Origin of the sequence: Sporocytophaga myxococcoides DSM 11118 (genome assembly GCF_000426725.1) — a bacterium.
GTDB lineage: Bacteria > Bacteroidota > Bacteroidia > Cytophagales > Cytophagaceae > Sporocytophaga > Sporocytophaga myxococcoides.
On record NZ_KE384560.1, the window covers coordinates 918,331 to 976,001 of the forward strand.

Consider the following 57,671-nt stretch of genomic DNA (forward strand, 5'->3'; position numbering starts at 1 on the left):
ATCTTCAAATTGATTTATCAGACATCAGCAAACAACGGTAACGCAGATAACTATGAGTTTAACAGAAACACTATCGGTGATAATGGACAACCATTTGCAGGAAATGATTACCATTATGAAAAACCATTTGAGAGACCAGGAGCAAACTCTAAACCAATCCCTCCGGTAACCAATGACATTCTTCATAAGCTAAGACCAGAAAAGTCAAGCTCGATAGAGTTAACAACAATGCACTCTTTACTTGATAATCGCTTAAGTGTATTGCCCTCACTTTCCTATACTACAATCAAGGACTTGTTTACATGGAATCAGGACCTTTTCAGAGTGGTAAATTCAGGTTCTTATAGCTTCGCAAATGCAGAACTTGATGTTCGTTATAACGGTTCGAAAGTTTCTCTTGGTATCAACCACGTATTGTCAAAACTTGCTAATACTAAAGTTGCTGACCATTATGAATCATATGAGGTGCTGGCATTTAAACCAGGAGTATATGATTCGACACTGGTAGGAGGTGTCTATAAATACACACCGAAGCCACTTAAGAGTAATGTAGATCCAACTAAAGATTCTGTAACTACAGTTAGGACAAATTCTATCCGTGATCAAATCACAGTAGATGGTAAAAACTTCCTGAACCTAGCATCTAACATTACTAAAATTTACCTTGATTACAAACCAACAAGCTGGTTGACTTTACACTCTGATGCAAGACTATTCTGGGGATTAACAGGTCGTCGCGATATCTATAACTATAGCGCAGCAAATCCGACAAACCCGATTTTGCAAGCAGATTATGGTGCAGCTTATGCATGGAACAATCAGTATCCTACTTATGGAATCCAAAGCCATCTGATGGTAAAATGGAACCTAAGTGTTAACATCCAGGCAAATGAAAAACTTTCATTCTCTGTATATGCTTATGATATCTTAGCAGGAGCTAGATCGATCAATTCACTTAGATGGCAGCAATTAGGTAGCTCAGATCAAACAGACTTGTATGGTGTTGACAGAACTTCATTCGCTGTAAAGCTTAACTACAAATTCGGATTATAATAAATATAAACTACTTAAAAATAAGAGAGTGACTTTAACCGGTCGCTCTTTTTTGTTTTATAAACAATGTTCTGGAAATAAAGCCTAAGTATAGGCAAATGAAATAGAACAAGCCCAGGAAGATTTTCGGGTGTGCCACGAATCTTCCGCAGGGTGTTATATAGCCCCGTGGAGGAAATCCGATCTTCCGAGGTATCTCATAAAACTTTTGTGGGTAGCCACTGAATCTCCGTGGGATACCACTGAATCTGGGTGGGATACCACGAATCTCCGTGGGGACTACCAAACTTCCGTGGGTTTCTCCACCGAACCTCTGTGGGTTCCCACGGAAGTTCCGTGGGACCTCACGAACCTCCGTGGGTTCCCACCAAACCTCCGTGGGTGTTCACCGAACCTGCGTGGGAATGATAATAACATCTATGAGAACCCATGGACAACTAACTTTAAATACTTTCCCTCTGGAAGGGGGCGATATTTTTTTATTAAGACTGATCAGGAGATGACTTTACCATATAAATCCAAACTTTAAACTTTTATACTTTCAACTTTATGCTTTCAACTCACAAAAGCGTTCCTTTCAGAAATAAAAACGCCATAGAAAAATAGATAATAATACCTGTTACATCTACTATTGTTGCTACAAAAGGAGCGGATGATACAGCAGGGTCAAAGCCAAGACTTTTCAAAAAGATCGGAAGCATAGATCCGGAAAGCGTTCCCCATAGTACGACACCTATTAGGGAAAAACCAACTGTGGACGCAATTTTTACGGAATGCTCTCCATAGGCATCAAACAGAGTACTCCAGATGATAACCCTTAAAAAACCAATTATGCCGAGAATAAGCCCAAGCATAACACCGGAAATGATTTCTCTCCTGAAAACTTTCAACCAGTCTGCTTTGCTGACTTCTCCCAATGCCAGAGCCCTGGTAATAATAGTTGCAGCCTGAGAGCCTGAGTTTCCTCCGCTTGATATAATTAATGGAATAAATAATGCAAGCACTACTGCGCTTGCTATTTCATTTTCAAAGAAACTCATTGCTGAAGCAGTTAGCATTTCACCAATAAATAATATGATAAGCCAGCCAGCCCTTTTCTTCACAAGGCTTGGAAGATTTATATCAAGATACGGCTCATCCAAAGCCTCACTACCTCCAAGCTTTTGTATGTCTTCAGTATCTTCACGTTCAATTACATCTAAAACATCATCTGCTGTTACTATTCCTAGTAACTTGCCATTGAAGTCCGTGACAGGCAGGGCAAATCTGTCTGTTTCCATAAACGTGCTTATTGTTTTTTCCTGATCAGAAGTTGCTTCCAGACTTACAAACCTGTTATCTACAAGATCTCCAATCGTTGCTTCGGGCTTTGCAAGCAGTATCTCCCTTATTTTTAAATCATCGATCAGCTTATTGTCCTTGTCTACAACATAAATAAAATTTATAGTTTCGCTATTGAGCCCGAAGTCTCTTATAAATTTTATGGTTTTCTCGCATGACCATTCGGGCCTCACGGCAATGTAGTCCGTGGTCATAAGTCTGCCAATACTTTCAGGCGGATATTCCAATAGCTTAAGAGCATCTTTCCTTTCCTGTACAGAGAGCATGCTCAGCCATTTCGCCAGAGATTCTTTTGGCATTTCACTGAACAGTTTAGTCCTGTCATCAGGTGAAAGTTCGTTGAGCAGCGAAGAGGTAAGGTTTAATGGAGCTATTTCAAGTATTTTATTTTGCAGGTTAAAATCGAGGTGCTCGAAAGTCCTGGCATTTTTAGGAAATGGAATAGCAGAGAAAAGTATCTTTAACTTTTCTTCTTCCTGAAAAAAATCCTTCTGAAGTTCATTAAATAATTTACCGATTTCTTCAGGAGGGGCTTCTTCGGCAAATGCAAGAAATGCTTCTCCTGTCTCATTCTGCAATAATTCTGATTTCTCCATTCTTGAAAAAATGATGGCTTCATAGCTATAACCTTTCAGGGAAGGAAAAGATTAGAAATTATGGAGGATAAGGCTTTTTTCAGAAATATAATTGTAGCAGAAAATGGAATCATAAATGAACAAGTCATTTATGGGATATCTATCTAAACGGTGTATGTTCAAATTTTCTGCGCTTACTAAATTCTGTATGATTTTTCGCTAAGTCACCGCCTTTTTTGAAAGAGGAGGATTTATGATAAGTCCTTTTAGAATTCAAAAAAAAAGCTGCCCCAAAAGAGCAGCTTCTTTAAATATGTATGAATATTTTCTATCCAAGGAATTTTGGAACCCTGAAATAATCTGAATCCTTTTTTGGAGCATTATACAAAGCTTCTTCATGTTTCAAAGTCACTTTAACTTCATCTTCTCTAAGTACATTTACTTCGGAAGACATATGTATAAGCGGTGCAACATTAGAAGTATCAAGCTCATTGAGTTTATCCATCCAGTCAAGAATTTTATTAAAATCTTTCAAAATTTGCTCTTCATTTTTCTCTTCAAATTCCAGTCTGCCCAAGTGAGCAATTTTTCTGATGGTTTCTTTATCTATATGCATATAATAAGTAATGTCAATTTTGTCAAAAGTACTAAAATTCTGAATTCCAATAAAGTTTTTAAAACCGGAGATGATAAGTTTTTAAACCAATACTACTTCTTTATTTTGCAGGATCAATTCTCTTTGAATGATATCAAAAGTCTTATCTTTTAGTTCGTCCACATCATCAAGTGTCATTCCTTTTGTTTCAATTGGCTCGTGTACAATTACTTTCATAAGGCGACGATTGGGCACATATTTACCGTCATCAGGGAGAATCAGCCAGTTATAAGGAATCGTAACAGGCACAATCGGTACCTGTTTTTCAATTGCTATTCTAAATGCACCATCTTTGAATGGAATCATTTGATAACCTGCATTTTTTGGAATCGTCCCCTCCGGGAAAAACGCAAGGCTGCGTTTTTTATCTATTGCTTCCATGGATTTCTGCATTGTATCATACCTGCTTAATTTACTGTGGCGATCAACAGCTATGTAGTAGTTGCGGAACATGTAGCCAAACAAAGGTACTTTAGCAAGTGAAGCTTTACCTATGAAAAGGTAATATCCTGATAATGAATAACACAAAGTCGGGATGTCTAGATAAGAAGAGTGGTTGGCACAGTAAACATAGGCTTGCTTTTTATTCCGTTTAAAACGAAATTCTACGTTGGTTCGCAGCAAGCAACTGCCAAAGACAGTATAAGCCCACACTTTATTAAAGAAATGACCATATTTTTTCCAGCTGTCTCTTAAAGAGAATAAAACGAAAAATGGATAAATCAGCAGAAATACAACAATGAAACAAAACCAAACCCAGATTTGGTATAATCTTTTTCCGATACTCATAGAGCAAAATTAAATTAAAAAAACAAGTAAGAAGAACCAGCCATTAATTTTTACGTAAAATTTATTTGATAAATACTGTTTATACGGGATTTAAATAAATGAATTTGATTAAAACAGCTTACTTTACAGGTTCATTTTGGATTCATCTTTAGTGAATTTCAATTTACTTAATTCTTCAGATTGCGTTATGAAACCAAATTTGAAAATATTTTTATATTCACTTGCTCTGGTAATCAGTGTATTGTGTTTGTCTGCTCAGTCAACTTCGGCACAGACAAAAAACAGTTATTGGTGGTGGTGGTATTTAAATTCTAATGACTGTATTTCTTATCGGAAGTCACCGGATACTTCGGTATGTGCACCAACAAGGATAACAGTGTCTTTAGAAGATATAAAATTTAAAAAAGGAACTTCTAATTTTAGTATCTTTTGGAGCTTGACCCCTTTTACAAGCACTCCTACAAGTACTTCAATGGGTAAGGAGTATATTGTAAGTGTTACTCAACCTACTACTGTTTATTTTCTTATTACAAATAACAATTGCACTGAAAAGGGTTCAATCCAGATTTATGCCACAACTGCTGCAGCCAATGGAAAGGCGACTATCACAGATCTTAAATCATCCTACTGTATTTCAGGGATGAAGTCGAGAATATATGGTACACCAGCAGGTGGAATATTTACTGGTCCGGGGGTCGTTTCAGGTGGAAAAGACATCTGGTATTTTGATCCGGCCCTTTCTGGCCCTGGTAAACATGTTATAAAATATTCAGCTGGTTGTATTGTTCCGGCGCAGCAAACAGTTACAATAGACCCTGCCCCTTGTTCTTCTGTATTGGTAGGAAATGGATCAGGATCTGTAGGTTTGATAGAAAGTCCTCAGGGTATTACGACTACCTGTCAGGGGAAAATTTATTTCAGTGACAGTAATAATAACAGAATCTGGGTAATTGATGAAAATGGAGCTCGTACGATTATTAATACTGGAGGGACCAAAGGAAACACAGTAGGTACCGATCCTACAACGGTAAAGTTAAATCTTCCTACTGGTCTTGTTTCATTTGGTAATACAGTTTATTTCTGCGATCAGGTGAACCACAATATAAAAGCTTATAATCCCACGACTGGTGTGCAAATTATTGCTGGTGAAAATGCAGCAACACCTGTTGGTGGAGACCTGGATGGTATCGGAACTGCTGCAAGATTCAGAAATCCTTATGGAATTGCAATTGATGATTTGGGAAAAACCTTATTTGTTAGCGATTCCAGAAATTTTAAAATTAAAAAAATTGATATTGCTACAAAGCTGGTAACTACTATCTCCGGATCAACTACCGGTGATGTACCTGATGGTACTACAGTTCCAGGACCTGTAGCAGCTTCTGCAGCTCAGTTTGGTTTGCTGGGACACTTAAGCTTTGCTGAAGGTAATTTATATATTGCGGATCCTTCAAGGTCAACAATTAAGAAGCTAAATCTGGCGACCAATATGGTTTCTATTGCTGTAAACAGGAAAGGAAGTGATGAAAGGGTTTCTGGTCTTGCAATTGACTGCGATGGAAATGTTTATTATTCGGACGTTAACGGAAATAAGATTTTTAAGGTATCCGCTTCAGGAGGTATTACAGATTTAGGGGTATCTGCCTTAGATGTTCCTTCTTCGATTTCTCTTTACAATAGAGGATATATTGATATTGCAAACTTTACAGGTAATTCCGTAGTGCGCGCTACCATAAAAGGCTGGAAGGAATCAGCTTTTGCAGGTCTTAAGAATTTTTATTGTAATACAGAAACAACACCTTCTGCATTAACATCTACCATTTGTACTAAAAATCTTGGAGCAGGAAGTTATTCGCAACCTGCAGAATATATAAGTGGTAAATGGCAATTCAATCCTGCAGGAAAGACACCAGGGATTTATTCTGTTAAATATTATTTTACCTCAGGAATGTCTTGTGCCGATTCTTTAAGTAAGGATGTATATGTCTTTGCGACTCCAGAGATGGAGCCTTTGCAAATACTTTCAGACCTTGCCTGCGGAAATTATGCTATTGTAGCTAAAATAAAAGATGCTGTAGCATCTCCAATGGATACCATTATCTGGAAAAATTCAAAAGGAGAAGTTATAAAGATTTCTGCAGGAAGCAGTGATACCTTATATTTAAGCAGCGTTGCTGCATCTGCTTATTATACTGCATTTGCCAAAAACCCTGCCTGTTCTTTTAGTCTCAATAGCGATCCAACAACATTCAAAGGGATGAGAATTAAAAAACTTCCTGAAGATACTGCAATTTGTGCGGGAAGTGCGTTTGGGTTAAGAGTAGAACCAATAGTTTTTAAAACATCTACTGTTTCCTGGACCCCTGCTAATCTGGTAGGAGATCCGTCGAGTCTCTTAACAAGTACAGCAAAGCTTTATGCAACTACCCTTTTTAAAATTACTATTGAAGCTGGAGGGTGTATTACAACGGATTCTATTAAAATAATTGTCAATCCTGTTCCTGATACATTGAACGTAAGTCCGTATTTTTTATGTCCCGGTGCCGATACTCTTATTGGAGTTCCTGAAGCTGAGACGAATGGAATAACTTATAAGTGGCAATACAATTCTCCGGATTATCCAAAATATATTAATATTACAGAGACTACTCCTGCAGTTGTAATTAATCCGCCATTTAATCTAGTAATTCCTGCCGGAAAGCCGTTTTTGCAAAATTATTATCAACTGGTGGCGACCAATGAATTTGGCTGCATAACGAAAAGTGATGTCCGCATTGCAGTCTTTCCTATTCCTCAGGTCAATATGGGAAATGATACAACAATTTGTAAAGGTCAGTCTGTTCAGATTGGTATACCTCCGGATGGAAACACGTATCTGTGGAATGCAGATCCTACTATTTCAAATGTAAATGTCTCGAATCCCTTCGTAACACCTGTTGCCTCAACAGATTATATTGTTAAAGTAGCGGGAGTAAGGTGTGCTAATTACGATACCATAAAGGTAAATTTAAAGTCACTGCCTCCGAAAGCTGCTATGGACAGAATAGTTGGAATGTGCGATGGTGACCCTGCAATTCTTGGTCCTCAGAATCCTTCTTCTAATTACCAATACGAATGGTCTCCTGCTGCAGGACTGGATAATTATCTGAGCCCTAATCCTAAAGCCACCCCTTCTGTTTCAGGTATTGTTTATACACTTACAATGAAGGATGCTTCAGGAACACCTGTCTGTTCTGATACTGCAAAGGTAATAGTGAAAATTTCATCTAAACCGGCCAATGTGGTTCCAAAGACATTTCCTGCTTCCGGCATTTGTCCCGGGCAAGCAGCTGGTTTGGATGTACCATCTGCTGCTGGATATAAAGTAGCGTGGTGGCCTGCAGAAACATTGAACGACAGTACTTTATGGACTCCGACAGCGAAGCCTACAGTTACTACAAGATATAAGGTAAAGGTAACTACAGGAGATGGTTGTTCTGATACCTCTTCAGTTGAAGTGCTTGTAGATAAAATTTCTGTGGATGCTGGTACAGATATTATATTCTGTCCAGGTGACAGTGGTAAGTTTAAGGGTACTTATCAGTCAGTAAGCGCACTTACTTTCCAGAAATGGTCAGAAGATATTGATGGGATCTCTAATGCAACCGGCGTTTCCGATATTCAGGATTTTAATGCATTTGTAAAAATTGCAGAGGGAACATCTAAAAAGTATTATTTAAAGGTGACAAACAGCAACAGCTGTTCAGTTGCTGATTCAATTATAGTTACAGCAAGTAAAAAGCCAACAGCTGATGCCGGAGAAGATACGGGAGATTGTGTTGGAAATACATTTATGTTAGGTGGTGTGGGAAATCCTTCATTACCATCCACCTATAGCTTTAGCTGGACTCCTGGTAACTATACAGATGCCAGACCATCTGTATCTCCTCCTACTGCAGGGATCAATACTTTCATTCTGAATGTTAAAGATAATGCTACTAATTGTACTGCTGCAGATACTGTTGAATTGACAATCAGGCCAAAACCAGTGAAAGATGAAATTGTATCAAACACTCCTCAGGCATGTGACGGAACGAATGTAACACTAAGTGTTAACCCAAATTCAAGTTTAGTAACCTGGATGGATGATGAAAATACCCTTCTGGATCAGGGAGCTACTCATAGTGTAAATACTGATGGTACTTATTATGCAATTTTTGAACAAAACGGTTGTTATGATACCAGCAAGTACACCATAGATTTTATGGCGCCTCCCGTAATCAGTTCTATTGAATCTCCTCTAAAATCTTGTATGGCAGATGGAATACCTTTAAAAGTTATTACAGCTCAGGGAGATGGAGTACTAGTTTATGAATGGACTGTAGCTTCCTCTACAGGAGAATTTTCAACTCCGGAAAAAGATTCCACTTTCTTTAAATCAGACAACTCTTCACTTGCATCAGGAGTGAAAACATTTACCGTAAAGGTTAGTAATCAGTGCGGAAATGTAACTTTAGATAAGGATGTTACGTTTGTTCCATCTCCGGAGGCTTCATTCAGAGCAGATGGACCATCCAAGAGCCTGGATAATACCAGTAAAGAAACGATGGATGCCATTTCAGGCGACGTAATATCATTTGTAAATACAGTAGACACCGTGGCACAAAACATAAGTACATGGAAGTGGGATTTTAAAGATGGTAACACCAGTAACCTCTTTAACAGCAGTTATACCTACTCTAATCCGGGTAAGTATAATGTAGAGCTTACTGTTGTTAACAAAGACGGTTGTGCTTCTGTGGCGAGTCTGGGAGTTGAAGTGCTTTCAAGCAAATATTTATTTGTGCCGAATATATTTAATCCATATTCAAGAAATCCGGAAAATTCAGTTTGTAAGGTTTATGGTTTGAATATTTCTTCTCAAAGCTTTACTTTTAAGGTCTTCAATAAATGGGGAGAGGTGGTATTCGAAACTTCAGACTTTAACATGGCTAACAGAAAAGGCTGGGACGGACAAAATGCTCCGATGGGAGTTTACACCTATATGGTTGTTGGTAAGTTTAACGACGGTTCGGAGTTTGAAAAATCCGGAACGGTTACACTTGTGAGATAATATGAAACTGAAGAGGATATATGTCGGCTTTTGGGCCTGTATTTTTATTGTATCCCTTTGTTTCAGAGAGGTTAAAGCTCAGGATGCGACATTTTCTCAGTATTATGCTTCCGGACTTTACCTGAATCCTGCTATGGCAGGGATTTATTCCAATCTTACTTTTAATTCCAATTATAGAAATCAATGGAGATCTGTAGCAAACATTCCTTATGTTACAAATCAGATTTCCTTAATCAACCCAATTTATGCCAAGAAAGGAATGGAAGATTCTCACCTTGGTGGAATTGGTCTTTCCATATATAATGATAGGGCTGGCGATGGTAATTTTAAAACCATTGGAATCAATCTTAATGCAGCTTATAACCTTTGGTTGAGTAGTAATAAAATGAACTGTCTTACTTTTGGCTTGCAGGGAGGAATTGTTCAAAAAAATATAGACTTCACTAATTTACAATGGGGATCGCAATTCAATCCATACATTGGTTATGATGTTACCGAATTCGTAAGCGAGGAAAGTGTCAATACAGCCAAAATATATGCCGATGTTTCTGCCGGTGCAATATACTACTACAATGCAGGAAGGGATTATTCTGATAAAGGCTACAGTGCATATGCCGGGTTTGCAGCCTACCATTTGTCCTCACCCAATGAATCGATGGTAAAAGGAGTAATCAACAAAGTACCTTATCTTTTCAAATTACATGCAGGCTTTGAAGTAAAAGCCGGAGAAAGATTAAATATTTCTCCAAATGTCCTGGTTTTAAGTCAAAACCCTTTCAGACAAATAAACGCAGGAGCATATTTTACGTATGTATTCAACGACCAAAAGAAATTTTTGGCTCCACGTGACGTTATTTTCGGAGGATGGTATCGTTTGCAAGACGCATTTATAGCATCCCTGGGCCTGGGCAATGACAATTACATGATAGGTTTCAGCTATGATTATAATGCATCAGCTCTTAAAAGTATCAGTCGCGGAAGAGGAGCTTATGAAATTTCTCTCACACTCATGAAAGTAAGGGAAGGCAGATCGAGAAGGTTTTACACACCTAGAATCTGATTTTTTTCTACTTTCGTATACAGGTTTCAAATTATTTAAATTCAATTTAGAATTATGGGAGGTTATCAGCGATGAAAAAGACGCTCACACTTCTGTTTATCCTTTTCTTTTTGTGCTTTCAGCATAATGATCTTTGGGCGCAGAAAAAAGCAAAAAAGAAAGAAGAGAAAGCTTCTGTAGAGCTTGCAGATAAGTATTTTGAAAATATGGACTATTATCTGGCTTCCCAGGAGTACGAAAAGGTGTATGCGGAAGAGCCAAGCAATAATTATGTTGGGTACAGGCTTGCTGAAGCTTACAGGTTCCATTTTAATTATCCTTCTGCAGAAAAATATTATAAAATCTCCGTAGAAAAGGCCCTCCCTGATTTTCCGCTGGGAAGATACTGGTATGCTTTAATGCTTAAGCTTAATGGTAAATATGAGGAAGCAGAAAAGCAGTTTCAGGATTTTATCAATGAAAACCCTAATCCGGATTCGGAAACCAAGAAATACAAAGACCAGGCTGAGATTGACAAAAATGGCTGTACACTTGCCATTGATGAAATGAAAAAGCCGGTAAGGGATTACGAATTCTTTAATTTGAAATCTCCTGTCAACTCAGCAGAATCAGATTATTCTCCTGTTATTTACGAAAATGACAGCACCATCATAGTTACTTCCGCAAGACCAGAATCCATTGGTGAAAGTGAATATGGAATGCTTGGAGGTGAATACAGCGATAACTTCAGATTCAAAAAAGAAGGTTTGACCTGGAAGCAAATGGATGACAAGGACAAGTTCAGTGTGGTAAACTCAAAGTTCAATGAGTCTGGAGGTTCTTTCAACAAAGACAGAACAAAATTTTACTTTACAAGATGTGATGAGCCGGTAAAAACAGGAAAGATCATAGCTTATGAATGTGCTATATATATGACCAAGCAGGAAAGTGGCAAATGGACCAATCCTGTAAAACTTAATGAGAATATCAATTATCCTAAAACATACAACGTTCAGCCTTCTGTTTCACCAAATTCAGATACATTGTTCTTTGTGTCAAAAAGAGAAGGTGGAATGGGGATGCATGATATATATTATAGCACCTGTAGCGGTGATGATAATTGGGGAAAAGCAATCAACATGGGAGCTGAAATTAACACTCCTGGTATAGATATGTCTCCATGCTATTTTCCTGCAGACAGAACACTGTTTTTCTCTACCAATGGCCGCGAAGGCTTTGGCGGTCTGGACATATTTATGGCGAAAGGAAAGAACTTCACTGAAGAGGTTCAGAATGTGGGTCTGCCTTTTAACTCAAGTAAAGATGATTTTTATTTTGTAGTTGGTGAGAAAAAAGGGTACCTGGCTTCAAACCGTGATGGTGGTATAGGAAACGATGACATCTACATGTTTATGATAGAAAGTAAACAAGCTCTTATTGCTCAAGTTGACAAAGATTCGCTACAAGAGGCTCAAAGTATTTCTATAGTAGGTACTCTGATAGATGAAGAGACACATCAGCCGGCTTCAGATGTAGGCGTTATTCTTAAAAATGAAAAGAATGAAACGCTGAAAAGGACGACTACCAATGAAAAGGGTACTTTCAGATACGAAAATCTTAAGCCTGACAACTACAAAGTAACTCTTGAAGATAAGGATGCAAAGATTACAGCTGAGATAAAATACCTTGTAGAAGACGTAAAAGTAAAATCTTCTGACCAGCCTGTATCAAGAGTGCTGTTTGAAAACATATATTTCGATTTTGATAAATTTGATTTAAGGCCGGAAGCTAAAAAGACATTAGATGATCTTTGTGCTTACTATAAAAAACATCCTGAAGTACAGATCGAAATGAACGCCTTTACTGACAGTTATGGCTCCGATGCTTACAATGTTACCTTGTCTGAAAAAAGAGGAACCAAAGCCCTGGATTATCTTAAATCGAAAGGTCTTGACAAAAGTGCTCTCGTTGTAAATGCTATGGGAGAAGGTAAACCTATGGTAGCAAATAAAAATGCTATAGGGAGACAATTGAACAGAAGGGTAGAGTTCCATATCATCGGAGGGCCGGGATATCAGGCTAAGGCAATGACTTATATTATTGAACCTAAGGTTACCATAGAGGAGATTGCAAAGAAATATAAGATGTCAGTAGAAGAACTGAAAAAGCTGAATAATCTTAAAGGACAAAATCTTGAAGCATTTGCGCCATTAAGGGTAAGAAGAACAGGAGATGCAGATATAGTCGCTCCTTCTACAATGGCAGATGTAGACCGTGATGAAGATGATGTAAATCCAAATGGTTTTGTAGCGAGTCTCAATAAAAAAACAGCGCCGCTAAATGAGGGAGAAGACTATTATATAGCAGAATCGGGCAATACATTATTCTCCATAAGCCGTTTGTTTGGTATGACACCTGAAGAATTGATTCAGCTAAATTCTCTTAAAGACAATACCATCTTTGCTGGTCAAAAACTGAAGGTAAAAATGAACGCAAGTGCTTCCGGAGCTGGTAAGTATTCTGTTGTGGAAGGTGATTCTATAGACAGCATTGCCAAAAAATTTGGTTTAACCATCGAAGAACTCAAAGACCTCAATAAACTGGATGGATATTCTGTTAAAAAAGGAATGATCTTGAGGATTAATAAGTGATAAGCAAATAAATTGATTGTTAATAAAGGCTTCCTTGAAAAAGGTAGCCTATTTTTTTAGGTGATGAGAATTTGAACTCCATCTGGCGCATGTCTATGACTTGTATCTGCAAATGAAAGCAAGTTTTTCACTAGCAGTTTCAAAAGGGATTTGTTGAAGAAGAGAGTTTAGATGGATCATTCTAAAAAAGAAGATGAACTACAGTATTCTACAAATAAGTCCTGCCAATTTACTTTTCAATATTAAGGTCAATAGCTATATTTAGAAATAAGAGAAGAACTATTAGCGAAGATGAACGACCTGACCTTAACAACTCCTGCACTTTTATTTCCGACTATTTCCCTTTTGCTGTTGGCATATACTAACAGATATATTGCAATCAGCAATAGAATAAGAGCATTGCATAGTCAATATACTTCCGAACAGTCTGATGTCATTATTAAACAGATTAAAATCCTTAGACAAAGAATTACCCTCATCAGAAACATGCAGCTTATAGGAATAGGAGCAATGGTTTCTGCTGCTTTTACAATGTATTTGATTTATAATGGTTTTACTCATTTAGTACATACTGTTTTTGGAATCAGTTTGATTATGATGCTCATATCTCTTATGCTTTGTGCAGTGGAAGTGTATTTATCCAATAAAGCATTACTCATTCTCCTAAAGGACATTGAGCATCTGGTAGATTAATTTTTTCGGAATTTGAAAAACTTTGTTTAAACAAATTTTGTTTATTTTAAAAATGCTATAAATTTGAGTTATGAAAATTGAGGAGGCGATAAAGCAGAAAAAATTCAATAATAGCCAGGAAAGAGCATGGGTAAACCTTATTTATACCTACAATCAGTTAAGTGGGCAGCTTGAAGAATTATTCAAACGCTTTGACCTTACTCACCAACAGTATAATGTATTAAGAATACTACGAGGAAGACACCCTGAATCAGCTTGTTGTGGCGCTATTAAGGAAGTGATGATCGATAAAAATCCGGATTTGACAAGGCTTTGTGATAGGCTATTAAGTAAAGGACTTGTGGATCGCTTTGTGAACGAGGAAAACAGAAGGCAGGTCAATGTAGGGATTACAGAAAAGGGTCTGAAACTCCTCGATGAAATGGAGCCTTTTATGAAAGAAAACAACAAAATAGCAGAGAACCTCACTGAAGAAGAAGCTAATACTTTATCTGACCTGCTTGATAAATTAAGAGGTTAAACCAAATTAATTTCCCTTTTTAACAAAAGGGTATTTTTATATTTAATTAATTGTTTAAACGAATTACGTGAAAACTAAATTTATGGAAACAACAGTAAAAGACATTTTATTTTCATCAGCCAAAATTGGCGGATTTGAAATTAAAAATAGAATTGTTATGGCTCCTATGACAAGGTCAAGAGCAATCAATTCCATTCCGGGAGAAAATGTAGCAACCTACTATGCTCAAAGAGCTTCTGCAGGACTCATCATTACAGAAGGGACTGCGCCGTCTGCTAATGGCATTGGCTATGCCAGAACTCCTGGTATTTTTACAAAAGAGCAAATTGAAAGCTGGAAGAGAGTAACAAAGGCTGTTCATAATAAAGGTGGAAAAATTGTAGTGCAATTGATGCACGTTGGTAGAATCGCACATCCGGCAAACATGTTACCAGGAGCCAGAATTGTGGCTCCATCTGCTGTTGCTTCAAAAGGTGAAATGTGGACTGACACATTGGGAATGCAGCCAATGCCTCAGCCATCAGAGCTTACTGCAGAGGAAATAAAACAGACCATCGCAGAGTTTGCTCAGGCGGCTAAAAATGCTATAGAAGCGGGATTTGACGGTGTAGAACTACATGGAGCAAATGGCTATCTGATTGAGCAGTTTATCAATCCTACAGCCAATAAGAGAACGGATGCTTATGGTGGTTCAGCTGAAAATAGAAGCCGCTTTTTAATTGAAACGACCAAAGCAGTGATTGCAGCAATAGGTAAAGATAAAGTTGGTGTCAGACTTTCTCCATACAATACATTTAACGACCTGGAGCTATATCCAGAAACTGCTGAAACTTATAAATACCTGGCTGAAGAACTAAACAAACTGGATATACTTTATCTGCACTTAATTGATGTTCTAGCAAATGCTTCAGAAGAAGGTCGTTCGTTGGTTTCAACAATAAGAAATACTTTTAAAAATACACTGATCCTTGCTGGAGGTTATGACAAAGCCAGCGCAGAACAGGCATTAGAAGAGGGTAGAGGAGATCTTGTTTCATTCGGCAGGTTCTTTATATCTAATCCTGATTTACCAGAACGTTTCAGAAAAGATGCTCCTCTTGCAGAAGGCAATCAGCAATTGTTCTATGCCGCTGGTGATGAAGGATATACTGATTATACTTCTCTAAATTAATATTAACGCCACGTGAAGTTGAAAAGACGTGCCGGAGCAATCCGGTGCGTTTTTTTATTTTAGGGGAAAAAAATAGCCTCTGTAATATTATAGAATTTAATTACTCCCAGTGATTAAACCTTTTAGTCCCATGGAAATAAAAAGTGAAATACATTTCCGCACAGAGGCTATTTAGCAACGAAAGAGCTAGTATTGATGAAATTAAACCTTGAAAGAAACCTCTTTTAGCCGTCGCTAAATCTAAGTTCGCTTTTTTTTCTAAAAAAATAAAAAAAACGAAGGGCTAATTTTATGAGTTTTTATGAAAGCCATTGATTTTTAGTAATCAAATTAAAAGCATTAAAATTTTTATAATGTCAGTTTAATTTTACTCCCGGATCAGTTTATTTAATGGTTCTTGGGAACGATTTTTAATTTTGAAGTCTAATAGTTAAACTACTTTTATTCATATGATAAAGAAGCATATGATTTAAATTGTGAATTTAATTTAGATAAATTTTTGTACCTCAAAATTGAGGTCCATACAAGCATTGGTACAATATGGGTAAACTTCTATCAATTTATTTTTTATTTATATTATTACTTCTAAACGGATGCATGTCTGATAAATCTCAGCTTGGCAACGCAAGACCGGATGGAAGCATAGATACTATTGTCGTTAAGCCTGGTCCGGAAGGGAAAGACGCTATAGTCAGTTCATACTTTCCGGAAGAAAATTATGGAAATGTTTTATCGTTAAATGCAATGATCTCTAATATAGACAGAATCCCATATGTAGAAAGAGCTTATATAGACTTTGATCTTTCTTTAATTCCATCAGGGACTTCTATATTATATGCAGAATTGACACTATATGCTGATACTGTTATAAAAACAGGAGGATATACCGGACATTCCACATCTTCTGCAGGTTCATATGGCCCCAACGAATGGCTTGTAGAAACAGTAACGTCACCATGGGAGGAAAATACTATATCCTGGTTTAATGCCCCGGCAACTGATGTTTCATCAAAAATTAACTGCGCTTCGGCCACCACATTTTCTCAGAGTTATGCAATTAATGTTACTGAGTCAATAGCCCGGCAATTTAAGTATAGAGGAAGTGCATTTGGTTTCTTAATAAGGCTGAGGGACGAAAACGGAGCTCGTAAAATAAGTTTTTGTTCTTCTGATTATACTTTTCCTAAGCTCCGGCCTGAATTAAAAGTGGTGTATAAGTAAGGGATATAATTATAAGAAGGGGTGGAGATTAAAAAAAAATAAACAGAGGCAGTTTCTATTTATGTTGCCAGGAAAGATGGAGGACAATGTGGTTCTTCATATTTATATCTCTGATATGTTTAGTGAGTTGTTCTAATCCTGTTTGTTTATCCCCTCTTGGAGGTGTCGATACAAAAGTGACAAGCAGATTTACTCTTATTATAAAGCCAGGATCAGAAGGCAAAGATGTAGGAGTGTCAACTTATTATCTTGAAGAAAATTTTAGCAGTGTTAAAAGCCTAAATGCTTTTACCCTATACTGAAAGAGGATATATTGATTTTGATGTAAAAGAATATTTGCCACCAGGAGTAAGGATAGTTGGTGCCTATTTGAAACTTTTTGCGGATACAATTAATAAAGGTCCCAGTATTACGGGTCCGCGTATTCCTGGTCATTCCGTTCAAAGTTATCAAGGAGTAAACTGAATAATGAATGGCAGATATTCAGAATAGTGAGTCCCTGAAATGAAAATGAGATAACATGGTTTGATCAGCCGGAAGTGTCAATGACCGACGTTTTAAATTTGCCAGGAACCTCTGTTTATTGCTCAATCTTTTACTATTGACGTTACAGAGCATATCCGACAGAAATATAAAGGTGTCCCGGGTATAATGGATTTATGATCAAAAATAAAGTTGAAAGTCCCTATCAATGTGTCGTTTTTTGTTCTTCGGATAGTGATCAGAAAGAATTACGACCGCAGCTGTTAGTGGAATATGAGAATGAGTGAACAAATGGAGATTGTAAATGAAAAACTGACAAGGAATAGATTGGTGTTTATTAATAAAGTAATTATTTTTTGTGGAATAATTTTAATCGGATGTACTCATCCCTATTGTCCGGAAGAAGATGATGTAATCAATGAGTTTCGCATAAAGCTAAAGCCTGGGATTGAAGGAAAGGATGCCATTTCAATGCCGGAACAATTCGGAAAAAACTTTGGTGATACCAGTGTCTTAGCTTATTTGTATGAAGATGAAAGCGGTTTGAATAAAGGTAATGGATTTATTGAATTTGATCTTGAACAGCTTCCATCTGATGTTAAACTAAAAAGAGCTGTCTTAAAATTATTTATCTACACAACCGATTCCACTTTTCTCAGGATTCCGTTATCAGATATCATTAATTCCAATGGCTGGTCTTTGAGAGCAGTTATACAGCCATGGGACGAGCACATAAGCATGTACTCCAATGAGCCATTAACATCGGGAGCGGTGAAAATTCAATTTCCTCCCAATGATTCAAGCTTTTCATGCAGTATAGATGTCACGCAACTTATAGCAAAAGAGATTGAAAGACCTGCTAATTACTTTGGGTTTATTATTGTTCCGCCTTTTGAACAGAGTAAATACCAGTTCAATTATTGTTCATCCGATCATCCTTATAGCAGGTTTCACCCTGAGTTGATCATTGATTATGAATGTTAATAGTAGTATTTTGGTAGAACAGAATTATATCCAATCGTTCTTTTATGTTTATATTAAAAACATCCAAGTGTAGAATATTTAATCGCAGAACTAGAAATATTATTGGAACGCTACTTTTTATTGCAGGTATAATTTTGTCAGAAAGTTGTTCTCACCCGATTTGTGATGGAGTAAGAAACGATAGTACAGGAAGAAAACAAGTTATCTTTCAAAATTTAACACTCCGACCAGGAACAGAAGGGATTGATGCTATAGTTATTTCATATTATCCGGAAACCAATTTTGGAAATAGTAAAACACTTAGTGCCACAATTTTGGGAAAAGAAAGAAATAGGTACTTGGAAAAAGGTTATATAGACTTTGATCTTTCTGATGTTGTTCCATCAGATGCCAAAATTAAAAAATCTACCCTTAAATTGTATGCAGACACTGTAAACCAAATTAATAAAGATAATATTCCCAAAGGACATTATATGGGCGAATATACTATATGGAATGTCAGTTTTGTTAAGAGACCCTGGGATGAAAAAAATATAACATGGTTTAATCAACTTACAATTCCAACGGAAGAATTGATGATAATTGATGTGGCAGAGCGCAATGATCAGGCTTTTCTTCTGGATGTTACAGAATACGTAAAGAAGAAGGTCAGACGGGATCCTGATGTACATGGTTTAGTACTTGATGTAAAATGGATGCCTATGGAAGGTTCCATCAGATTCTGTTCTTCAGATCATCAGAATAATGAACTTCGACCGGCGTTGTATATCGAATATGAAATTGAACGATAATGATTTTTTTGATGAATCTATTGAAGTTAAATAGTGTAATAGTTTTTATCATCCTTCTATTTGCAGGATGCAATCATCCATATTGTTTAATCGAACCAAAAGAAAAGATATTAAATCTCAAACCCGGTGCTGAAGGCAAAGACGCTGCAACGAGCATATTTGGTGGAATTTATTTCGGTAATGATCCTTTCCTTACCGGTTATTATGTGAATAAGAACAGGCAGATTTATATAGATATAAGTTATATCGATTTTGATATGTCCGGAATTCCTGAAGGAGCAAAGATTAATAAAGCTATACTTACTTTATATGCAGATACAACTGCTCCGGGTTTTAACAATTTTACTTCTGAGGAAAAAAATAATCCGAACTTATTTGCAATACAGGCTGTAACTCAATCATGGAAGGAGGATAGCCTGGATCAGGATGATCGTTTGTTATCATCGGGTGAACATCGAACTGATTTTCCATCCAATAATCCGGATTATTCATGTAACATAGATATTACCAGGCTGGTACAAAAACAATATCAGAAACCTCAGTATTATTTTGGTTTTTTGATTTTTATGAAACGGGATTATTTTGAAATGTTACCCGAAGAAAAAATGAAAAATATGCGGTACTGTTCCTCTGATCATCCAAATCAAGACTTACATCCTGAATTAGCAATAAGTTATGAAAAATAGATGATGAAGGATATTCTTTGAGCTTTCAGATGTTTTTTATTTCAGGTAATTAAATTATTTTAGTATCAATATCTTACTAAAATAATCCGGAATCAGAAAACTGATGCTGAAGGAAGCAGACATAATTAAAGGTTGTAAAGAGTATAATTCAGTTGCACAAAATGCATTATACAAAACATATGCGCCTAAAATGAAAGCTTTGTGTGTAAGATATTCATCAAATGAAGAAGAAGCAAAAGATCTGATGCAGGAAGGATTTATCAAAGTCTTTTCCAACATAAAATCATATAACGGAAAGGGGAGCTTTGAAGGGTGGATTAAAAGAATTATGATCAACACGGCTATTTCTCATTATAAAAAGAATAAAAATAAATTTGCAGTAGAAGATATTTCTCTCATGAATTCCAAAGAGGTTGGATCGGAGCAGGAAGAAGAAGTTGAAGAAATATACTCAGAATATACTTCTGAAGATTTAATGAAAGCTCTGAACAGCTTACCGGAGCAATACAAATTGGTATTTAACCTCTTCTGTATCGAAAATCATTCTCATACAGATATAGCTCAATTGTTATCCCTGGATGAAAAGACTTCGAGAACGAGGCTTTTCAGAGCCAAAAAAATGTTAAAAGATTATCTGATCAACCTGTCTGGTAAGCGGTGGGTAAATTCTTCTGAAAGGTGATAGTGAAATGGAAAAAAGCAGTATAGAAAATATCTTTAAGAAAGGGCTAGAAAATTATGAGATTCAGCCTGATGAAGACGAATGGTCTGCTGTTGACCTTGCTCTTCCCAGGGTTAATTTCTTAAGATTTTCTTTTGTTAATTTCAATATCTATTATTGCTCACTGATTGTACTGTGTTTTCTATTTTCAGCATTGTCATTGATTTATACTCTTTCCGGAAGGAATGCTAGAACTCATGCAACTGTTGCGGGAGAAAAAGAAAGAATCGAATATCCGGCATTTGATAAATCTGGTAAAACAGAAACAGAGAAAATAAATGAAAACAGTAAATCATTAGCTACTCAAAAAGTATCAGTAGTTAAGGAAAAGCCAAAAGAAGTCCTAAAAACTGAAAGCTTGTCAAAAGATAAAAATAATCCTGAATTGAATTTACAAATTCCAAAGGCCATTAAGCAGGATAGTTTGGAAAATAAAGAAAAAACACATCCATTAAAGGTAGAAAATACAATCATAACGGAATCAAGTCAGCCTGAGCAACAAAAGAAAAAAGATGCTAAGAAGAAAAGAATAGTCTATATTACTAAACAGGACACTATTATTGTAATTGACACATTGAGTAAAAGAAAACTCAAAAGAAAGAACTAAGCTATTGGCATGTATATAAAACCACTTTTAATTTTTATTGTATTTTTATTTGTTGCCGGATTATCTTTTGCTCAGATCGACTCTACCAACTTATCAACAGAAGAGGAGGTTGATACTGTAATCATTAAGAAAGCAGATTATATTATCAGAAAAGAAGTATATATCGATGAGCCAAAAGCATACTCCCGGTATTTAACATTTTATGGAGCTCCGGTATACTATGCAAGTTATTATGATGTATGTGAGGACTGCAGGGATTTTCTGACAAATCAAAAAAGAGCAATTGACCCTCTACTTAGTTATAGGGTTGGATTAAATTTTTCTTTCACAAAGAAAAAAATATACATAACCCCCGGAATTGCATATACCTCTATCCGTGAAAAATTTATAGCTATTGACTCTTTAGAACAGTTTAATCTGTTCAATCATTATAATTATCTGGATCTTTCGCTTGCAGCGGGCTATCAGCTTGGAAGCGGAAAGCTGAGCTGTATTGTTCAGGGATATGGTGTTGTTAGCAGGTTATTGAGTGCTGATGGTAAAATTATTTCAACAGAAGATTTTAAATCTGTAAATCCTATAAAAACGGATAATTTTAAAACTTATGTATTTAGCTTAGGTCTTGGATTCCGCTTGGGATATAAGCTTTCAGAAAGGCTACAGCTTATTGTTGAGCCAGGATACAGATTTAATATTACAACTGTAACTAAAAGCAAAACACCATATGTTCAACAAAGAAACTTATTCTCAGCTGAGGTAGGAGTGTCTTATGCATTTTAATAGGCTGTAATAATACTATACGAATAAAAAAAGCTGATGAAATTATCATCAGCTTTTTTTATTCCAGACTTCAATACTTTGTTCGATTAATTTTACAGAGTTTATCCGTTCAGATTAAAAGTAAAAGTTATAGTAGCTTCTTGCTCCATTTGAAGATAACCCTTCAATCATAACCCTTCCTTTTATCTTTTCTAATATTTCAATCAACTCTTCAGGAGAATTGATCGCAACCTTGTTAATAGAAGTGATGATAAAACCTTCAGGTAATCCCATTCTTGCAATAAGTCCATTTTTAATTCCTGATATTTTAACACCGTTTGCAATACCAAGCTTGTCTCTTTCAACCTTTGAAACCGTCTCAAATGAAGCTCCCAGGTTCTGGGAAATGGTAACTTGTTTTACTAACATTCCCGTAGTTCCTTCCCTGTTAGTGAGTGTCACAAATTCATCAGCCTGTTTAGATTCACTTTTAAAAGTAATCTTTATTTTATCTCCGGGATTATGGTATGCTAGCAATTCTTCAAATTCACTTCTGGTATTGACTGGAATATCATTCAGTTTTAAAATAATATCACCTTTTTTCAAACCAATTTTTTCAGCAGCACCTTCTTTTTGAAGATAAGTTACAATTACTCCTGACAAATCTTTTAAATGATACTTGTCTGCCACAGAAGTATTTACTTCAGAAACTTCTGCACCTATAAAAGCTTTTTGGACGCATCCGTATTTTATAAGATCCTTAACTACTTTAACCACAATATCAACAGGAACTGCAAATCCATATCCTGTATAAGAACCAGTCTTAGAAAGTATGGCTGTATTTATTCCTACCAATTCACCTTTTGAGTTTACAAGTGCTCCACCACTATTGCCAGGATTAATAGCGGCATCAGTTTGGATAAAAGATTCCAATGGAAACTGACTGCTCACTACATTAATATTTCTTGCTTTGGCACTTACAATACCTGCTGTCACTGTAGAAGTCAGATTAAATGGATTTCCTACAGCCAGCACCCATTCCCCAATCTGTAGATTTTTAGAATTACCAATTTTAACAGCAGGAAGTCCTTCTGCTTCTACTTTAAGAATTGCTAAATCTGTACTTGGGTCTGTACCCACTACCTTTGCCTGATAAGTTTTTCGTTCATGAATTACTTCAATTTTATCAGCTTTTTCAATGACATGATTGTTGGTAATGATATAACCATTGTCAGAAAAGATCACTCCCGAACCAGAGCTGGTAACTTGACTATTACCATTAAAATACCAGTCAAACCAGGAGCTTTGGCTACTGGTTCCCACAGTCTGAATAAATACAACAGAAGGGGTACTTTGCGCGGAAGCTGCTACAAAATCTCCGGTCATGTTTATAGATTCCTGAGATTTGTAATTGGCAAAAACATTATTTGTTGGATTGGAGGCTTGAATAATAATGGGTTCATTTTCCCGAAACAATCCGTATGTATATGAGCCCGCTAAGCCGGAAGCGAACCCAATAAAAATTATTGGTATAAACTTTTTCATAATAATAAACTGACGCAACTAGGAGCGAAAAATTATAAAATTCTTACAAATTTTTGAAGAAGTTTTTTCTAAAATTGGAACAGAGGAATATTTAACAAGGATAATTGCTCTTATTTATTAAATTTGTAAAGACACGTATATGGGAATCAGAGCAATATTAAGTAAGCCATTCGCTAATTTTGTAGTATCAAAACAAAAAAAGTGGGCATCCGATCCGTCAGGAACTCAGCAAAAAGTCTTTAAATACCTCATCGATAAAGCAAAACATACCGCCTTTGGTAAAGACCATGATTTTGCCAGCATAAAGACTTATGAAGATTTTAAAAAAAGAGTACCTGTAAGAGATTATGAGGAGTTAAAGTCCTATATTAAGAAGGTTGTAGACGGACATCCTGACGTACTCTGGCCAGGCAAACCTCTATATTTCGCCAAAACTTCAGGCACTACCAGTGGTATCAAGTACATTCCAATCAGCAAAGAATCCATTCCTTACCATATCAGCGGAGCAAGAGATGCTTTGTTGAATTACGTTTACAATACAGGTAAATCACTTTTTCTTGATGGAAAATTAATTTTCCTTTCCGGAAGCCCTGAAATGGAAATGAAAAACGGCATCCATGTCGGCAGACTTTCTGGTATAGTGAATCATCATGTTCCGGGTTATTTAAGAACCAATCAAAAGCCCAGTTATGAAACTAACTGCATCGAAGATTGGGAGGAAAAGCTTGATACAATTATCGAAGAAACTATAGATCAGAGAATGACTCTCATCTCTGGCATACCGCCATGGGTGCAAATGTATTTTGATCGTATAACTGCTAAAACAGGTAAGAAAATTAAAGACGTATTCCCCGATTTTTCTTTGTTTGTTTATGGTGGTGTTAATTTTGAACCATACAAAGCCAAATTATTCGAATCAATTGGTAAAAAGATAGATTCTGTAGAGACTTATCCTGCCTCTGAAGGCTTTATTGCATTCCAGGATCAGCAAGATAGCAATCAGCTTTTATTGTTGCTTAACAGTGGCATTTTTTATGAATTTATTCCAGCTGATGAGTATTTTAGTGAAAATCCTACCAGATTAAATATTGAAGAAGTGCAGTTGGGCGTTAATTACGCATTGATAATGAATACAAATGCAGGTTTGTGGGGATATTCAATTGGTGATATGATAAAATTTGTTTCCAAAGATCCTTACAGAATAATTGTCACTGGCAGGATTAAACATTTTATATCTGCATTTGGAGAACACGTGATAGGAGAGGAAGTTGAAACAGCATTAAAATTTGCTGTATCCAAACATCCGGAAACAGAGGTGATAGAGTTTACAGTAGCACCCCAAGTGACTCCAAAAGAAGGGCTTCCATATCATCAGTGGTTTATAGAATTTAATAAATATCCTAATGACATCAATGCTTTCAGAGAAGATCTCGATGCTGAGATGGTTAGGCTGAACACATATTATGACGATTTAATATCCGGAAACATTTTAAGAAAACTGGAAATCACTCCGATGAAAAAAGGAGCATTTATAGATTACATGAAATCAATAGGAAAACTTGGTGGTCAGAACAAACTTCCAAGACTGGCAAATGATCGTAAGATTGCAGACCAGATAGAACAATTTAAGCAAGGGTAAATTTTACAGATTTCATGGGTATTTTAAAAAAGCATATTGCAATATTAGGATCTACAGGTTCAATTGGAACACAAGCCCTGGATGTTGTCAGAGCTCATCATGATAAATTTAAAATAGATGTTCTTTCTGCAGAAAATAATGCAGAACTACTTATACGTCAATGTCTTGAGTTTAAGCCCGAAACGGTGGTAATTGGAAATGCGGAACATTTTCAAAAAGTTAAATCAGCCTTGGAGCCAGCTAATATTAAAGTGTATTGTGGTAAAGACGCACTTGCTGATGTGGTCCAGTCTGAAAGAATAGATTTGGTGTTAACTGCGATGGTGGGATATTCAGGCTTATTGCCAACACTAAAGGCAATTGCTGCAGGAAAAGACATCGCATTGGCAAATAAGGAAACACTAGTGGTTGCGGGAGAGCTGGTCACCCATGCCGCCAAGATAAGTAAGGTAAATATTTATCCTGTTGATTCAGAACATTCAGCTATTTTTCAATGTCTTGCAGGAGAGGATTATACAAAAATCGAAAAGATAATTCTAACAGCTTCAGGAGGACCATTTCGCGGAAAATCATTGGATTTTCTTAAAAATGTGACCAGGCAAGATGCTCTAAAGCATCCTAATTGGAGCATGGGAGCAAAAATAACTATAGACTCTGCCTCATTGATGAATAAAGGGTTGGAGGTGATTGAAGCCAAGTGGTTGTTTGGCCTTGAATCTTCTCAAATTGAAGTAATCGTGCATCCACAATCTATCATTCATTCTCTTGTTCAGTTTAATGACGGCTCTATGAAGGCCCAAATGGGACTGCCAGATATGAAGCTGCCAATTCAATATGCGCTTGCTTATCCTGAACGTCTCATTTCAGATTTTCCAAGATTTAATTTTCTGGATTACCCTAATCTGACTTTTGAAAAGCCAGACATGGAAACATTCAAAAATTTAAAGCTGGCTTATGAAGCGATGGAAAAAGGCGGCAATATGGCTTGTATTTTAAACGCTGCTAATGAAATCGCAGTGCAGGAATTTTTGGCAGATAAAATAAACTTCCTGGATATTCCTGAAGTTGTAGAAGATTGTATGGCCAGTATTCCATTTATTTGCAGGCCTACCTATGAAGATTTTGTTCAGACTGATTTTGAAACCAGACAACTTGCAAAAAGAAAGCTTCATAAAGTATAAATTTTACTTATATTTTTCATATTTATTGATTACTATTGTTTAAAGGAACTTAGAGATAATGGATGTATTAGGCATTTTAATTATGGCAGGTCAGCTTTTGCTGGCACTTTCTATTTTAGTGGGAGTTCATGAAGCCGGGCATATGTTTGCGGCTAAATATTTTGGAATGCGTGTCGAAAAATTTTCAATTGGTTTTCCTCCAAAAATTTTCGGATTTAAAAAAGGTGAAACAGAATATTCTTTTGGTGCAGTACCGCTAGGTGGTTTCGTAAAAATTTCCGGAATGGTCGATGAGTCGCTTGATACAAAAGAGCTTTCAGAAGAACCAAAGCCTTACGAATTCAGAGCTAAACCTGCTTGGCAAAGGCTAATTGTGATGATGGGCGGAATCATTGTCAATGTGGTTGTAGGAATAATTATTTTCATAGTGGCTACTTATGTATATGGATCAGAATATTTTCCTGCTTCTGAAATTAACAAAAATGGCATAGTTGCTCATGAATTAGGCCGAGAGATAGGTTTACAAACAGGTGATAAAATTATCAATGTTAATGGAAAGCCTTATGAAAAATTTCCTGAAGATGTTATCAATGCTGATGTATTTTTAACAGACAATAATTATTATACAGTAAAAAGAGGTGATTCTCTCATTACAGTAAAAATTCCTAGCAATATAGCAGGTAAACTTTCAGAGGATAAGAATAACTTCATCTCGGCAATCACTCCTTTTGGTGTGGAAGCCGTTGAAGACGGGTCTAATGCAGCAAAAGCTGGCCTTAAGCCAAATGATAAGATTATTACTATCAATGGAGATTCTATAAGATATTTTCATGAATTGACTGCAAAGCTGGAAAGTTTGAAGAACAAGAGAGCTGACTTGGTGGTGGAGAGAGAGGGGAAAAAATTGACATTAAATCCGGAAGTATCAAAAGAAGGAAAGATTGGATTTCAACCAAAAATGCTTCTGGAAACCAAAACGGATTATTATACTTTTGGGCAGGCTATTCCAAAAGGTACAACGGAGGCTTTTGCAGTAATTACTAATACTGTGAGAGGATTTGGGAAAATCTTTAAAAGAGAAGTTCCTTTGAGCAAATCTGTTAGTGGTCCGATTGGTATCGCATCAAAATTTGGAAGTCAGTGGATCTGGCAAAGATTCTGGTTTATGACTGGATTACTTTCTATGGTCCTTGCCTTTATGAATTTCCTTCCGATTCCAGCATTGGATGGAGGACATGTGATGTTTCTTACTTATGAAATAGTTTCAGGTAGAAAGCCGTCAGATAAATTTCTCGAAGTTGCCCAGAAAGTGGGAATGGTCATTCTATTGTCTTTAATGGTATTTGCCTTTGGCAATGACATATTTAAAAAGTTTCAATAAATTTTATTTAGCCAAGTATGACTAAAAGGTTTTTTCAGGTTTGCCTGTTGTTCTTGTTGGGAAATACTCCTGTATTTTCTTCCCCGCTAGATTCTCTTGGAGTTGTCAAAATAGACGATAAGCTCCATGTAAAATATCTGGTCTCTCCAGGCGAAACTATTTATGGTATTTCTACAAAATATGGTGTTTCTGTTAATGATCTGATGGAAATCAATCCTCAGTTGGAAAATGGTTTGAAAGTCGGTCAAATCATTAATATTCCTTATAACCCTGAGATTGTTCAACAGATCAGAAAAAGCGAAGATGCTATTGTACATAAAGTGGCAGCTGGTGAAACGTTGTTTGGAATTTCCAAAAAGTACAACATTCCCATGAATGACCTTCTGAAGTGGAATGGCATGGAGCTTAAAGCTGGTCAGGAGGTTGTAGTTGGTTATAAGAGCCAGCAAAATGCTTCTTCTGCGATTGCCCATAATACAGCTCCTAAGTCAGAACCTGCAAAACAAAGCATAATTACAGAGCAGCCTAAAACCACACCTGCAGTAAACACAACTAGTGCTCAACCTGCCAAGCCTACTCCAGCAGCAGAAACGAAAGAGCCTGTAAAGCAAACTGTTGTTGCGGAAAAAACTACTCCAGCGGAAAAACCTGTTAAGCCACAGCCAGCACCTGCAAGTACAAATGAACAGTCAAATAATGCAGCTACAGCATGGCCTACCAGTGCTCCGGAACAATACAGGTATGATCCGGAAATGAAGCAAATTCTTGTTATTCCATTTGATCCATATCTTTATTTCAGTGATGCGGATGATGAAATTGCAGCCAAATCAAATATGCCTCGAACAAAGGTACGTCAGGTATTCAGAAGAAGATTAAATGCTTTATTAGATAAGCCGGGCTATGAAATGATATATCTGGTTGGCGGAAAAGCCAAAGATTCAATAGGTGACTTAAATAAAATTTATAGCTCAGTGAGCTACGCATATCAAGAATCTGTTACCACTGTTAATGTTCAGCAGCAGGAGGTAAAAGAAGCCAAAGCTAAATCTACTAAGAACTGGATTGAGAAACAGAAAGAAAAGCTGATTCCTCAAAATGAGAAAAAATATGATGTGCCTGAAGACTATGGAAGTTATTTCGGAGTAAAGATCAAAAACCCTCAGGATTTCTTTGATTACTTTAACTCTAAATACAGTGTAGATTATTATATATTCATCAACCAGTTTGAGGTTAAAACAGATTATGAGCATTGCCTGGACAGAGCTGCTTTAAATTTCGAGAGAAGTTTTACTACCCATTTCTCAATATATGACAGTGAAGGAAAGCAAGTTGCCGGAAATAAATTTAAAACGCACTATAACTCCAATTCCAACTACGTCTACCAAATCGTAGCGGATAATTGTCCTAAAATAGCAGAGAGAATACTATCCGAGCTTCCTGCTCCGGATCAGAAATAATAAAGCAATAGATAGAATGAAAAAAGGCTGATCCCTGTATAGGAGATCAGCTTTTTTTCTTTTGTTTTCTAAGGTCATTTATATAATTCTAGCGACCCATCTTCTGTTGCAATTGCTCACACTTTTGCTCTCTTTAAATATTCAGAATCCTCGCAGCCTTCAAAATACCAGCAATGCTTAGACTATCAGTAATTTCATTGTTCATCACCATTTCTACAGCATCTTTCAGATGAACCCTTTTTACCTGTAATTCCTCAGTATCTTCAGGTTCACTTTCTCCATCCTTCAGACCTTCGGCAAGATATAGATATCCAACTTCAGAGGTGACGCTGTTTGAAGTATGGATTGTGCAGATATTGGTCCATTTATCAGCAGTAAAACCTGTTTCTTCTTTGAGTTCTCTCTTGGCAGAATCAAGTGGGTCAATGCCGATTGGTCCGCCACCTTCAGGAATTTCCCAAGAGTATTCGTTTAGTGTGTATCTGTATTGACCTACTAGGTATGTATAGCCCTCATCATCTACAGGAATAATTCCGATGGCAATATTTTTAAAAGTTACTACCCCGTAAATACCGTTTCCTCCTTTTGGATTTATTACCTGATCTTCGCGGACAGAAATCCATGGATTGTCATAAATAGGTCTGGAAGAGACTGTTTTCCATGGGTTTTGAGTTAGCTCCATATGTTCTGAATTTGTATTTGTGGATAAATTTAGCATAATATAATTAAAAGAAGGATTTCAGAGAGTCATTATTATTCCTTACATTTATAATAGCAATTTGTTATTGATGCTGAAATCCTACCATACTGAAGACTTAGTGGAAGCAGGGGTTGATGAAGCGGGAAGAGGCTGCCTCGCCGGGCCCGTTGTTGCTGCCAGCGTAATTTTACCTAAAGATTACCATCATCCTGTACTCAATGATTCTAAACAGCTTTCAAAAAAGCAAAGAGAGCTTCTGCGCGAAGAAATAAAACGTGATGCAATTTCTTGGGCGGTAGCCGAAGTTTCTCATACTGTCATAGATGAAATCAATATTCTGAATGCTTCATTCCTGGCCATGCACAAGGCTATTGGAAAACTTAAAACCAAGCCTGAACTTCTTCTGATTGATGGCAATAGATTTAAGCCCTACAAAAAAACTAATCACCACTGCATTGTTGAAGGGGATGCAAAATATCTTAGCATTGCTGCGGCCTCCGTACTTGCTAAAACCTACCGTGATGATCTTATGGTTAAACTTGCTTCAAAATTTCCTGTTTATGATTGGGAAAATAACATGGGATACGGTACTCCAAAACATAGAGAAGCAATTTTCCTGAATGGATTATCTCCATTTCACAGACTTTCTTTTAAACTTGATAAATCAGGCTCTGATTCTCAATTAAATTTATTTTGACCAAAGACAGGCAATATTATCAAGATTTTAAACACAAGATAAAAAATCGTATTTTTATACAATTTTTAAATGGAAAACACTGAAACAATACTCAAAAAGGTCCCTTTGAATGACCTTCATTCTGCATTAGGTGCTAAAATGGTACCATTCGCAGGGTTTAATATGCCTGTTCGTTATTCATCTGATCTGGATGAGCATAATACTGTAAGAGAAGCTGTAGGTATTTTTGATGTATCTCACATGGGCGAATTTATGGTGAGAGGTAAGGGTGCTTTGGACTTGATTCAGAAGGTTACCAGTAACGATGCATCAAAACTTTTCAATGGGAAAATTCAATATTCCTGTTTGCCTAACTCTGACGGTGGTATTGTAGACGATCTCCTTGTCTATAAAATAAACAATGAGGAATATATGCTTGTTGTAAATGCATCAAATATTGATAAGGACTGGAACTGGATATCAAGCCACAATTCATTTGAAGCTCAGCTTGAAAATATTTCTGATCAAACGGCACTATTTGCTGTTCAGGGGCCAAAAGCCGCGGAAGCACTTCAAGGACTTACAAGACTGAATTTGTCAGCAATGGAATACTATACATTTGAAATAGCTGATTTTGCAGGTGTTGCAAATGTAATAGTATCCGCTACAGGATATACTGGTGCCGGCGGCTTTGAAATTTACATTCCCAATGATAAAGCAGTCCTTGTCTGGAATAAAATCATGGAAGCGGGAAAGGCGTTTGGTATAAAACCAATTGGTCTGGGCGCCCGTGATACTTTAAGACTGGAAATGGGTTTCTGTCTTTATGGAAATGATATAGATGACAATACCTCTCCGATAGAAGCGAATCTTGGCTGGATTACAAAATTTACCAAGGACTTTATCAATTCTAAATCTTTGAAAGAACAAAAAGAAAAGGGTGTGTCAAAAAAACTGGTAGGATTTGTGATGCAGGAGAGAGGTATTCCCAGAAGTCATTACCCGATTGTCGATGCCAATGGAAATAAGATAGGAGAAGTAACATCCGGAACACAATCCCCAACTCTATCTGTTGGTGTAGGAATGGGTTATGTTTCAATTCCGTATACAGAGATTGATTCGGAAATATTTATTGATATAAGAAATAAAAAACATAAGGCTAAGGTTGTAAAGCTTCCTTTCCTGAAGAAGTAAAAGGTAGAATATGAGAAAAGTGGATGTATGCCTTACCCCTGAACTGCTTCATTTATATGAAGTGGAAAACCGGGTAGTTGTAATTGTAGACATTCTAAGGGCAACGTCGTGTATGACAGTAGCCATTGCCAATGGGGTAGAGAAAATAATTCCCGTTGCAAAGTTGGAAGAATGTCAGTCGCTCAGGGAAAAGGGATGTGTTGGTGCTGCCGAGAGGGATGGAAAAATGCCAGAAGGTTTCGATCTTGGAAATTCTCCTCTTGCTTATCTTAACAACGCTTATGCAGGCAAAACCATTGCTATGACCACAACTAATGGTACATTAGCGATTGCAAAATCAAAAGATGCAGAAGAAGTAATTGTTGGTTCTTTTCTGAATAAAACTGCAGTGATAAATTACCTGATAACCCAGCCTAATGATGTACTTATAGTATGCGCCGGATGGAAAGGTAAAGTAAATCTAGAAGACACACTTTTTGCAGGTGCAGTAATAGAAGGTTTGAAAGGTTATTTTGAAGTTGAGAATGATTCTGTGATTGCTTCTGCCACTTTGTACAATCATGCTAAAAAAGATATGCTAACTTATCTTTCAGCATGCTCCCATGTGAAAAGGTTGAAAAATCTGAATATTCAAAAGGACATTGAATATTGTCTTCGCGAAGATCAGTTTAATGTAATACCGGTGCTTAAGGAAGATGCTCTGGTTGATATGGAAAAGTTGGTTCTGACATAATTTCACATCATTCAAGTCCTTTACGGTGAGAAGAATTTATAGTGAAGTCTTATTTTGACCACAAAGAAAAAGCGTCCTGAATTTGAAGTAATCATTACTTCTCATTCAGGACTCTTTTTTACTATAAATTTCAGATTATTTTATTCTGTATATCCAGCCAAATTTATCTTCTGCTTTTCCAAGCTTAATATCATTCAGCGCTTTATTCAATTTATTAGAAAGTTCTCTGGTTTCTTCACCAGGAAGAACAAGGTCTGTTCCTTTGTAATTAATAGCAGAAATATGAGTAATAGTGGCAGCGGTTCCGGTTCCGAATGCATCTTTCAGTGTTCCGTTTTCATAAGCTTTTACAACCTCATCAACAGATACTCTTCTTTCTTCTACTTTTACACCCCAGTCTTTCGCCAACGTTAGAATGCTATCTCTGGTCACCCCTGCAAGTATCGATGAAGACAGAGGAGGAGTAACTAGGGTATCTCCGATGATGAACATCAGGTTCATAGTTCCGGATTCTTCAAAGTATTTATGCTCTTTGCTGTCTGTCCACATTATTTGCTGATATCCTTTTTCAGCAGCAAGTTTTGCGGGAAGAAGTGATGCAGCATAGTTACCTCCTGATTTTGTAAAACCTGTACCGCCTTCGGCAGCTCTTACGTATTCAGTTTCGATAATAACTTTAACAGTTCCTTTGTAGTATCCGGCTACAGGTGATGTAAATACAATAAATTTATATGAAGAAGATGGTTTTACCCCAATAAACTCATCTGCAGCATACATAAATGGTCTCAGATATAGAGAGCATCCCGGAAGGTTAGGTATCCATGCTCTATCCAACTTGATAAGCTCAGTGATACCATCCAGGTAAGATTTTTCATCCAGCTCAGGCATACAAAGCCTTTTCGCAGATTTGTTTAGCCTTTTATGGTGATCGAGAGGGCGGAATAGAAGAATGTCGCCATTGTCTGCTCTATATGCTTTAAGACCTTCAAATATCGACTGCCCATAGTGTAAAACAGAGGTGGCAGGACTCATTGATATATTTTGGAAAGGCACAATTCTCAATCCACACCATTGCTTATCCTTGTAATCCATGACAAACATATGGTCCGAGTATACTGCTCCAAACTCAAGATTTGTAAAATCCGTCTGACTTAACTTTGACTGTTTGGTCTTTTCAATCGCGATATTCTGAGTATTAATCATAAAAAGGGGAAATTCTCAATGTTAAACGGTAAAGTTATTATTTTGGTGATCCAAAATCAATCAAAACTGACTTTTTACAAGATCAACCTTAAATTTTTTTAGCAAGCCTTATGAAGGTATGCTGTTTCAATAACGAATTTTAGAAATTTTATGTTATTATTTGTCAGGTTATTTTCTTATCTCTAGGTATAAACCTCAAAGGAAATATTTAATTCCCTTTGAGGTTTTAAGTTGTTGAGATACAGATTTATATTACCAGGACTTACAAATTGTAAGTATATTTTCTGATTAGCGTGGAGCTGTTCTGAGTGAGTTGTCGTACCAGTCACGTTTTCTGTTCAACTTCAGATCCTGAAGAACAGATGCTTTAACATTTATATCAAAACTATAGGATTGTCTGTATCCAAATGGAATCCAGTTGAAACGCATCTCCCAGCAATGCAAGTCACGGTAGACATTAATCTGGGTATAGGTAATAGCTTCATTCGTTACATCATATCCGGAGTTGAAACCGATTTTCCACTTTTCGGAAATTCTCAAGTCTCCATTGAATGAAAGTGTCTGGATGATGCTGCTCTCATTAAAGCCAACTTTTGAGTAACTCAGGTTATAACTTACATACATGCTCCATGGAATGTTAAAGTCCACGTACATTTCCGGGTTAGCATTGATTACATCAAGCTCGGCCTGAGTCGCCTTCGGGTCTTTGTAATTTTTCTTTTTAGCTACGGGATTTAGATTGGTGCTAAGCATTAAAGAGTACAACAGAGCTCTTTCACGAAAGCCACGACTAGTCCCAAATTCATCTACTCTCCTTTGATAAACAGTAGTTCCGATTATACTATCCAATTGATAAACATAAGGATCATAAGTGTAATTAAAGTTTATGTCCAGTCTGTTAAACAATTTTGTCCTTGCAGAAAAGTTAATCAAACTGAAATTTAAAGAATCTGCTGTGAAGTCATAACTACCATTCATTGATACGTTTTCCAGAATCGGTACTTTTTTAGTAGGGTTAACGCTGTCGTTTTTTGTTTTTACTTTTGCTTCTAATGTGTTATTTAAGCTGAAAGATAAAAGATTGGATTCTCCTCTGCCGGGAGCCCCGTAAAGAAATCCATTGTATCTTGAAAGTCTTTGATCTGTAACTGTTCCATTGGTAGAAGTTCTTCCACTTATCGATTGATAGGAAGGTCCGCCGAACAGATTCGAAAAATCAGGTCGATAGGTGTAGTTCAAAGTTGGAATCAAAGTATGACGGACACCCATCAGTCTACCTTTTTTAAAATAAACAGATCCGAAAACTCTGGTAGTTAAATCCGTACTGAAATTGAAATCATATGCATTTGAAAATCCTTTAAGAGTATCATAAGTTATGACTTGGTTACCAAAGGTTCGGTAATTCAGTCTGTTAAAATACATGTACTCATTAAAGTTCAAGGATGGGTTAAGGTTGAAATATTTCAAAGCCTTAATAGTGGTGGCGACACTTGCCGAATGTCTCAACCCGCTTCTGGCATATGGAGGGGAGAATATCCTGCCCAAATTGTTAAAATTTAACTTTAAGGTATCCAGGTTTTCTCCTTCTGGAGATATGCCTCTCGGTACACCACTTACGTTCCTGGCCTGGATTGAACCTACCGAACTATAAGAGATGTTGATCTTTTCATACCAGCTGTTTCCATCTCCGATTTTTTTCTTGAATGGATAAATCCTGTTCATGTTAAGGGCGAAATCAGGAAAGGTAAAATCGTATACTCCTGTATTATTATTCTGAGTAGATCTTGCAGCGAGTGATAAATTGAATGGTGTGCCTCCAAAGAATTTCGAATAGGAAATACTTGAGGTCATAGTATTTGTTAAATACGCTGCCGGGTTGTAAGCGTTATTTCTGTTAAAAGTAGTACTGGCAAAATTAACCCCTGCAGAAAGTTTACTGTTCTTCTTAGAAACAGTCTGATGGTTCCAGACTATTTTATAATCATCAACAAAGTAAAATTCTTTGGCTCCCTCTGCTAGGCCAAAATTTGGATTGGTGCTTTTTCTGTGATTGAATGCTAAATCCACATTTCCCCGGAATTTGTACCTGCTTATATAGTCTGTCTGAGATTGTAATCCATAGCTTCCTAAAGTATAAATCTCTCCGATCAGTCTTGAGCCGATATAGTCATTTACTGCAAAATAATAACCCCCATTTCTCAGGAAAAATCCTCTGTCGCGGGACTCTCCATACATTGGAAAAATCAACCCGGATTTGTTCTTTTTAGGTACGGGAAATATTCCAAGAATAAAGCCCAGTGGGGTAGGGACGTCCGCAACGTAAAGGTTAAACGGTCCTGTTACAATTTTGTCCTGTGGGATTACCTTTAATTTATTAGCCCTGATATGGAAATGCGGATGAGCCAGATTACAGGTTGTATAGTTAGCGCTGTTTATAAATAATGCTTCGTCTGTCCTTTTTACTTTTTCACCATGAATATATCCTTCTCCCTGCTGAGTGATAATGCCCGAAATTACTCCTTTGCGGGTTTTGAAGTTGTATTTGATGATATCTGCAGAATATTTATCATCCTTTTCTTTAAACAGCGGGACGCCTTTTACCTTTCCAGTAGAATCGGGAACACCCACTGCGGTCAGTGTTGAGGTTGCCCAGTTTATTTCAATTTGCTCGGCTTCCAGAGTAATATCTCCGTAATTGATTTTTGCATCACCATATAAATATGCGGTTTGAGTCACTACGTCAAGACGTATGGAATCTCTTGCAGAATATTTAATAGTAGTTTCAATGTCGCCTTTGTGTTTCACATTAAGCGAATCAGAAGTGCCTGTAGTATCCTTTACTGCAGCGGCTTCCGTGCTTTCTGCCGGAGCCAGCACCTCGGTAGAATCTGACTGAGAAAAAGCAGCTCTGCTAGAAAGCAGGAAGATCGTCAGAAAAAATACCCCTAAATTTTGTACTAGTTTTTTCAGAATTTATTAAAAATTTACAATTTTTGTGTGCAAAGTTATCGTAATAACTTTTAAAATCGAATATTTTGAACAATATTGTATTGACCATTCTCCTCTCAGCAATTATTGTGCTAACTTCCTTCAGTCCTGTTGAGGTCAAACAATACAAGCTTAAGACAGTTGTAATTGATGCAGGTCACGGAGGCAAAGATCCCGGTTGTCATGGAAAGAACTCCCACGAGTCGGCAATCACTCTCGCTACTGCACTTGAACTTGGCAGAATCATCAAAGAGAATCTCCCGGGCGTAAAGGTAATCTATACCAGAACAAAAAACGAATTTGTTGAGCTTCACGACCGCGCCGGTATTGCAAACCGGAACAATGCAGATTTGTTTATTTCTATTCATTGTAACTCTGGCCCTAAGCATGTGTTTGGTACTGAGACATATACAATGGGATTACACACCTCTGAAGATAATCTGGAAGTGGCCAAAAGAGAAAATTCTGTAATATTGAAAGAGACAAATTATAAGAAAAATTATCAGGGATTTGACCCAAGCTCTCCTCAGGCACATATCCTGTTTTCAGTATACCAGAATGCTTTTATCGAAAATAGTCTTAGATTTGCACAGAAGGTGGAAAAACAATTTTCTTCAAGAATTGGAAGAACTAGCAGAGGAGTAAAGCAGGCAGGATTGGTAGTGTTATGGAAAAGTGCAATGCCCAGCGCATTGATAGAAATTGGTTTCTTAACAAACCCTGCTGAAGAAAAATATTTGAAAAACAAAACAAGCCAGGTTTATATAGCTTCAGGAATTTATAGAGCCTTGAAAGAATATAAAACCGAACTTGAATCAATGAATAAATAAAAGTGAAAATATCTAAAGAAGTAAAGGTAGGACTCCTGGCCTTGGTTGCTGGTGTGATACTATATATCGGATTTAATTTTTTAAAAGGAGTTGACTTTTTTTCTCCTACAAAAAAATACTACATCGTTTATAATCAGATTGACGGACTTACAGTTTCGAATCCCGTTACTCTGAATGGTATGACGATTGGCCGTGTAGACGGACTTAAAATGGTAACTTCCCAAAACAATAAAATTGTTGTTCAGATTCAGGTAGATGAACACATAGTTTTAGGAGATTCAACAAGTGCTTTCATTTCCAACACCGATTTGTTGGGAGGTAAATCTATCGATCTTAAACTTGGTAGGAATAGCAGAACTTTTGAAAATGGAGATACGCTTAAAGGTAACATTGAGAAAAATATTACCGAAATGCTCAGTGAAAAAGCAATTCCAATTCTCACAAATCTTGATTCAACAGTAGTAAATCTTAACAAGATTTTTGGTGATGAACTTGGAATGAGCGTAAAAACAACCCTACACAACTTTGAGCTTGCTTCAGGAGACTTGAAATTACTTATAGGAGAAAACAGAAAGAACCTTTATGTAATGACATCAAATCTTTCGGCAATGACATCCTCTTTGGCACAAACAGAGAAGGAATTAAAGCCATTGATTGCTAAAATGAATCATTTTGCCGATTCTCTGAATGATCTTGAGTTGAAAGCGACAGTTGCAAATGCTAATAAAGCAATGGCCAATCTTAGTTCTATTACAAATAAAATTAACACAGGACAAGGCAGCATTGGTGCTCTCGTGAATGATAAAGCATTTATTGACAACCTTAATAATGCTGTAAAAAATATGGATAAGCTGGTTACAGACCTTAGAAATAATCCAAAGCATTACTTCTCTCCTCTTGGCCAGAAACCTAAAAAGGGATATGTAGCTCCTGAATAGTCATAAGAAATTATTTGAAAAGAAATTAAGAATCCCGCATCTGCGGGATTTTTTGTTTTAAATTACTAGTCTTAAAAGAGAACAAAATTTTTTATACTAAGTAAATATTCAATAAAGTATCCTAAGGACAACTTGGACTTTGAAAAGTCAGATAAAAATTTTTATTCAGCATTTTCAATTTTAAAATAAGATGTATGACTTATTTAAAATACTGGTAAGTTCACACAGTTTATCCTAAGTAGTAATTTTCAGATTATTTCATTTTAACCCTAAAGGTCATGAATATTGAGTTCAACAAAAATGAAGATGTTTTCAAACAACTTTCCTTTCAGTTAAAAACAAGATTGCAAAAAGTAAAACTAGGCGGAGGTGAGAAGAAGATAGATGAGCAGCATGAGAAGGGTAAGCTAACAGCAAGGGAAAGAATTGAAAAATTAATAGATAAGGATTCTCAGTTCCTTGAAATAGCAGCCTTGGCGGGTGACGGCATGTATTCAGAAGTGGGGGGATGTCCGTCTGCTGGTGTGGTGACTGGGATGGGGTATATTCACGGGCGCATTTGTATGATTGTTGCCAATGATGCCACTGTGAAAGCCGGAGCCTGGTTTCCGATCACAGCAAAGAAAAATCTCCGTGCCCAGGAAATAGCAATGGAGAATAAATTACCTATAATATATCTGGTAGACAGTGCAGGTGTTTTTCTGCCAATGCAAGATGAGGTCTTTCCGGATAAAGAACACTTTGGTCGGATATTCAGAAACAATGCCATCATGTCTTCATCTGGAATAGTGCAGATTTCAGCCATTATGGGAAGCTGTGTTGCTGGTGGAGCATATCTTCCAATTATGTCAGACGAGGCTTTGATTGTTGAAAACACAGGCTCCATTTATCTTGCCGGACCTTATCTGGTAAAAGCAGCTATTGGTGAAACTGTAGATAATGAAACGCTCGGAGGTGCATCTACACATTCTGAAATTTCAGGAGTAACAGACTATAAGTGTGCTAATGATGAGGAATGTCTTGAAAAGATTAGAAGTATCATTAGTAAAATCGGGCATCCGGACAAGGCAGGATTTGATAGGGTAGAACCAAAGGTGCCAGCAAAGAACCCTGATGAAATCTATGGAGTTTTACCTGCAGATAGGGTAAAGCCTTATGATATGCGGGAAATAATTGAACGCCTCGTTGATAATTCAGAATTTGAAGAATACAAAGAATTGTATGGTAAAACTATTTTGTGCGGTCTAGCCAGAATAGATGGCTGGTCAGTGGGAATTGTTGCCAATCAGCGCAAAATGGTTAAGAGTAAAAAGGACGAGATGCAGATGGGAGGGGTGATATATTCAGATTCTGCTGATAAAGCCGCTCGTTTTATAATGAATTGTAATCAAAAGAAAATTCCTTTATTGTTTATTCAGGACGTTACAGGATTTATGGTCGGTAGCAGATCTGAGCATGGTGGGATTATAAAAGATGGAGCTAAAATGGTTAACGCAGTGGCTAATTCAGTAGTGCCAAAGTTTACTCTGATCATTGGGAATTCTTTTGGAGCAGGAAACTATGCAATGTGTGGGAAGGCTTATGATCCAAGACTGATTTTTGCCTGGCCAACCGCACAATTAGGAGTAATGAGTGGAGCTTCAGCCGGCAAAACACTTCTTCAGATAAAAGTTTCCTCTATGAAAGCTAAAGGGCAAACCATCACTCAGGAAGAGGAGAAGAAAATCCTTGACGAAATAATGGCCCAATACAATGAAAAGCTTTCTCCTTATTATGCAGCTTCTCGCATATGGGTTGATGGAATAATTGATCCTAAAGAAACCAGAACATCAATTTCCATGGGTATCGAAGCGGCCAACAACGCTCCAATTGAAAAAAAGTTCAACCCCGGAATCCTTCAAACATGATGTTTTCAGGTTTACTGTATATCTTTATAGTTTTAAAATTGGTTTATATATAGGTAGAAGGTAGTTAGTATAGTAATGGACAATAAGAAAATCAAAGCTTTAATTTCACTTTTGGATGATGAAGATACAGAGGTGCTTTTGCATGTAGAAAAGGAAATTCTTGCCTTGGGTGAAGGAATTATCCCATTTTTAGAGAATGAATGGGAGAATAATTTTAACCCCATTGTTCAGAAAAGAATAGAAGAGCTGATCCATACTGTCCATTATGATTTGTTGAAAGTGAGATTAGCTGCATGGAAGGACGGTGGTGGAAAGGACCTTCTTGAAGGAATGTGGATTATTGCTACTTACCAGTATCCTGATCTTGAAATGGGTAAATTAAAGTCTGAGCTAGATCAAATATACTTTGAAGCCTGGACAAATATGAAAAATGAAATTCATCCGTTTGACCAGGTCAAAATTTTAAATAATGTAATTTTCAGTCAATATAGATTTTCAGCAAATACTAAAAACTTTCACTCTCCCTCTAATTCAATGATTAACATTGTTTTAGAAAGCAAAAAGGGAAATCCGATTACGCTTTGTGTTATCTATCTGCTGATTGCTCAAAAACTGAATATGCCAGTATATGGTGTAAATCTTCCTAATTTATTCATACTTACATATAAATCGGAATCCGTTCAGTTCTACATTAATGCATTTAACAAGGGATTGATTTTTTCTAAAGCTGATATTGACAACTATTTGTCTCACCTTAACATTAACCCATTGGATATTTTTTACCAGCCATGTTCTAATCTGGATATTGTGAGAAGGATGCTGAGAAATTTATCAGTTTCCTTTGAAAAACTTGGCGATGCGGTGAAGGTGGAAGAAATTAAACAGTTATTAGATTCAATTTCAGATGGAAGAGAAATAATTGACTAGGTTTTAATTATTTATCTTTTAACAATACAGCCTATAGCTCTTTTTTCAGAAACCTTGAGTGTATTATCCTGAACCAATGCAAGTAAAGCATCTCTCAGATAATGATAATGAACATCTTTTGGTACCTGAGGATTGTCATCAATTGCTCCTTTATAAAAAAGCACGAAAGACTTATTGATGTTCTTTAATACAAATACTTCAGGTGTTTTTGTGGCTCCGAAGGCATTTGATATTTCAAAGTTTTTATCTGGTAAATATGGGAAATTGTAAGCCATTTCCTTTGCCCTGTTAGTCATCTCATTTACTCCATCAGATGGGCAGGCTGCAGGATTGTTAGGGTTTATCAATATGAATTTAACTTTGTTGATTTCAAATTCACTTGCTAATCGAATGATCCTTTCTTCATATAATTTAGAATAAGGACAATCCTGACTTGTGAAAACAATGACTATGCCTTTGTCTTCTGAATACTCAGCCAAACTGATCTTATTCTGACTTGTTACATTACTTGCTGTAAAGTTTTTTACCTTGTCTCCAACATTGTAACCTGTCTGAGCAAATAGATTTAAGGCAAAAAAAGAAAAGAAAATAGTCCCGATAATTTTCATCTTTTTCCCGGATTAGTGCTACTAATTTAATAATTAAAAGCTAAAATGTAATTTCCAAATCTTGAAATTTTCATTGGAATTGTTTTAAGTACACTATCTTCACTTTTAATCTCACAAAAACAATGTGTGTCGTTATTTGAAAAGTCAAAAGGTTTAATTCGGATTGACTCTTTAAAATTCAGCTTGAGTTCCGAAAACATTTTGTATACAGCTTCCTTCACGCACCAATACGCAGACAAAACATGTAGGTTATCCCCAGCTTCGGCTAATTCAGTTTCGCTCAGAAATTTATCTTTGACTCGTATAATTTTTTCTGAAGAAAGTTCAATATCTATACCAACTTTTCCGGATTTATTTAAAATCGCGCAGCACATCGACTTCGAATGGCTTAAAGAAACCTCCGCAGTTGAGGGTACTAAAACAGGTTTTCCAAGTTCATCTTTTTGAATATCATGAAATTCAATCCCGCTAAAAGAGCATAATTTTTCTAAAAGTATTCTTGAAGCAAGCCACTCTTTTTTTCTTTTTTCACTCCAAGTGTCCTCACATTTCTTTTCTGGCCTATACATTTGGAGGAGTTCATCAAGATTTTCTTCAATTTCCCAGATTCCCCAGCAGGAATTATCATCAATAGAATTAATAGAAACTAAGGGCATCAGGAAGTTGAATTTTTTATATGTGTAAAATCGTTTATTTAATTGCTAAATTTAGACAAAATTCCAAAACTACGCTCCATGACAAAAATTGAGGTAGAAAAGATAGCTTCCTTAACTGGTCATAAAGACTGCATTTACACAATTGAAAAGGGGGAATCCGATCAGGTGATTTATTCTGCAGGCGGAGATGGTATGGTTGTTAAGTGGGACCTCAATCAACCTGACCTTGGTAAGTTGGTTGCGAAGGTGGAAAACTCTGTTTACGCTTTGAGATTTCATCAGGGACGACTCCTTGTAGGTCATAATTTTAATGGTATTCACCTCATAAATCCTGGTTTAAATAAAGAGGAATTATCTGCTTCAGTAAGCAGTTCTCAGATTTTTGATGTGAAATCTACTGGAAAGAATATCTATTTAGCTTGCGGTGATGGTACTTTGGTTGTTTTGGATGCCGAAGATTTGTCCACAATTGCCAAGATTAAAGTTTCTGATAAAAGCCTGAGAGCAATTGCCATAAATGAAGCAGATAATTTGCTCGTAATAGGATCCAGTAATTTTACAATCAGTGTTTTTGATCTCCAATCGCTACAATTAACTGATCAGCAAAATGCCCATGAAAATTCTGTTTTTACATTGGCGTTTTCTCCTGATGGGATATATTTGCTAAGTGGAGGAAGGGATGCAAAATTAAAAGTGTGGGCAATAAGGCAAAAAAAACTTGAGATTGTAGAAACAATAGCTGCTCACTTGTTTGCGATAAACAATATTGCATTTAGGGAAGATGGAAAATATTTTGCTACTTGCAGCATGGATAAGTCAGTGAAAGTATGGGATGCCGGAACTTTTTCCCTCATAAAAGTTATTGATAAATCCAGACATGCAGGTCATGGTACTTCAGTGAATAAAGTCCTTTGGTCTTCTTCAGATACCATTGTCTCCTGCAGCGATGACAGATCAATTTCTGTCTGGAAGGTGAAAAATTTATAAATACCCTGACGAAAGATAGAAGGGCTGAACAGTTTAGTTTTAAATTAGTATCGAAAATGAAAATAACCCCAATTGAAATCAGGCAGAAAGAATTTGAGAAAGCTTTCAGAGGGTATGAAAAGGAAGAGGTAGATGCTTTTTTGCTTTCTCTGTCTCAGGAATGGGAGCGCCTGCTCGAAGAAAATAAAGAACTGAAGAGAAGATTGGACACTTCTGAAAAGGAAGTTTCCAGATTACGAGAGGTTGAGCATTCTTTATTCCGCACGCTTAAGACTGCCGAAGATACAGGGGCTCATATGATAGATGCAGCTAATAAATCAGCTGAACTACATTTGAGAGAAGCTCAGATGAAAGCTGAGGCTTTGCTGAATGATGCTAGTTTTAAAGCTAAGTCAATTTTGGAAGATGCTGAAGAGAAGGCCAAAGATATAATGGACTCACTTCAGGATGAGGTAAAAGCGGTAGAAAGAGAATATAATTATATTGCTGATCAGAGAGACAATCTGCATTCAGAATTAAAAAGTCTGGTCAATGATACTAATGAAAAGGTTTCAAGAGCTATTGCTAAGTCTGGTTCTCAGGAACGTATTGATGCAAAGCTAAAGGAATTCAGAAGAAGCTTAGGTTTTGAGAAAAAGAAGGATCAGGTACCTCTTCCTGAAATTAAACCTATAGAAAACCCTGTTAAAAAAACAGAAGCCCCGAAATCTGCTAATAATACATCAGAGCCGGGCAAAAAAAGTGACGGTTCATTTTTTGATTCACTCTGATGAAGGAAGAAATTGAGGTAGCATTGGAAGGATTGGAGTTCTATGCTTATCATGGATTGTATGAGGAAGAGACCAGAACAGGTAATCGTTTTATCGTTGATCTGAAGGTTATTTACCCTAAAACCAATCCTCTGAGTGATAATATTTCTGAAGTAGTAGATTATGTAAAGCTTTTTCAGATTGTAAAACTCGAAATGGAGATTCCGAGCAAGCTACTCGAAGTAGTAGCTCAGAAAATCGTAGATGCCATTTTTAATTTATATCCTACTATTACCTCTGCAGAAGCAGCAGTATCCAAAATGAATCCTCCACTTGGAAGTCTTTGCAATAAGTCAAAGGTAACTATCAGAAGAGTCAATGAATAGGTTAGTTTTTTATATACTGCTTACACTATTTCCATTAAATATTTTTGCTCAGGATGCTTATACTTTGTTTGATAAACAGGGTAAAAAGATTTCCTATGAAAAATTTCTTAATGGATTGGAAGATGCGGATATTATTTTATTTGGTGAAATTCACGATAATACACTTTGTCACTGGCTTGAACTTCAGATTTTAAAGAATTTGGAAGCCAATAAAAAGGGGCAAGTCATTGTGGGAGGGGAGTTTTTTGAAGCAGATGACCAGATTATCATTGATGAATATTTGAAAGGTTATTTTTCTCTAAGCAATTTTAAAGATGAGGCAAAAACCTGGAATAATTTTGAACAGGCTTACCTTCCGATCATTCAGTTTTCCAAAGAGAAAAGCCTTCCGTTTATAGCGACCAATATCCCAAGAAGGTATGCTTCAATTGTAGCTAAAAAGGGAGTAGATTCACTTAAAATCCTACAAAATGAAGTTTTTAAGTGGATTGTTCCTTTGCCATTTGAAATAGATAAAAAACTGCCCGGATACAAACAGTTTGCAGAATCATCAGCTCAGGGGCATGGGTTTAGTCTTCCTTTTATGGTTGAAGCTCAAGCGATAAAAGATGCCACAATGGCACATTTTATTAACCTCAACAGAACGGATAAAATATTTTTTCATATCAACGGAAGCTACCATTCCGACGGGTATGAGGGAATTTATTGGTATCTGAAAAGGAAAAATTCTACTTTAAAAATAGTTACGATAAGTTCAAAAGAGCAGAAAAAACTGTCAGTGTTGGATAAAGAGCATTTAAATATTGCGGATTATATTATTTGTTTTCCGGAAGACATGACCAGAACTAAATAAATCAGATATTAGGTTAAGTATTGATAATTAAAGTAAATAATATGCAAGAGTTTGTAGATCTTTTAAAAATTTTATTGCCAGCCGGAGTTGTTTTATATGGTATGTATTTGACTGTTAAAGCATTTTTGAATAAAGAGTTTGAAAAGAAACTTGTTGATATAAAAATCAAGAACACGGAAACTGTTCTTCCTATCAGACTTCAGGCATATGAAAGAATGGCATTATTCCTTGAAAGAATCTCTCCAGCCAATCTGGTTGTGAGGGTTAATGATGCTTCATTTAGCTCTGTGGCTTTTCATCAGCAACTATTGCACGAAATTCGTGAAGAATTCAGCCATAATCTCTCTCAACAGGTATATATGAGTGATCAGGCCTGGGAAAATGTAAAGAAAGCCATGGATGATATTATTTCAACAATTAACATGGCAGCAGATAAAACCAATCCTCAGTCGAGAAGTATTGAGCTTGCTAAAAATATTTTTGAGCTGCTATCTACCAGAAGTGAAGATCCTGTAAATAATGCTCTTAAGTTCCTAAAGAATGAAATCAGACAATCTTTTTAATAAGAAATGGAGATATTGAAGTTTACTTTTTATAGGTGTTAATGTATTTACACCTATAAAATTTAAACAAGTAAACTTCAATAATCTATGGACTTTCTAAGAGACCTCTTAAACTCTCAAACTGCCGGAGATTCATTTTTTTCTTATGCCTCATTTTATATTTTTTTATTGATTTTTGTTCCGGTTACATTCATTCTAATAGTTTTCATCGACTATTTCATTTCAAAGGTTTTAAAAAAATAGCTTATATCTTAGACGAAAATTTTGCTTTCTTTATAAGAACAAATTAAATTTGAAAGTATGGTCCGAGGTTTAATGTTATTTGCATTTTACTATTTCTATCAGTCCTAATAGGAGGGATCAGAATTGCTATTGTTGATGGTCCCGTTAGGGACTTTTTTTTTATATATGGTTTAAACAGAGTATGGTAAAAGTTGCAATACAAGGTGGCAGAGCATCATTTCATGAGATAGCGGCTCGAAATTATTTTAAAGATGATGTGGAGATGATAGAATGTGCCTCTTTCCCTATCTTATGTGAGACTTTAAAAAAGGAAGAAGTTGATTATGCGGTAATGGCAATTGAAAACTCAATTGCAGGAAGCATTCTGCCCAATTATGCTCTATTGCAGAAATTTGATTTTTTAATAATCGGGGAGATTTATCTAAGGATAGAACAAAATCTGATGGCCTTGCCTGGCACTACCATTGATAAAGTTGAAAAGGCCAGATCTCATTATATGGCATTGCTTCAATGCCAGGACTTTCTTCAGAAATACCCTCATATTAAACTGGAAGAATATCATGATACCGCTGATAGTGCTCGAGATATCAGATTAAATGGGGAGAAGAATGTTGCTGCTATTGCCGGAAGGTACGCTGCAGAACTGTATAATCTGGATATTCTGGCGGAAAGCATTGAAACAGAGAAGAAGAATTATACAAGATTTTTGATTCTTTCCAGAGATAAAAGATTTAAAACTGAAAATAAGAATAAAGCAACCATTAGCTTTCATCTTCCGAATAGGGTAGGAGCTTTGGCAGATGTACTAAGGGTCATAGTTGAAAATAATATTAACCTAACCAAAATTCAATCTCTGCCTATTATTGGGAGACCAAATGAATACACATTTTATGTAGACTGTGAATTCTTCAATTATGAAGATTTCAAAAAGTCAATCGAAATAAAAAACATTGTAGAAAATCTCAGGATACTGGGAGAGTATAGAAAAGGAGAAACTATTCATGATTATACCAAAAGCAGACAGGCTTAATCTTGTAAAAGAATATTATTTCGTAAGGAAATTAGAAGAAATCGCCAAACTCAATAAAGAGGGCAAAAATGTAATCAATTTTGGAATCGGCAGTCCTGATCTTGCACCTTCGAGGGAAACTGTTCAGGCAATAGTTGCCACTGCAGAAAGGGATAATACACATGGATATCAGCCTTACAGAGGGATTCCCGAATTCAGACAAAAAATTGTGGAATGGTATAAAAAGACTTACAAAGTAGATCTTAATCCAAATGATGAAGTATTGCCATTGCTTGGCTCCAAAGAAGGGATTTTGCATCTTACAATGGCATTTTTAAATCCTGGAGAAGAAGTATTGGTGCCAAACCCGGGCTATCCTGGTTATTCATCCCTAACAATGCTTTCAGGAGGTACAATTCGTTATTATGATCTTAAGGAAGAGAATAACTGGTTTCCAGATTTTGATGCATTAAAAAAGGCTAACCTATCCAAAGTTAAAATTATGTGGGTGAATTATCCCCATATGCCAACCGGGACGGTAGCTAATAAGGATATGCTGAAAAAGCTTATCGACTTTGCAAAAGAGAAGAAGATTCTGATCTGTTATGATAATCCATATAGTCTTGTACTGAATAAAGAAGAACCATTCAGTATTTTGCAGATAGAAGGAGCAAAGGAAGTAGCAGTAGAACTTAATTCTTTCAGTAAATCTCATAATATGGCTGGTTGGAGAGTTGGAATGATGTTGGGGAAAAAGGAATATCTAGATGCTGCTTTAGCAATTAAAAGTAATATCGACTCAGGTATGTTTCTTGGTATTCAGCAAGCTGCTATGAAAGCTTTGGATAATGATGCAGCTTGGCATGCAAGAAGAAATGACGTTTACAGAGAAAGAAGAGACTGGGTTTATAAAATTCTGGATTTGCTCAATTTCGAATACAGCAAAGATCAGGTAGGTTTATTTATCTGGGCAAAACCAAAAGATCCTATAGCTATTCCTGATATTGCAGCATTTGTGGATCAGATTCTGTATTCTTCTTATGTATTCTTTACACCTGGAGAAATATTCGGTTCTAATGGAAAGAACTTCTTGAGACTATCTTTATGCGTGCCAGCTGAAAGAATGAAAGAAGCTTATGAAAGATTGGAAAAAGTAATGACAAAAGCTTAGAGTTTATAAATCGCCCAAAAAGAAAGCGGCTCCCTTTATTAGAAAGGAGCCGCTTTTATTTTATTAACTTACTACTTATTGAGTAACTCTTTTCGGTTTGGAACCTGCAAAGCCGTAATAAGCAATGTACAGGTAGCACAGTAACGGTATAATAAATGAGAACTGAAGTCCGCTATTTCCTTCACCATAAAATAACCCTTGAATCGGAGGGATGATTGCTCCACCAACTATTGCCATGATAAGCAATGAAGCTCCCTGAGAAGTGTCAACTCCTAAATCTTTGATTGCAAGAGTGAAGATAGTTGGGAACATGATAGAATTAAATAACCCAATTGATAGAACAGACCACATTGCAATGTCACCTTTTCCAACAATTGCAATTAGAAGTAATCCAACTACAATAGAAGCAAAAAGACCTAGAGTGAATCCTGGCTTATTCTTGCCAATATAAAATGCAACTAAATTTAAAAGCGCAACGCCAGTGAAAATGATTGGTGTTTGGAAATCTACTAAATCTGCAGGAGAAGGTTTTCTTAAGATTAAAGCCATGATTAAATCTTTATTCATAAGGAATACTCCTAGTGCGTAAGACAACAGAATTACAGAGAAGATTACCCCTTTTTGTTTACTTATATCTGTTTTTTCATCCAAAAACACAGCTCCGAAGAAACGGCCAACCATAGCTCCACCCCAGTAAAATGAAAGAAACTTATCAGCTTTGTGTGCTGGCAATCCTGCAATATTATCTAATTCAAGAAAGTTGATTATTGCAGAACCAATTGAAACTTCACCACCAACATAAAAGAAAATACAAAGAACTCCCAAAAGCAAATGTGAGTATTTCCAAGCTCCAATACCTTTCTCCATAGAAATATCCCCACTTACTTTTGGTAAGGGTATTATTGCTATAATTAAAGCCAGAGCAAAGAGAGCAGAAGCCAAACCTACATACGGAATTTTGACAGAATCTAACCCCCCAGCAAGAATAAACATACCTCCGATAACAGGAGCTATTGTAGTTCCTAGAGCGTTAAATGCCTGAGTCATGTTTAGACGTGAAGAACTACCTTCTGCAGGACCAAGAAGGGCCACATATGGGTTAGCTCCCATTTGAAGTATCGTTATACCTGAAGCTAAAACAAAGAGTGCTCCAAGAAACTGGTAGAAACTTTCATTGTCAGCTGCAGGAATGAAAAGCAAACAACCTGCCCCACATATTGATAGACCTAAAATTATAGCGTTTTTGTAACCGATTTTAGAAATAAGGTCAAATCCTCCTGCTGAGGCAATAAAATAAATAAATGATATTAAGAAATAAGCACTGAAAAAAGCAGACTGCACTAGCATTGCTTCCCAACCTTGTAATGCAAAATGACTTTTGAATTTAGGAATCAAAATGTCGTTTAAGCAGGTGATAAATCCCCACATGAAAAATAGCGAGGTAATTACTATAAGTGGTACCTTATAGTTTTTATTGTCCTTCTGCACATTGGACGATGAGGTATTGTCTTTAACAGCATTGCTCACAGGTGCACTAATTCCGGCCATAAAATTTATTAGATCGTTTTGGGTGAAAAAGATTAGATTTTACAAATCCAATTTTACAAACTTACAATTTTCGCATCTTCGGTCAAAGTGATAAAGTGCAAATAAATACAAAATAAATTATAAAAATTAGCTTTATAAGTACTTCAGTTTTATTTAATTATTGTTGAAATTTTGTAACGGCTAAGGTAAGAAAAAAAACAGTTATGAAACATTTTTAATTCTATTTAATCTTAGTTTTTAATTAGTTAAATGTTAATAATTGAGTTTTTGTCGAACTTTTTTATGGTAACTTTTGTATGAAATTACACGCCTAAAGACTTTAATAATGGATAAAAGATATAGATATATTACTTCAAGACCAGGTCATGAATGTATTTCTCTTGACGATTCTGACCTTATATCATTTTGTTTAAGGAAGATAAAACAGGAAAATACCCAAAATGTTAATCTGGATCTTACTATAAAGAATGAGGGAGAAATGAACTTCTCCGTTTTGAATGTTTTAGGGAAAAGCGTTTTTCATGCCAAAAAATATTTTAAATCTGGCTTTAACACTATAAATATCGGTGTCGAGAAGCTTGAACGAGGTGTCTATTTTATTGAATTACTATTTCAGGGAAAATCCTTTGTGAAAAAAATGGTATTGGATTAGAAAGCTATTATTTTTTTAATCTGATATCTGTATTTTTCTTTTATATCTTTGCGGCATGCAATTGAAAAATGATTTAATCCTGCGAACGGCCAAAGGAGAAAAAACAGAAAGAACTCCTGTATGGCTTATGAGGCAGGCGGGTAGAATTCTTCCTGAGTACAGAAAAGTAAGGGAAAGTTTAAGTGGATTTAAAGAACTAGTAACAAATCCTGCCCTGGCTGCAGAAGTAACAATACAACCTGTTGACATTTTAGGGGTAGATGCTGCGATCATTTTTTCAGATATTCTGGTAATTCCTGAAGCAATGGGACTTCCTTATGAAATGATCGAAGCAAAAGGTCCATTGTTTCCTAAAACCATACAATCGGAAAGTGACATTCAGCAATTGAAAGAAAAAGAAGCTGCTGCTGATGAACTTCAGTATGTATATGATGCGATAAAAATTACCAAAAAAGAGTTAGGTGGGAGAGTACCTTTGATTGGTTTTGCGGGTGCGCCTTTTACAATAATGGCTTACATGGTTGATGGTGGTGGTTCTAAGACATTCAGCAAAACAAAAAAGATGCTTTATGCAGAACCTGCTCTGGCTCATGCATTACTTAGCAGAATTACTTCAGCAACTATTGCTTATCTGAAAAGACAAATCACTGCTGGAGCTGATATGCTCCAGATATTTGATTCATGGGCAGGTATACTCGCTCCAGACGTATACAACGAATTTTCGTTGAAGTACATCAATGATATATGCAATGCCATAAATGAAGTACCTATAACAGTATTTGCGAAAGGTGCCTTTTTTGCAAGAAAGGAAATGGCTGCATTAAAATGCAATACGATCGGTCTTGACTGGAATATGGATATTAAAGAATCCAGGGCAATCATAGGAGAATCAAAAACGCTTCAAGGGAATCTTGACCCTTGCGTATTATATGCATCGTTTGATGATATTAAAAAGGAAACACTTAAAATGCTAAATGCCTTTGGACCTTATAAACACATAGCGAACCTGGGGCATGGAGTATATCCGGATACAGATCCGGAAAAGGTTAAGTGTTTTGTCGAAACAGTTAAGGAATACAGTCCAAAGATGAGATAAAAAAAATGGAGTTCTTAAATTTAAGAACTCCATTTTTTTATGATTAAAATTTAATTAACTATTGTTTACCTGCACATTCAGTCTCTTTGCTTCTGCAATTAACATTTTTTTGTCTATTGGAACGACTCCAACATGCTCGCAGACAATCCCACCGGCAAGATTGGATAGTTCAGCCAAGGCTTTATGGGGTATATTTAGAGCACAACATAATGCAGCAGCACTTACTACAGTGTCTCCCGCTCCTGATACATCAGCAATTTCGCGAAGGTGAGCGGGAATATGGTGTGTTACCTCTGAATTGGTAATGATTACACCTTTTTCTGACAGCGTAACTAAAATTGTATCTGCATTCAAAGTTGACCTTAGTATGTCGATAGAGCTTTTAAGCTCATTGATATTATCAAGATCTCCGTCAAGCTTTAATCCCTCTTTCATTTCCTTTTTATTGGGTTTGAAAAGAGTTACTCCTTTGTAATGCAGGAAGTTTCGTTTTTTCGGATCTACAACTGTAGGAATGTTGTAGTCTCTGGCGAGCTTTACAATTTCAGCAATCAGGTCCCTATGCAGTGTTCCTTTGTCGTAATCTTCAAATATTATGACATCAGCTTCCTGAATTAATTTTTTTGCTTTTTCTATCAGAAGAATGGTTTCTTCCTTGGTAATAGGAGTGTCAATTTCTTGATCCACTCTTAGCATGTGATATGATCCGGAAATTACCCTGTGTTTAATCGTAGTAATCCTGGAATCACTTTTAATAATCCCTTCTGTGGAAAGGTTATTTTGCTCTAAAAGTGTGATGAAGTCTTTAGCTTCGGTGTCGTTACCTATTACACTGCATAGAATTGGCGTAGCGCCCAATGATTGCACGTTTAATGCAACATTGGCCGCTCCTCCAAGTCTTTGGTCCTTTTTCTGGACATTAATAATAGGGACGGGAGCCTCCGGAGATATTCTTTCGACCTTACCCCAAAGGTAAGAGTCAATCATAACATCTCCGAAGATCAATACTTTCAGACTTTCAAATGCCTTGAAAAGCCCGTCTATAGAATCAATATTCGTTATTTTAGTTTTGCCAGGCATTCTTTGATTCTTCTCAATGCTTCTTTCAGATTTTCATCAGAAGCTGCAAATGAAATACGAATACAGTTTGGTGCACCAAAAGCATCACCACCTACCGAAGAAACGTGTCCTTCATTAAGCAGAAACATTGCAAGGTCACTTGCTTTATTGATAACAGTTCCGTTATAGCTTTTCCCAATATAAGAGCTGATATCAGGGAATGTGTAGAATGCTCCCTGAGGTACATTTACCTTAACTCCCGGAATCTCTTTTAATAATCCTGTAACCAGGTCTCTTCTTCTCTTATATGCAACAGCCATTTCTTTTGCGGCAGATAGATCTCCAGTAACAGCCGCATATGCTGCTTTTTGAGCAATTGAGCATGTACCTGAAGTAACCTGTCCCTGGATTTTATCACATGCAGCAGCTATCCATTTTGGAGCTCCGATGTATCCAACTCTCCAACCAGTCATTGCATAACCTTTAGAGAATCCGTTTACTGTGATTACTCTGTCTTTTATAGCAGGTACACTTCCTATGCTAAAGTGACTTCCTTCAAAGTTGATATATTCGTAGATTTCATCTGCTATCACAAATATTCTTTCGTTTTTAGCAACGATGTTAGCAATAGCTGTTAATTCTTCTTTAGAGAATACTGCACCAGATGGGTTACATGGACTAGAGAATAGTATTGCTTTAGTTCTTGGAGTGATAGCAGCTTCAAGATCAGAAGGTTTTACTTTGTAGTCATTCTCTATTGTTCCTTCAACGATTACAGATTTACCTTCAGCAAGTTTTACCATTTCTACATAACTTACCCAGTATGGAGCAAAGATTATTACTTCATCTCCTGGATCGATGATGCTTAAAAGAACATTTGCTATAGATTGCTTAGCTCCTGTAGATACTACAATATTCTCAGCAGTATAATCTAACCCGTTTTCTTTTTTCAGCTTATCTGCAATAGCTTGTCTCAGTTCTGCAGTTCCCGGAACCGGGGTATAGAAAGTAAAACCATCATCAATGGCCTTCTTTGCTGCATCCTTTATATGTTGTGGTGTTTGAAAATCAGGCTCACCCACGCTGAGGCTTATTACTTTATGTCCTTGTCCTGCCAGCTCACGCGCTTTTTTAGTCATGGCTAGTGTTTCAGATTCTGACAAGGCTCTGAGTCTTTCAGACAAAAGATTAGTTTCTGTGATTGTACTCATTTTAGATGTTTTTTGCGGGTTCAAAATTATGGATTATCCACCTATATTGCTAATCAATTTTGGGTTTTTTCTCTATTTTATTAAATTTTTTTTATTTAATGTTTTATTTTCTTTTTATTGATTTATAGCTAGTTACCTGGGCTAATGCTAGGGTTCCCTTTGCTATTTTTTGCCAAATTCAACATTCTTGAATTTTCTATTGTTCTATTGATAGTGAGAAAGAAAGTGGAGGGATATGAGACTATTAATGAGTATTGTAGGGATATTAGGTTTGTTTTTGGCTTCTTGTTCGCCAAAAGTACACTCCAATCTTGCAAGTGGTGCTGATTTTAAGAATTATAAAACTTATGCCTGGATTAGAGAAGAAAACGATACTTCAGGATCAGATCAGGACCAGCAATTTAGCGCGTATAACAACCAGATTATAAAGGGTAATGTGAAGAATAATATTAATAGCGAATTACAATCGAGAGGATTTACAATAGATACTGTTAATCCAGATTTTCTGGTATCTCTAAAAGCTGTTTTTGAGAAAAAAACGGAGCTTGTAGGGTACCCGCTATATAGTAGTTACTATAACTTCTATTATCCAGGATATTACGCACTTTACCCCGGATATTATTATTCTTATCCTTTTGCCTATGACTACTATGACTATACCTATACTGAAGGTACCTTGGTTGTAGATATCATAGACAGAGAAACCAAAAAGCTGGTTTGGAGAGGGTGGTCAGACGAGAGAGAAATCAAACCTAAAAAGGTAGAAAAAGAACTTGCTAAAGATGTAGATGAAATTTTTCAGGAATTTCCTTCTTAAGCAATGTTTATCACTAAAGGCAAATCCAGTAGTATAAGTTCATACTACTGGGTTTGCCTTTTCATTTAATGCCTTATAAAACAATCTGCCATTTATTTTAATTAGTATAATGTACCAATGATTTTACCACTATTAAATCCATAAAGAAGTTTTTCTTATTATTTATTAAAGGCTCGCTGTTTTTCTTTGGGTCTATACTTATTTTATTTTTTCTCGTTGTCATATCTTTAAGATTACCCGCCGTTCAACGTGTTATAGCCAATAAGTTATCATTTTACTTATCACACAAGATTGGTACCACTGCGTCTGTTGAAAAAGTTTATATGGACCTCACTGGGAAAATTGTTTTAAAGAATCTTTATATAGAAGATCAGAATAAAGATACGCTGATCTCTGCTGAAGAACTCAAAGGCGGCGTCAGTTTACCAAGACTTCTTTACAGATCTGTTGATATTAATTATGCTTTAGCGGATCATGCTGTAATGAATATTAAACGAAATTCTAACAGTAATATATTTAATTATCAATTCTTGTTAGATGCTTTTAAAAATAATTCTTCAAATACTCAAGCATTTGGTTTTAACCTGAATCAAGCGGAGCTCCATACGTTACAAATGGTATACGACGATTTTTATACAGGTGTAGTGTTTTCCTATTTTTTAAAATCAGCAAAACTAGATTTTGAGGATTTGCCTGTGTCTTCAAAAAAATTAATAGTAACAGGTTCAAAGATCGATGGGCTATTTTTTAAGCTTGACCTGATAAGCAGAGAGAGACAGCCACGAAATGATACTATATCAACAAACTCAGGATCAATTTATATTCAGATATCAGACCTGAATGTCAGTAATTCAAGGTTCATTTATAATAATCATAACTTTTCGTTAGCAGAAAAGGGCTTTGATGTTAATCATTTTAATACATCGGTTGATGGCTTGTTGAATAGCTTTATAATGACAGGAGACTCATTATTTCTTTCACTGGATGATCTGAATTTAAAAAACTCAGATGGTTTTTTGGTTAAAGACTTAAGTGGAAAGCTTGAAATGCCAGGAGATCTAATGAAAATTTATGTGCGAAGATTCATGACGGAAAAGTCAGAGTTTAATGGAAGTTTAGTGCTTAAATTCCCTTCGATAGATTATTTGTCTGATTCGACCTCAGGTATTTTTACTACAACTACCTTTAACAAAGACAAGATATCACTTGAAGATATTCATTATTTCTATCCCGATATTTATACTATCATGGATAAAAGGAAAAAGGACATCTTTATTCATGGCAATATAAACGGTTACTTGTCTGGTTTCACTTTCAAAAATGCGTTTATAGGCTTTGATTCTTCTAACTATTTCAAGGGAAATCTATCTCTCTATGGTTTACCGGATCTTAAGAAGTCTGCGGTAGATGCGGATATCCATAGACTAAACCTTGATATTCCATGGTTTCTTTCTTTTATCAAAACACCTAAAATCTCAAATGTCAATCTTAATGAGTTGGGGCAATCTCATGTAGAGGGCAGTTTAAAGGGAACCTTTGAAAAACTTAAATTTAATGGCCGTGCAATAACTAAAGCCGGAGAGGTCAATGGGAATGTAAATATTAATTCTGATAGCCATTTGAAATTTAAGGGTGCTTCCGGGAGCTTGTCAGGCCGAGATATTCATGTGTCCAAAATTATAACGGGGATGAATGCATTTGGCAGATTATCAGCTCACGCGATTTTTAATTTTGAAAATAACAATTTATCCTATCTGGAATCTGATATTAAAAAACTTGAATACAATAAAAAGACTTTGACTAATCTCTCAGTGGTCGGATCTTTAATCGAAAATAGAGGAAGGTTTCAATTGAAGTCTGCTGGAAACTATGCTCATGCAGATCTTTGGACTGATCTTGATCTCAATCAAAACAAATACAAAATTAAAGGAGCCTTAGGCGAACTCGATCTTTCCTTATTTGATGAAAATCTGAAAAAAACTTTTGTTGGAGGAGATATTAATGCAATAGTTGTGGCATCAAAGCTTGATAACCTTAATGCAGAGGTTAAGATTGTAAATTTTTATGCGCAAAATTCACAATCGATATATCACTCCGATACAGTTATAGCACAATGCAAAGGTGATAATATTTACAGGAAGTTATCATTGCATTCTGATAGCATTGAAGCTGTGGCTGAAGGAAAATTTGTATTATCTGAATTACCAGAGCTTTTAAGTAGCGATTATTTAAAGGAAGAAAAGAATAATAGAAATTATATTTCGGAAAATATTGAATTAAATATATCGGCAGGACAGGTTACTTCATTGATTTCAATGTTTCGGAAGGATGTTTCCGCCAGTAACATCGAAGTAGACGGAAGCTTTGATTTTTATAACAAAACGGGAGTGTTAAGTGGATTTGCAGAACGATTTAATTATAGTAAATACTCTTTAGAAAATTTGACAGTTAATACTGAGGGAGGATTCGATGGTCTTCGATTTGATCTGGCCGGGGACAGGTTGAAACTTTCAAATGGTTTGTACTTAAGCAGCCCATCAATCAGAGGAGAACTTCGGGAAAATGTTACTTCGTTCGTTTTGAATCTTTATGAGAATCAATCTAACTCAGCTTTGAGTATGACAGGAGCACTCACTTTTCCTGGAGATACCATGAACTTGAGTGTTCGGGATCTTGATCTCAAGTTAAAAGGAGAAGAATGGAGATCTGAAGGTAATGCCAGGGTGATGTATTATCAAAAGAGTCTTGCTATTCAAAATATTCTGCTCACTCAGGGATCTCAAAAGATAAAGATACATTCACAGGATTTGCTTGGAGAAGGGGAGCTTGAAGCTCAATTATGGAATCTGAAGCTTGAACCTGTGCTATACTTTACGCCATTAAATAAGTATTCTATAAAAGGTTCTTTGAATGGAGGGATTCAGGTAAAAGGG

General features: G+C 36.3%; 49 protein-coding genes (2 of these 49 only partly in view). 37 read left to right on the forward strand and 12 right to left on the reverse strand.

Going from position 1 to position 57,671, the window contains the following annotated elements:
• On the forward strand, positions 1–1,053 hold the 3' end of the coding sequence (locus K350_RS0122185) for a TonB-dependent receptor plug domain-containing protein (protein WP_081671105.1). Its footprint begins 1,533 nt before the window's first position; only the last 1,053 of its 2,586 coding nucleotides appear in the window; its start codon lies beyond the left edge, outside the window; it ends in the stop codon at positions 1,051–1,053.
• 560 nt (positions 1,054–1,613) lie between these two features.
• Here K350_RS0122185 and mgtE read toward each other — a convergent pair.
• The 3 genes from mgtE to K350_RS0122205 all read right to left on the reverse strand — a co-directional run bounded on the left by mgtE (position 1,614) and on the right by K350_RS0122205 (position 4,413).
• Positions 1,614–2,990: a magnesium transporter gene (gene mgtE, locus K350_RS0122190; RefSeq protein WP_028981779.1), complete on the reverse strand. Its 1,377-nt coding sequence runs from the start codon at positions 2,988–2,990 to the stop codon at positions 1,614–1,616.
• Between the two features lie 307 nt (positions 2,991–3,297).
• Positions 3,298–3,585: an Asp-tRNA(Asn)/Glu-tRNA(Gln) amidotransferase subunit GatC gene (gene gatC / locus K350_RS0122200; RefSeq protein ID WP_028981780.1), complete on the reverse strand. Its 288-nt coding sequence runs from the start codon at positions 3,583–3,585 to the stop codon at positions 3,298–3,300.
• A gap of 81 nt (positions 3,586–3,666) precedes the next feature.
• Entirely contained in the window at positions 3,667–4,413 is a 747-nt protein-coding gene (locus K350_RS0122205; RefSeq protein ID WP_028981781.1) for a lysophospholipid acyltransferase family protein, read from the reverse strand.
• Positions 4,414–4,600: 187 nt separating this feature from the next.
• On the opposite strand from K350_RS0122205, the gene K350_RS0122210 reads away from it, so the two are divergent.
• The 14 genes from K350_RS0122210 to K350_RS0122280 all read left to right on the forward strand — a co-directional run bounded on the left by K350_RS0122210 (position 4,601) and on the right by K350_RS0122280 (position 21,852).
• Positions 4,601–9,505: a PKD domain-containing protein gene (locus K350_RS0122210; RefSeq protein WP_028981782.1), complete on the forward strand. Its 4,905-nt coding sequence runs from the start codon at positions 4,601–4,603 to the stop codon at positions 9,503–9,505.
• A gap of 1 nt (position 9,506) precedes the next feature.
• A complete protein-coding gene (locus K350_RS0122215) occupies positions 9,507–10,565 on the forward strand; it encodes a PorP/SprF family type IX secretion system membrane protein (protein ID WP_037576607.1) in 1,059 nt (352 codons plus the stop codon).
• Between the two features lie 71 nt (positions 10,566–10,636).
• A complete protein-coding gene (locus tag K350_RS0122220; protein WP_028981784.1) occupies positions 10,637–13,195 on the forward strand; it encodes a LysM peptidoglycan-binding domain-containing protein in 2,559 nt (852 codons plus the stop codon).
• A 291-nt stretch (positions 13,196–13,486) separates the two neighbouring features.
• Complete coding sequence (locus K350_RS0122225; protein WP_028981785.1) at positions 13,487–13,888, forward strand: DUF2721 domain-containing protein; 402 nt, start codon at positions 13,487–13,489, stop codon at positions 13,886–13,888.
• Between the two features lie 70 nt (positions 13,889–13,958).
• Positions 13,959–14,408 (forward strand): MarR family winged helix-turn-helix transcriptional regulator, encoded by a 450-nt coding sequence (locus K350_RS0122230; protein WP_028981786.1) that lies wholly within the window; start codon positions 13,959–13,961, stop codon positions 14,406–14,408.
• Positions 14,409–14,490: 82 nt separating this feature from the next.
• The gene (locus tag K350_RS0122235) at positions 14,491–15,579 is read left to right on the forward strand and encodes an alkene reductase (protein ID WP_037576610.1); all 1,089 of its coding nucleotides are present in this window, start codon (positions 14,491–14,493) and stop codon (positions 15,577–15,579) included.
• A 597-nt stretch (positions 15,580–16,176) separates the two neighbouring features.
• Entirely contained in the window at positions 16,177–16,800 is a 624-nt protein-coding gene (locus K350_RS0122240) for a DNRLRE domain-containing protein (RefSeq protein WP_028981788.1), read from the forward strand.
• Between the two features lie 282 nt (positions 16,801–17,082).
• Positions 17,083–17,265 carry a hypothetical protein gene (locus K350_RS0122250; RefSeq protein ID WP_028981790.1) on the forward strand — a complete coding sequence of 61 codons (183 nt, stop codon included), beginning with the start codon at positions 17,083–17,085 and terminating at the stop codon, positions 17,263–17,265.
• A gap of 297 nt (positions 17,266–17,562) precedes the next feature.
• On the forward strand, positions 17,563–18,267 hold the full coding sequence (locus K350_RS0122255) for a DNRLRE domain-containing protein (protein WP_028981791.1): 705 nt from the start codon (positions 17,563–17,565) through the stop codon (positions 18,265–18,267).
• A 44-nt stretch (positions 18,268–18,311) separates the two neighbouring features.
• Complete coding sequence (locus K350_RS0122260) at positions 18,312–19,058, forward strand: DNRLRE domain-containing protein (RefSeq protein WP_028981792.1); 747 nt, start codon at positions 18,312–18,314, stop codon at positions 19,056–19,058.
• On the forward strand, positions 19,058–19,744 hold the full coding sequence (locus K350_RS0122265; RefSeq protein WP_156027152.1) for a DNRLRE domain-containing protein: 687 nt from the start codon (positions 19,058–19,060) through the stop codon (positions 19,742–19,744). The genes K350_RS0122260 and K350_RS0122265 overlap by 1 nt, the downstream gene beginning before the upstream one ends.
• A gap of 103 nt (positions 19,745–19,847) precedes the next feature.
• Positions 19,848–20,426: an RNA polymerase sigma factor gene (locus K350_RS0122270; RefSeq protein WP_051313495.1), complete on the forward strand. Its 579-nt coding sequence runs from the start codon at positions 19,848–19,850 to the stop codon at positions 20,424–20,426.
• Between the two features lie 7 nt (positions 20,427–20,433).
• A complete protein-coding gene (locus K350_RS0122275) occupies positions 20,434–21,072 on the forward strand; it encodes a hypothetical protein (RefSeq protein WP_028981795.1) in 639 nt (212 codons plus the stop codon).
• A 9-nt stretch (positions 21,073–21,081) separates the two neighbouring features.
• A complete protein-coding gene (locus tag K350_RS0122280) occupies positions 21,082–21,852 on the forward strand; it encodes a hypothetical protein (protein WP_028981796.1) in 771 nt (256 codons plus the stop codon).
• A gap of 114 nt (positions 21,853–21,966) precedes the next feature.
• Here K350_RS0122280 and K350_RS0122285 read toward each other — a convergent pair whose 3' ends face one another.
• Positions 21,967–23,376, reverse strand: a complete 1,410-nt coding sequence (locus K350_RS0122285) for a trypsin-like peptidase domain-containing protein (protein WP_028981797.1) — start codon at positions 23,374–23,376, stop codon at positions 21,967–21,969.
• Between the two features lie 139 nt (positions 23,377–23,515).
• Here K350_RS0122285 and K350_RS0122290 point away from each other — a divergent pair, with 139 nt between their 5' ends.
• The 4 genes from K350_RS0122290 to K350_RS0122305 all read left to right on the forward strand — a co-directional run bounded on the left by K350_RS0122290 (position 23,516) and on the right by K350_RS0122305 (position 29,034).
• Positions 23,516–25,015, forward strand: a complete 1,500-nt coding sequence (locus tag K350_RS0122290) for a GH3 auxin-responsive promoter family protein (RefSeq protein ID WP_028981798.1) — start codon at positions 23,516–23,518, stop codon at positions 25,013–25,015.
• Between the two features lie 14 nt (positions 25,016–25,029).
• A complete protein-coding gene (locus tag K350_RS0122295) occupies positions 25,030–26,196 on the forward strand; it encodes a 1-deoxy-D-xylulose-5-phosphate reductoisomerase (protein ID WP_028981799.1) in 1,167 nt (388 codons plus the stop codon).
• A gap of 82 nt (positions 26,197–26,278) precedes the next feature.
• The gene (gene rseP, locus K350_RS0122300) at positions 26,279–27,577 is read left to right on the forward strand and encodes an RIP metalloprotease RseP (protein WP_028981800.1); all 1,299 of its coding nucleotides are present in this window, start codon (positions 26,279–26,281) and stop codon (positions 27,575–27,577) included.
• Between the two features lie 17 nt (positions 27,578–27,594).
• On the forward strand, positions 27,595–29,034 hold the full coding sequence (locus tag K350_RS0122305; RefSeq protein WP_028981801.1) for a LysM peptidoglycan-binding domain-containing protein: 1,440 nt from the start codon (positions 27,595–27,597) through the stop codon (positions 29,032–29,034).
• 133 nt (positions 29,035–29,167) lie between these two features.
• Here K350_RS0122305 and K350_RS0122310 read toward each other — a convergent pair whose 3' ends face one another.
• Complete coding sequence (locus tag K350_RS0122310; RefSeq protein WP_028981802.1) at positions 29,168–29,716, reverse strand: NUDIX domain-containing protein; 549 nt, start codon at positions 29,714–29,716, stop codon at positions 29,168–29,170.
• A gap of 106 nt (positions 29,717–29,822) precedes the next feature.
• Between K350_RS0122310 and K350_RS0122315 the strand changes: the two genes are divergently transcribed.
• From K350_RS0122315 to K350_RS0122325, 3 genes are all read left to right on the forward strand, one after another.
• Positions 29,823–30,431, forward strand: a complete 609-nt coding sequence (locus tag K350_RS0122315) for a ribonuclease HII (RefSeq protein WP_028981803.1) — start codon at positions 29,823–29,825, stop codon at positions 30,429–30,431.
• A gap of 69 nt (positions 30,432–30,500) precedes the next feature.
• On the forward strand, positions 30,501–31,604 hold the full coding sequence (gene gcvT / locus K350_RS0122320; protein WP_028981804.1) for a glycine cleavage system aminomethyltransferase GcvT: 1,104 nt from the start codon (positions 30,501–30,503) through the stop codon (positions 31,602–31,604).
• A 10-nt stretch (positions 31,605–31,614) separates the two neighbouring features.
• Positions 31,615–32,337 carry a 2-phosphosulfolactate phosphatase gene (locus K350_RS0122325; RefSeq protein WP_028981805.1) on the forward strand — a complete coding sequence of 241 codons (723 nt, stop codon included), beginning with the start codon at positions 31,615–31,617 and terminating at the stop codon, positions 32,335–32,337.
• 135 nt (positions 32,338–32,472) lie between these two features.
• Here the strand turns inward: K350_RS0122325 and K350_RS0122330 are convergent, their stop codons facing one another.
• Both K350_RS0122330 and K350_RS29960 read right to left on the reverse strand, forming a co-directional pair.
• A complete protein-coding gene (locus K350_RS0122330) occupies positions 32,473–33,540 on the reverse strand; it encodes a branched-chain amino acid aminotransferase (protein WP_028981806.1) in 1,068 nt (355 codons plus the stop codon).
• A gap of 288 nt (positions 33,541–33,828) precedes the next feature.
• On the reverse strand, positions 33,829–36,417 hold the full coding sequence (locus K350_RS29960) for a putative LPS assembly protein LptD (RefSeq protein ID WP_051313497.1): 2,589 nt from the start codon (positions 36,415–36,417) through the stop codon (positions 33,829–33,831).
• 158 nt (positions 36,418–36,575) lie between these two features.
• On the opposite strand from K350_RS29960, the gene K350_RS0122340 reads away from it, so the two are divergent.
• From K350_RS0122340 to K350_RS0122355, 4 genes are all read left to right on the forward strand, one after another.
• Entirely contained in the window at positions 36,576–37,358 is a 783-nt protein-coding gene (locus K350_RS0122340) for an N-acetylmuramoyl-L-alanine amidase family protein (protein ID WP_028981807.1), read from the forward strand.
• Positions 37,359–37,360: 2 nt separating this feature from the next.
• Positions 37,361–38,296, forward strand: a complete 936-nt coding sequence (locus K350_RS29965; RefSeq protein WP_037576618.1) for an MlaD family protein — start codon at positions 37,361–37,363, stop codon at positions 38,294–38,296.
• 278 nt (positions 38,297–38,574) lie between these two features.
• Entirely contained in the window at positions 38,575–40,203 is a 1,629-nt protein-coding gene (locus K350_RS0122350; protein ID WP_028981808.1) for an acyl-CoA carboxylase subunit beta, read from the forward strand.
• Positions 40,204–40,278: 75 nt separating this feature from the next.
• Complete coding sequence (locus tag K350_RS0122355; protein ID WP_028981809.1) at positions 40,279–41,130, forward strand: transglutaminase-like domain-containing protein; 852 nt, start codon at positions 40,279–40,281, stop codon at positions 41,128–41,130.
• 11 nt (positions 41,131–41,141) lie between these two features.
• Here the strand turns inward: K350_RS0122355 and K350_RS0122360 are convergent, their stop codons facing one another.
• Both K350_RS0122360 and K350_RS29970 read right to left on the reverse strand, forming a co-directional pair.
• On the reverse strand, positions 41,142–41,738 hold the full coding sequence (locus tag K350_RS0122360; protein ID WP_028981810.1) for a thioredoxin family protein: 597 nt from the start codon (positions 41,736–41,738) through the stop codon (positions 41,142–41,144).
• A gap of 26 nt (positions 41,739–41,764) precedes the next feature.
• Positions 41,765–42,394 (reverse strand): 4'-phosphopantetheinyl transferase family protein, encoded by a 630-nt coding sequence (locus tag K350_RS29970; protein ID WP_051313499.1) that lies wholly within the window; start codon positions 42,392–42,394, stop codon positions 41,765–41,767.
• A 78-nt stretch (positions 42,395–42,472) separates the two neighbouring features.
• On the opposite strand from K350_RS29970, the gene K350_RS0122370 reads away from it, so the two are divergent.
• The 7 genes from K350_RS0122370 to K350_RS0122405 all read left to right on the forward strand — a co-directional run bounded on the left by K350_RS0122370 (position 42,473) and on the right by K350_RS0122405 (position 48,355).
• On the forward strand, positions 42,473–43,381 hold the full coding sequence (locus K350_RS0122370) for a WD40 repeat domain-containing protein (protein WP_028981811.1): 909 nt from the start codon (positions 42,473–42,475) through the stop codon (positions 43,379–43,381).
• Positions 43,382–43,437: 56 nt separating this feature from the next.
• Positions 43,438–44,151 (forward strand): DivIVA domain-containing protein, encoded by a 714-nt coding sequence (locus tag K350_RS0122375; RefSeq protein ID WP_028981812.1) that lies wholly within the window; start codon positions 43,438–43,440, stop codon positions 44,149–44,151.
• Positions 44,151–44,516: a dihydroneopterin aldolase gene (folB, locus tag K350_RS0122380; RefSeq protein WP_028981813.1), complete on the forward strand. Its 366-nt coding sequence runs from the start codon at positions 44,151–44,153 to the stop codon at positions 44,514–44,516. The genes K350_RS0122375 and folB overlap by 1 nt, the downstream gene beginning before the upstream one ends.
• Complete coding sequence (locus K350_RS0122385; RefSeq protein ID WP_028981814.1) at positions 44,509–45,369, forward strand: ChaN family lipoprotein; 861 nt, start codon at positions 44,509–44,511, stop codon at positions 45,367–45,369. Before folB ends, K350_RS0122385 begins: the two co-directional genes overlap by 8 nt.
• Positions 45,370–45,410: 41 nt before the next feature.
• On the forward strand, positions 45,411–45,932 hold the full coding sequence (locus K350_RS0122390; protein ID WP_028981815.1) for a DUF7935 family protein: 522 nt from the start codon (positions 45,411–45,413) through the stop codon (positions 45,930–45,932).
• 424 nt (positions 45,933–46,356) lie between these two features.
• Positions 46,357–47,205 carry a prephenate dehydratase gene (locus tag K350_RS0122400; protein ID WP_037576623.1) on the forward strand — a complete coding sequence of 283 codons (849 nt, stop codon included), beginning with the start codon at positions 46,357–46,359 and terminating at the stop codon, positions 47,203–47,205.
• Positions 47,177–48,355: a pyridoxal phosphate-dependent aminotransferase gene (locus tag K350_RS0122405; protein WP_037576626.1), complete on the forward strand. Its 1,179-nt coding sequence runs from the start codon at positions 47,177–47,179 to the stop codon at positions 48,353–48,355. Before K350_RS0122400 ends, K350_RS0122405 begins: the two co-directional genes overlap by 29 nt.
• Positions 48,356–48,430: 75 nt before the next feature.
• Here K350_RS0122405 and K350_RS0122410 read toward each other — a convergent pair whose 3' ends face one another.
• Positions 48,431–49,903, reverse strand: coding sequence for a sugar MFS transporter (locus K350_RS0122410; RefSeq protein WP_037576629.1), 1,473 nt, complete (start codon positions 49,901–49,903; stop codon positions 48,431–48,433).
• Between the two features lie 325 nt (positions 49,904–50,228).
• On the opposite strand from K350_RS0122410, the gene K350_RS0122415 reads away from it, so the two are divergent.
• Positions 50,229–50,555 carry a T9SS type A sorting domain-containing protein gene (locus K350_RS0122415; protein ID WP_028981819.1) on the forward strand — a complete coding sequence of 109 codons (327 nt, stop codon included), beginning with the start codon at positions 50,229–50,231 and terminating at the stop codon, positions 50,553–50,555.
• A gap of 55 nt (positions 50,556–50,610) precedes the next feature.
• Positions 50,611–51,651: a uroporphyrinogen decarboxylase gene (gene hemE / locus K350_RS0122420; protein ID WP_028981820.1), complete on the forward strand. Its 1,041-nt coding sequence runs from the start codon at positions 50,611–50,613 to the stop codon at positions 51,649–51,651.
• Between the two features lie 54 nt (positions 51,652–51,705).
• Here hemE and K350_RS0122425 read toward each other — a convergent pair whose 3' ends face one another.
• Together K350_RS0122425 and K350_RS0122430 are read right to left on the reverse strand one after the other, a co-directional pair.
• Positions 51,706–52,731 carry a bifunctional heptose 7-phosphate kinase/heptose 1-phosphate adenyltransferase gene (locus K350_RS0122425; RefSeq protein ID WP_028981821.1) on the reverse strand — a complete coding sequence of 342 codons (1,026 nt, stop codon included), beginning with the start codon at positions 52,729–52,731 and terminating at the stop codon, positions 51,706–51,708.
• The gene (locus tag K350_RS0122430; protein ID WP_028981822.1) at positions 52,710–53,921 is read right to left on the reverse strand and encodes a pyridoxal phosphate-dependent aminotransferase; all 1,212 of its coding nucleotides are present in this window, start codon (positions 53,919–53,921) and stop codon (positions 52,710–52,712) included. Before K350_RS0122430 ends, K350_RS0122425 begins: the two co-directional genes overlap by 22 nt.
• Positions 53,922–54,156: 235 nt before the next feature.
• Between K350_RS0122430 and K350_RS0122435 the strand changes: the two genes are divergently transcribed.
• Together K350_RS0122435 and K350_RS0122440 are read left to right on the forward strand one after the other, a co-directional pair.
• The gene (locus tag K350_RS0122435) at positions 54,157–54,738 is read left to right on the forward strand and encodes a DUF4136 domain-containing protein (RefSeq protein ID WP_028981823.1); all 582 of its coding nucleotides are present in this window, start codon (positions 54,157–54,159) and stop codon (positions 54,736–54,738) included.
• Positions 54,739–55,061: 323 nt separating this feature from the next.
• A protein-coding gene (locus K350_RS0122440; RefSeq protein ID WP_028981824.1) for a translocation/assembly module TamB domain-containing protein crosses the window boundary here: on the forward strand, positions 55,062–57,671 show its 5' portion. The gene runs 1,839 nt beyond the window's last position; the window shows 2,610 of its 4,449 coding nt (coding positions 1–2,610); the start codon lies at positions 55,062–55,064; its stop codon lies beyond the right edge, outside the window.

Coding starts and splice junctions, on each gene's coding strand:
- hemE (WP_028981820.1), top strand. CDS start 50,611: ATGCAATTGAAAAATGATTTAATCCTGCGAACGGCCAAAGGAGAAAAA.
- rseP (WP_028981800.1), top strand. CDS start 26,279: ATGGCAGGTCAGCTTTTGCTGGCACTTTCTATTTTAGTGGGAGTTCAT.
- K350_RS0122330 (WP_028981806.1), bottom strand. CDS start 33,540: ATGATTAATACTCAGAATATCGCGATTGAAAAGACCAAACAGTCAAAG.
- K350_RS0122405 (WP_037576626.1), top strand. CDS start 47,177: ATGATTATACCAAAAGCAGACAGGCTTAATCTTGTAAAAGAATATTAT.
- K350_RS0122255 (WP_028981791.1), top strand. CDS start 17,563: ATGAGTGAACAAATGGAGATTGTAAATGAAAAACTGACAAGGAATAGA.
- K350_RS0122295 (WP_028981799.1), top strand. CDS start 25,030: ATGGGTATTTTAAAAAAGCATATTGCAATATTAGGATCTACAGGTTCA.
- K350_RS0122240 (WP_028981788.1), top strand. CDS start 16,177: ATGTCTGATAAATCTCAGCTTGGCAACGCAAGACCGGATGGAAGCATA.
- K350_RS29970 (WP_051313499.1), bottom strand. CDS start 42,394: ATGCCCTTAGTTTCTATTAATTCTATTGATGATAATTCCTGCTGGGGA.
- folB (WP_028981813.1), top strand. CDS start 44,151: ATGAAGGAAGAAATTGAGGTAGCATTGGAAGGATTGGAGTTCTATGCT.
- K350_RS0122400 (WP_037576623.1), top strand. CDS start 46,357: ATGGTAAAAGTTGCAATACAAGGTGGCAGAGCATCATTTCATGAGATA.
- K350_RS0122275 (WP_028981795.1), top strand. CDS start 20,434: ATGGAAAAAAGCAGTATAGAAAATATCTTTAAGAAAGGGCTAGAAAAT.
- K350_RS0122250 (WP_028981790.1), top strand. CDS start 17,083: ATGCTTTTACCCTATACTGAAAGAGGATATATTGATTTTGATGTAAAA.
- K350_RS0122430 (WP_028981822.1), bottom strand. CDS start 53,921: ATGAGTACAATCACAGAAACTAATCTTTTGTCTGAAAGACTCAGAGCC.
- K350_RS0122215 (WP_037576607.1), top strand. CDS start 9,507: ATGAAACTGAAGAGGATATATGTCGGCTTTTGGGCCTGTATTTTTATT.
- K350_RS0122390 (WP_028981815.1), top strand. CDS start 45,411: ATGCAAGAGTTTGTAGATCTTTTAAAAATTTTATTGCCAGCCGGAGTT.
- K350_RS0122220 (WP_028981784.1), top strand. CDS start 10,637: ATGAAAAAGACGCTCACACTTCTGTTTATCCTTTTCTTTTTGTGCTTT.
- K350_RS0122285 (WP_028981797.1), bottom strand. CDS start 23,376: ATGAAAAAGTTTATACCAATAATTTTTATTGGGTTCGCTTCCGGCTTA.
- K350_RS0122305 (WP_028981801.1), top strand. CDS start 27,595: ATGACTAAAAGGTTTTTTCAGGTTTGCCTGTTGTTCTTGTTGGGAAAT.
- gcvT (WP_028981804.1), top strand. CDS start 30,501: ATGGAAAACACTGAAACAATACTCAAAAAGGTCCCTTTGAATGACCTT.
- K350_RS0122375 (WP_028981812.1), top strand. CDS start 43,438: ATGAAAATAACCCCAATTGAAATCAGGCAGAAAGAATTTGAGAAAGCT.
- K350_RS0122410 (WP_037576629.1), bottom strand. CDS start 49,903: ATGGCCGGAATTAGTGCACCTGTGAGCAATGCTGTTAAAGACAATACC.
- K350_RS0122280 (WP_028981796.1), top strand. CDS start 21,082: ATGTATATAAAACCACTTTTAATTTTTATTGTATTTTTATTTGTTGCC.
- K350_RS0122225 (WP_028981785.1), top strand. CDS start 13,487: ATGAACGACCTGACCTTAACAACTCCTGCACTTTTATTTCCGACTATT.
- gatC (WP_028981780.1), bottom strand. CDS start 3,585: ATGCATATAGATAAAGAAACCATCAGAAAAATTGCTCACTTGGGCAGA.
- K350_RS0122370 (WP_028981811.1), top strand. CDS start 42,473: ATGACAAAAATTGAGGTAGAAAAGATAGCTTCCTTAACTGGTCATAAA.
- K350_RS0122310 (WP_028981802.1), bottom strand. CDS start 29,716: ATGGAGCTAACTCAAAACCCATGGAAAACAGTCTCTTCCAGACCTATT.
- K350_RS0122290 (WP_028981798.1), top strand. CDS start 23,516: ATGGGAATCAGAGCAATATTAAGTAAGCCATTCGCTAATTTTGTAGTA.
- K350_RS0122235 (WP_037576610.1), top strand. CDS start 14,491: ATGGAAACAACAGTAAAAGACATTTTATTTTCATCAGCCAAAATTGGC.
- K350_RS0122260 (WP_028981792.1), top strand. CDS start 18,312: ATGTTTATATTAAAAACATCCAAGTGTAGAATATTTAATCGCAGAACT.
- K350_RS0122205 (WP_028981781.1), bottom strand. CDS start 4,413: ATGAGTATCGGAAAAAGATTATACCAAATCTGGGTTTGGTTTTGTTTC.
- K350_RS0122210 (WP_028981782.1), top strand. CDS start 4,601: ATGAAACCAAATTTGAAAATATTTTTATATTCACTTGCTCTGGTAATC.
- K350_RS0122265 (WP_156027152.1), top strand. CDS start 19,058: ATGATTTTTTTGATGAATCTATTGAAGTTAAATAGTGTAATAGTTTTT.
- K350_RS0122385 (WP_028981814.1), top strand. CDS start 44,509: ATGAATAGGTTAGTTTTTTATATACTGCTTACACTATTTCCATTAAAT.
- K350_RS0122360 (WP_028981810.1), bottom strand. CDS start 41,738: ATGAAAATTATCGGGACTATTTTCTTTTCTTTTTTTGCCTTAAATCTA.
- K350_RS0122425 (WP_028981821.1), bottom strand. CDS start 52,731: ATGCCTGGCAAAACTAAAATAACGAATATTGATTCTATAGACGGGCTT.
- K350_RS0122355 (WP_028981809.1), top strand. CDS start 40,279: ATGGACAATAAGAAAATCAAAGCTTTAATTTCACTTTTGGATGATGAA.
- K350_RS0122415 (WP_028981819.1), top strand. CDS start 50,229: ATGGATAAAAGATATAGATATATTACTTCAAGACCAGGTCATGAATGT.
- K350_RS0122270 (WP_051313495.1), top strand. CDS start 19,848: ATGCTGAAGGAAGCAGACATAATTAAAGGTTGTAAAGAGTATAATTCA.
- mgtE (WP_028981779.1), bottom strand. CDS start 2,990: ATGGAGAAATCAGAATTATTGCAGAATGAGACAGGAGAAGCATTTCTT.
- K350_RS0122230 (WP_028981786.1), top strand. CDS start 13,959: ATGAAAATTGAGGAGGCGATAAAGCAGAAAAAATTCAATAATAGCCAG.
- K350_RS0122315 (WP_028981803.1), top strand. CDS start 29,823: ATGCTGAAATCCTACCATACTGAAGACTTAGTGGAAGCAGGGGTTGAT.
- K350_RS0122350 (WP_028981808.1), top strand. CDS start 38,575: ATGAATATTGAGTTCAACAAAAATGAAGATGTTTTCAAACAACTTTCC.
- K350_RS0122435 (WP_028981823.1), top strand. CDS start 54,157: ATGAGACTATTAATGAGTATTGTAGGGATATTAGGTTTGTTTTTGGCT.
- K350_RS0122325 (WP_028981805.1), top strand. CDS start 31,615: ATGAGAAAAGTGGATGTATGCCTTACCCCTGAACTGCTTCATTTATAT.